The following is a 57,671-nucleotide window of genomic DNA, read 5'->3' on the forward strand; positions in this document are numbered from 1 at the left end:
CCGCGCCAAGCCGGAAGCTCAAAAACTCGCTACGCTCGCCTTGGTCTATATCGCCGAGCCGGCCGTCGACCGGTTGCGCCATGGAACCTCCCGTATCAAGACAGGTGAAGTCGCGGGTTCAAAGAAACGCTTCCGACTAAGGTAGTCGTAGGCGCGATACGGTCGGGTAACGGAGTAAACGCCTTTCGCTCGCTTGGGTAACGGCCGAGTTACGACTCTTGAACTTCGGGGTGTTTGAACGCATTTTTTGAAACACTATATACGAAGTTACAAAGACAATGCACGAGCGCCTCATTTCTCGCCTGGGTCTTTCTCACCCTAAATTCCTTGAGATTTGCGCCCCCGCTGGCTATGGCAAGAGTACGCTGCTCGCTAGCGCCCGCGCCGCCAATCCCGGCGTACTCATCGACTGCCTGCGGGTCCACGATACACAGGACTTTCTTCGATGCTGGCACGCGGCGCTGAACGATCGGGCCGAATCCTCTCTCACGATCTATATCGACCACCTGGACGCTCTCGATACCGACGTATGGCCGCACCTCCGCGATCTGTTCCGTAAGACTTACGATCGCGTTTCGTTTGCGCTCGCCTCGCGCCGCGGACTCCCATTCGAACTCTCCGACGTCGCTCCACCGCATCAAATCGTACGCATTCGCAGAGAAGACCTTCGCCTGACTCGGGCCGATATCGAAAGGCTTTTTTCTGCCGTATCGCTACCCGGGGACACCCTTGAGCGGATCGTAGAGGCAGCGGCCGGTTGGCCCGTTGCGGCACTTCTGCTGCTGCGTCTGGCTAAGGAGGATAGCCTTCGAGAGGTCCTCGATGCGTGGGGGCACCAAGCATTCGGAGACCTGCGCTCCTATATTCGTGGAGAGGTTGTTCAAGGACTGAGCGCGCCGGCTAAAGCCTGCTTGGATACCTGCGCATACCTGCCTGAGGCACGATTATACGAGATCGCTTGCGTCGCGGGCGAAGCGGCGGCTGGAGCCATGGGCGAGTTGATCGAGGCAACCGGCCTAGCGGTGAGCGATGAAGGGATTCTACGCTTGCATCCGATGTTGCGCGAGGCGGTGGCTCGGCCGTCACCTCAGGACATAAGGCGTAGCCACGTGTTCGAGGCGATCGTCGCGGAAAACGCGTTTCGCAAAGAATACCTGCGCGCGGCCGCTCTTGCCTTAGAGTCCGGCAATCCCGAAAGGGCCGCTGAAATGCTGGAGGCCCATGCCAGGGCTGACAAGCCGCTCAATGTTCCCGAATTCGGCGCACTTTTGGCTAGATTGCCGTTCGAAGCGGTGATGCGGCAACCGCGTATTTGGAGTTTGCGCGTCGCCTGCCTCGGCTATGTGGCCTCTGATCTCGAACTCGAAATGCGATTGCGCACCGAGTGGGAGCTTAAGGTCGTCGAGCCGACACACGCGCGCAACCTGCAGATCGCCCTCGGCATTCTCAACGTGCGCTTCGGCTGGCTTTCGAGCGGCGATCAACTGTTGCGCGCGGCGCCTTCGAACTGTGCCTCATGCAGCGACTGGGGGATCGGCTGCGCGGTCATTTGTTCGAGCCGGGCGGTAATCGACGCCCGTTACGGCCGCTTTAGCGAGGCCGAAGGACATTGGAAACGCGTCGCGCTCTGCAGCTCGCCGCGCGGCGAGCGCCGGGCACGCGGGGATCGGTTCGAAATCGATGCATATCGGATCTTCTCGACCGCACGCTGGCGCGAGGACGCACGCGAACTCATCGGTGCCCTGCGCGCGCTCGAAACGGAGGCGTGCGAGGCGACCTTCCTTGCGGCGCTGCGTAGCTTTGCATGGTACTCGTGGCTCTGCGACGATGCTGCCGCAATGGAAGAGGGCCTCCGGATTTGCGAGCCCGCCTCATATCTGGCCCAGGATGCCCTGCCTCTGGCCAACGATGCCCTGCCGCTCCCGATTCCGGCGATGGGCGCAGACCCCCGTTCCCGCACGATCACGGCGATCATAGTGGCGATTGCCGCACCGACCCAGACCGAGTGCTTGGCGCGCACCGAGCGAGCGAGATACCTAGCGCTGAGCATCGAGGAGCCGCTGCTGCGGTTGCTTCCTGCGGTCATCCTACGCCTTGCGGACGAAGAGCGAGGGCGGCAAGCTCTGGCGGAATCCCTCGCCGACGACGGGGCCTATTACCCATCGGCGCTGGCGGACGATGCCCGTATGCTTGCGCACAAGCAGTACGACGAACGCAAGCTAACGGTCTTGGGTCCATTCGTTGCCAAATGTATGCGTACGGACTGGTATCGCGAAAAGCATCGTACCTTCGTTGAATTACTGACCGGAACGATCCGTTATGGCGATCGCACGATAAAGGTTACGGAACGCGTACTCGACCTGGTGGCATCATTGGCCCTGCATCAACGTCCGATGAGTCGCCACCAACTCACCGACGCCCTTTGGGGCGATCTCGACGAGTTCGCTGCATTTAACGCGCTAAAGACCTGCATATATCGCGCGCGACAACAGCTCGGCGGCGCTCATTGCATCATATCCGAGCGCGGGTCATGTACGCTCGGCCCATCCGTGGTGGTGGACGTTATCGAAATGGAAGCCTACTGCCAGCAGCTCTCCGAGCGAACAACCCTGAGCGAAGCCGAGTGCAACCAGCTCGAAGCGTTTTCAAATACGCTCGAACGCGCGCTATCCGGGGCACTTTCCCGTTGGGATTGGTTTTCCCGGTTCGAGCCGCGCCTCAATCAGCTCCACCATCGCGTGGTCGTTCTGCTTGCCGAGGACGCGAGGCATCGGAATGACACGCCGGCGATCGTGCGCCGGGCAGAGAGTTTATTGCAGGTGGATGCATGCAACGAACGCGCGTACGAGCTGATCATCAGCGCTCTATTGGCGGCGGGCAACCGCGTCGAAGCCTATCGGGAATTACAGCGATACCGTCAGGCAATAGCCGGCGACCAGGGCATCGAGCCGAGCGAAAATCTCACTCGCCTACTTGCCGAAGGTTGATGGCCGGCACGAGAACGAGCTCGTCGAGCGAACTATTCGATTGGATACCGGCTTCCGCCATGGCATTTCGGTAGGCCGCGTAGGCGCCGCCGGCAGCCGAGATATCTCCGCTTCTTTTCATGGCCGTGATAACGAGTGCGTAGGCGCGTTCGTCGTACGGATCGAGCTCGAACATCATCGTCGCATATTTGCGCGCAAGGCCGTAGCGGCCGTTCTCGACGGCATGAACCCCGAGCACATTGACGATTCTGCGCTGCAGATGGGCATAGTATCTGCGCCGGCGACGGGTTATGCGTTCGGAGAGTAGCGCAGCGGCAGCGCTCAGGCGCCGGACGAGGCCGTCGTCGATCCCATTTTTCCCCTCGGCGAGTAGTAACGCGTCTAAGAGCGGTGCTATATCGACGATCGTTTCGGACGATAGCGAGTATCCGCTTCCATCGGACTGAATCAGAGGTGCGTCGCCGAGTTGAGCACGCAGGCGATGAACGGCCGCCTTAAGTGCGTTGCTCGCCTTGGCATCGGAGAGCGTCGGCCAGAGCATGCGCTTTAGCTCTGACGAACTCACCGAACGCGCGTTCAAGGCCAGCGTAAAGAGCAGATCGCGCGCACGCTCCGACAGACGCATTTGGCGCGTACCAAGCCAGACGCGCTGAGAAAGCAGATCGGCGACGATGCGGTTACCCGTATAGGCGGCAAGCCGGAGCTCAATTGGCGCTAGCATCCGGAGTTTTCCGGATTTCGCGCACAGAACGTGCAGATCTTCGCGTAGGAGCGGCGCCTCTATCGTTTCTGCCAGCGTGAGTGACTCGCGCAGAAGCGCTCCATCGAGATCCTTACCCAGCAACACCAGAGCGACCCTGCAGAGAATGCGCGCCAGCGGGTCTAGAGAAGCATCGGACTGGGTGAGTCCGTATTGGGCAATGGCGCAGGCCTGCTCCGGGCTGCACGCTCGGCCCGCGATCATCAGGGCAGCGATCGCTCGCCATTGCGGCGTAAGCCGGCCGTGCAGCGCTTCGGTGTTTCCGTTTTTGACTGCGCTGCAAAATGCCGTAAACGGATCGTGCCGATATGCCAACGTGGCGGACTCAAGGTCGCGCATGAGACGATCGACGTCCTCGTCATGGCCGCGAAGCCATGCTTCGAAGATCATCTGCGCACGGATGCGCGACGAAAGACGTCGATCGCCCATCTGCCGAGTTCTAGCGAGTGCTTTAGAGAACACCTCGTCGATGGCGAATCCGTTGCCATTTAAGCGCAGATGCGAGCCCAGCGCATCGACCGCGAGTACCGCGTCAAGCGCCAGCTCCGGAGCACGCGCGCAAAGGCGTTCGTAAGCATCGTGATCGAAGCGCCCAAAAAGCATGCCGCCATACCACAAATCGAGCGCCCCGGCGTAAACGCTTCCTGGGGCATTCGCTCGCATCCACCCTACGCACGCGTCCAAATGGGCTCGATCACCCGCATCAAAGGCCAAGATCGCGTTAGCAAACGTTAGCTCCACGGCATAATCGTCACGCCGTACGCTCAGTAAACGCCCTTCTGCCAGCAAGTCGCCCGCGTCAACCGCAAAGCGCCGGTTGGGCAGCGTCGCGCACCACAATCGCGGATACTTAACCAATGCAGCGTTGCCCACGTCCGCCAGCAACTCCATCTCCGGCGTACACTTAAGAGTAAGAGTCCCGAACTCCACGCGATCCAGGCAACGCTCAACGGCTTTCCAATCGCTCACAGCAATATATGCTCGCACTGCGGCCAGCCAATCCTTCGCCGCTTCGTACGAGGCTCCGATCGATCGCGTCAGTTCATCGGCACGCTGAGCGTAACGTGTAGACAGCGCCCGGGCAAGCCACGGGTGCGCGCGCAATGTTCCGCGTACGGGATCGTGGATCAGCAGAGGAACCCGCTGTTGCAGTTCATCGGCAATGGCATACGCACGATCGGGCACAGCCATATGGAGGTCGGCAATCGTGATGATATTCATGCGAGTGAGGATCAGAATGGCATCGAGCAACTCTGCGTCAAGACCGTACATGATGTCCCCAACGAGCTTTTCTTGCATCTCCCGAAGTGGTGCGTCGGGGAGATTTCGCGAGCGCTCGCCACGCATTGCGGCTTCTGCCAGGGTCAACATCGAGGGCCAGCGCATCGTCTTTCTTGCAATATCGGCTACGCTGTCGATTGAAATGTTGTAGTGCCCGAAGATTTGGCGGATTTCATCGTCATTGAAGCGCAATCGGTCAACCCCGATGGTCAACAATTCATTGGGCGGCACGATGCGCGCACAATCGATGGGAAGTGGTGGTCGCGAGCAGAGTACGACGGTACAGCGCGGATTGCGTTCACGAAGAAACGCCGTGAGCGCCGCCCTGAGTTCGGGATATCTCAAGTGCTCGACATTTTCGAAGATAAGTACCGAACGGGCCGACAGACGCCCAAACATTTGAAGAGCCAAAGTCCAGATGGCACGCCCATCATCCCCTTCGCGCGTAAGCGTAACGCCGCTCCTAGCAAGAAGCGGCGATCGAAAAGGCTCGATTTCATTTAGGGCCACGAGCACGTTCATGGCGAACTGTTTCACCGTAGTCACGCCGGCGCAATCGCACGTACCATGTGCTATGAAACACTCGGCAATTTGGCGCGCGACGATGCTCTTGCCGAATCCGCCCGGTGCCACTAATGCGATCACGCGCGCGGACGTTTTATCAACCGCGCGAATCACCGCATTCCGCTTAATGGTTCTTCGCATATTTTCCGGACGGTTCCGCAGTGTAGGGATATTTTATGGCATTACGCTTCAAGAACGGGGCGATTATGAATCACCGCTCACATTTCCTTGAGTGGTGAGAGCTCACAAGCCTCAACCTTAATTAGCAAGCTAACATACCGGAGCTCCCTTTATGGATCGAGCCGTTCCTCCGATTGGGCGCTTTAGCTCCCGGGTATCTATCGCTCGAAAGCGAGGGATTTCATGAACCGCGATACAACGCCGGAACCGCCCAATCCAAACGCCGTCGAGCTCGATAAAGAGCTCGAAAACGCCATGGCCGTCTATTCAGATACCGACATGGACCCCAATCGGGACGACCAAAAAGACGTCCATCACGGCGCCGAAAGCGAGAAGTAGCAAACCCAAAACACGCCCGACACTAAGCGCTCGCTTGGTGATTGTGAGCTACTCTGACCAGACGTCCGGTAGTTTATTCTTCATAGTTAGCTTATGCAAGTATGCCAAAGTCCGGATTCTCGAGCGAATACGTCCATTGCGCCGCGATTAGTCGCCGCATCGCTGTTCGCACTTCTTCTTTGCGGGACGATGGCTGTTGCCAGTGCCGCAGATTTCGGAAGCCCGCCTTCGGGCGAAGTTCCGATCCTCTATAACGATCACACGGTCTATGCGAAGCCCGACATCCTCAAGCAGAGTCGCGTGCTCGCGGCTCTTGTAAAAGACGGACAGATCTACGTACCGCTGCGCGATATGTTCGAGCAGATGGGCGCCACCGTCACCGCCTCGGCCGACGGAAAGACCATTACCGCAGCCAAAGAGGGCGTCAGCGTATCGGTGACGCTGGGCCGAGACATCGTCGTTATCAACGGCGAATCGCGTCCGCTCGACGTGCCGCCGATGCTCTATCACGGCGTGCTGCTCGTGCCGGTTCGCGTACTCTCCGAAGCGCTGGGCGCCTACGTGCAGTGGGTACCGGATAAACGGTTGGTCGTCGTTCGTTACATTCCGCCGACGCCGATGCCGACGGCTACGCCGACAGCCGAGCCGACCGTAGCACCAACGGCAACACCCGTGCCGGTCGTCGTGCCGACGCCGTCGTACAATGGGTTCGTTGAAGCTGCAATCTGGGCACCTAAGAGCTACAACGAGTTCTCGGCCGGTCAGTACTGTAATGAGTCATACTTTGCTAGCGCCGTGTATGCCCCGCAGAATTCGAAATTCGCCGCGAAAGTCGATTTCCGTCAATACTCGTACGTGACGAGCAGCAATATCACCGACGCCTACGGCAACCAATATACGCAGTTCGCCACGATCGACGGCGGCACGGCGGTCACGCCGGTGTTCCTAGGACGTCAGAATTCGATCGATGCACGGTTGGAGTACCAAATCGCCTCGCCGCGTGTATACGTTGGTGTCGGCTACATTCGCACGTCGAACAACTACGGCTACCCGCAACTCAACGGCGTCGGCTTCGGCGTTGAGAAACTTCCCGATCTGCGGCCGGGTGTCAGCGTGTACGGTTCGGCCTTCTACTATCCCACCGCGAGCGGGAACTACACCGTCACCAGTCCGGGCAGTTCCAACTTAGGCACGTCGTACCGGCAGCAGTACAGCATCACGAAATACGATGTAGGCCTCGCGCTCGTCATGAAACATTCCCCGCTCTATCTGTACGGCGGATTCGCCGCCGATCAATACGCAGTAAAACAACACGCACCCATCGGTCAGACGCATAACGGTCCGTATATCGGCCTCGGCGTGAAGCTCTAAGCGGTCGAAAGGACTATTACATGCAAAAGACCCCTCGTCTCTTGAACGCCCGTCGACTCACGGCTTTGGTGGCGTTGGCCTTCCTCGCCTCGTGCAGCGGCAGCGGATGCGGCAATTGCACCGTACCGGCCTTTAACGCCACGCCGCTCCCAGGCACTACGCCCACACCGACACCGGGCATCACGCCGACACCGGCCCCCACCCCCACCCCCACCCCCACCCCAACCCCAACCCCAACCCCAACCCCTACGGCTCCGCCGGCAACGCTTTCTTGCAACCAGGGCGCCGCCTCGATCCCGCTTGGGCCGGCCCTGGCCCCATTCGCGTTGCTTGCCGGTTCCACGATCACCAACGTCGGCAACACCTTGGTGACCTACGCGCCGGGCGCGACATACGGCAGCTTTAACGACGATCTGATCGGCGTTTCACCGGGAACTGCGGTCACCGGATTCTATCCTCCGGGCACCGTAACCGATGGTCCCAACGCCATCTATGCGGCCGGCTACAATACGAACGCCGCCGTGCCGCTGGCGGCCGAAAATGCGCTGACCACGGCATATAACACCGCCGCCGGGAAGCCCGCCACCGCTACGGTCGCGGGAGATCTCTCGCAGGCCAGCTCGCCCGGATTCCCGACCGGCACGCTCCCGGCCGGAGTCTACAAATCGACGTCCTCGCTCTCCATCGCCGCCGGAAACCTCACCTTGGATGGCGGCGGAAATCCCCAGAGCGTGTTCATCTTCCAGATGGGATCGACGCTCACTACCACCCTGAACGGCGGCATCAGTGGGAACGTGTTGCTCATCAACCAGGCGAGCCCGTGTAACATCTATTGGCAGGTCGGAAGCTCGGCGACGCTGGGCGGCGCGACCTTCTACGGCAACGTGCTCGCGTTTTCATCGGTCACCATCAACGCCACAAACTTCACCGGCCGTGCTTTGGCGGGCGGCCCGACGCTGGGAGACGGCGCCGTCTCCATACCGATCATCGCCGGTTCGCTTATCACCAATCCCGGCGGCCAATAATCGGTCACCAGCACGGACCAAGGGCCGCCTTTCCAGCGGCCTCACTAGCAAAGACGGCCCAGAGACGAACTCTCTGGGCCGTCTTTGCTAGTATGTAGAAGCTATATGCCGTCAACCCTAGAAAGGCATCCATTCATGATCGTCAACCAAGAACAACCCTTCGATTCCAAAACCTTTCTCGGTGCGGTGGGCGACGGACGCACGATCCAGAAGTATCGTAAAAACAGCACCATTTTCGCCCAGGGAGACCCGGCGGATGCGGTTTTTTACATACAACGCGGCGAAGTAAAACTTGCGGTCGTATCCCCGCGCGGCAAAGAAGCCGTTATTGCCATCCTGAACGAGGGGTTTTTCTTCGGCGAGGGATGCCTAGCGGGTCAAACGGTTCGCATGGCATCGGCACTAACGCTAACGGATTGCTCCATCGTTCGCGTCGCAAAAGCCGTGATGGTGAACGTTCTGCACGCCGAGCAGGAGTTCTCCGAGACGTTTATTACGCATCTTCTGACGCGCAGCATCCGCATCGAAGAAGATCTGGTGGATCAGCTCTTCAATTCGAGCGAGAAGCGCCTTGCCCGCGTCCTGCTCTTGCTCGCCAACTTCGGGAAAGAATCGCGCCCCGAGGAAGTGATCCCCAATATCAGCCAAGAGACGCTCGCCGAGATGATCGGCACGACGCGTTCTCGCGTCAGTTTCTTCCTCAACAAATTCCGCAAGCTCGGCTTTATCGAATACAACGGCGTCATCCGCGTCCATACCTCGCTCCTGAACGTCATCCTCCACGACTGATCGTCCGTCACAGCGACGCGCGGAGAAACGTAAGAAGGCTTATGAAGGCAGCCTTGATCCTCGCACTCGTGATGACCGTAACGGCAGGCGTCGCCCCGTCGGGCGATGCGAGCGCGATAAGCGCATCGCAGGATGGATATCTCGCGACGCTTCGACTTTCTACGCATGCGATCGGCACCATACCTGCCGACACGATACTGCGAGGTCGCGCTCCGAGCGCGGCCGAGAAACCGCCCACACCGGGAGCCGACTCCGTCTACTTTTTCACGATTGAATCCGAGAGCCGCGCGGTTCCCTTCGACGCAGGCTCGCGACTCGACGTGCGGTGCCCGTTCCGACTCGATTCGTCGTTGCGATACACCCTCACGATCGCGCGCAGCGATCCGTACGTCGGCCCGATCGTCGGAACCACGAGCGATCACGTGCTGCACTTTACCTTGCCGGCGTTCACCGTTCCACCGGGAACCGAGGTTCAGGGCGAAATCGACGGCTATAGCCCCTAGCGTGAAACGCAGCACGATCGCGGGCGCAATCACGTGGATTCTCGCGGAACTCATCATGGTCGTTTGGGATCCACACCGTTCGTGGATCGGTCCCGCGATGCTGGGCTACGTGCTGCTGCTGTGGCTCGTCGTCGCAGCGATCGTCCCTGAGGATAAGGCCGCCGAGCAATCCACGCTCGCAGCATCCGCGACCGGAGCACGCTTGTGGCTTCGCTACGGCATCGTCCTGGCAACCCTCTTCGCCGTCTTCATGGTGTACTCGGTGTGGTACGGCGGATACGTCCGCTTGCCGCGGCTGGGCGGGGTCTTGCGCGGCTACAACGCATTCTTCGGGCTCACGTTCGGGCAACCGCTATTCAATTTCACGCTATATGCCGTGCTGCCGGGAACTCTGTTATTCGCCCTGGGCATGCATCGCAATGAGGTGGGGTTAACGCGACCGGCGCCATACACGTGGAGGGCCGCTCTTCCTTGCCTCGCGTTGCCGGCGATTTTCATCGCGCTGGCTCTTTACCGTGGCACCCTTAGCCTCGGCTTTCTCGTTACGCTCGCCGTTCGCAACTTCTTCAGCAACGGATTCAGCGAGGAATTCCTCATTCGCGGGATGACGCTCTCGCATCTTCGCGCGTGTATGCGGACGCCGTGGGCGCTCTTCGCTCAGGCCGTCATCTTCTCGCTTCTTCACTATGGCGCGGTCAGCCGGCAGGAGCACGGTAACGCGATCATGATCGTCGCAAACGTTATCGCGGAGAATTTCCCAATGGCGTTTGCCCTGGGTCTGGTCGCGCTACGCACGCGCAGCCTCGCGCTGCCGACAGTGCTCCGCATCTCGTTCGACATGATGGGGAACTTTGTGGGCCTCTAAGCGAGCGCTAAGGAATTGCGCGTCGCCCGCCGGCGACGCGCAATTCGGGCCGGTTTCGCTCCAGGAGCCTGTCCTAGGCGAGTTTATTCAGGGTGTTTCCAACCAACGGCTCGTCGCCGTCTTGGATGCCCGTTTGGGCTTCCTTTTGCGCTTCGAGTTGCGAGGCGACGAGGGTCGGTACTGCTTTTGCGGGCGGGATTGCCGGCGACGCGTTGACGTTAGGGACGTTCACGGTAGCTATCGCTCCTTTTATGTTGAAGGGTTCACGTACGTCATCGGTTGGCTCGAGCAGCAAATCGAGGCAGCTGCGCCGATCTTTACGGGAACGCGCAAAACGCCGTGTGGTACGGTAACCCAGGACATTCTTTCCGCATCGAGCTGCCCGCGCAGATCGGGATCCTCGTGAAAGTCCGCTTCCGGCAGGGAACCGTCGCGGCGAACCCGGAACGTGCCGGACCTAGCTCCGTCGATCGGACGTACCCGCCGGAAAGCATCGTTCATTGCATACACGCCCATTGCTTGCCGTAGCGCTTGCGCTTCTTTTCCTGGCCTCGTGCGCGCGCCCGGCGACGCTCACCGATACGCTGATCATCGACCAACAGCGCGAGCCGATGTCGCTCAACGCCGCGCTCGAAAACGGCGCATCTTCGACCGAACTCGGACTCTTGCTCTTCAACTACCTCGTGAAGTTCAACGATCGCGGGCGACTGGTCGGCGACATCGCCACGACGGTACCGACGCTGGCAAACGGCGGCATCAGCAGCGACGGTAAAACCATCACCTATCATCTGCGCGCCGGCGTGCGCTTTGCCGACGGCATCCCGCTCACCGCGCGGGATTGCGTTTACTCGATCGATGCGATCCTCAACCCCGCCAACAACGTGCAGAGCCGCTACGGCTACGATCGCATCGCCCGCGCCGACGCCCCGAGCGCCACCACGCTGGTGTTGCATCTGCGCGAGCCGTTCGCGCCGCTCATCACGCTCGTCCTCGCGCCGCAGGGCTATCCGATTTTGCCCGCGCACCTGCTCGCGTCAAAACCGAACTTTAACCACATCGCCTTCGACGACGCTCCCATCGGCGGCGGCCCGTACGTCGTTGCCCATTGGTACCATGGCGACCGCATAGAGCTCACGGCGAATCCCCACTACTTCCGCGGCGTGCCCTCCATCAAACACGTCACGATTCGCTTCGTCTCCGATTCCAGTACCGCGGTGAACCAGCTCCACACGGGCGAAGCGAACGGCCTGTTCAACGACCTCGACATGGGCAACGTGCCGTTGATCGCCGCGATTCCGCAGATGCGCCTTCTGCGCACGCCGGTCAATGCCGTCGGCTCGCTCATCTACAACACGCAAGATCCGATCACCGGCGACCCGCGCGTGCGACGCGCCCTGACGCAGGCGATCGATATCCCCTCGCTCATCGCGAAGGCGTATCGCGGCGCGGTCGATGCGACCGACGCCGGACGCGGGCTCTTCGAATGGGCCTACGATCCCCGCGCGCCGCTTACCGCGCCGTACGATCCGGCAGCGGCCCGCGCGCTGATGCGCTCCGCCGGATGGCGTACGGGCAGCGGCGGCATCCGCACCAAAAACGGCAAGCGGCTCACCGTGCTCATGCTGATCCAAGCCAATACGCCGGGCGATGAAATCATCGGCAGCGCCATACAGCAGGCGGAGCGCGCCATCGGGGTAGACCTCTCGCTCAAAGCGTACGAGGTGACGCAGTTCGCCGCTCCCGCCCAGAGCGGCGGCCCCATCTACGGCGGCAAGTTCCAAATGGCGCTCTATCCGTTCGTCAACGGCGACGATCCCGACGTCACCGACCAGTTCGGCTGCGCCAACATTCCGCCGAACGGCTACAACAAGCCACGCTATTGCGATCCGGCGCTCGATGCGCTCATGAAAGCCGCGCGCACCACCTACGATCCCGCTCGCCGTCTCGCGCTCTACGCCCGCATCCAAGAACGTCTATCGCGCGCGCTGCCGATGGTCTTGCTCTATCAACGCCGCGAGATCGATGCATTCTCCAGCCGCATTCACGGGCCAACCGGCTCGGTGAGCAGCGTCCTATGGAACGCCGGATCCTGGACGATGTCGCGGTAGCTCGTTCCCGACGCCGCCGATGCCGGCGTTATCCAATACGTTAATGAAGGCCCCGTTCGCTCTACGCATTGGACAATGCGTAGAGTGCCCCTAACCGCCTATGATGATCCGCACACCTACACCAAATCCAGGCGAGGGGCTTTTATGGTTTTACTTGCTGATCTCAACCCATATCTCGAAGCACCCAAATGGTTGAACTCGGGCGATACGGCGTGGCAATTGACGGCCGCCACGTTCGTCGGGTTGCAGAGCATCCCGGGACTGGCGATTCTCTATGCCGGTCTGGTCAAGAAGAAATGGGCGCTGAACTCCGCGCTCATGGTTTTCTACGCGTTCGCTTCCGTGTTGATCGTGTGGTCGCTCGTGGGTTACAACATGAGCTTCGGCAACCCGATGAAACTTGGCCCCGGCATTCTCTCTGCCTTCCTGGGCATGCCCGGACCGGCGCTCTCGGCGACGTCGGAGCTCGCACAAGCAACCATACCGCTCGCCGCGGGTGCTATGCCCGAACTGCATTTCTCCGGCGCGGTGATGGTCTTCTTTCAATTCGTCTTTGCGGCGATTACACCGATCTTGATTGCGGGCTCGGTGCTGGGGCGCATGAACTTCAAGGCGTGGATGATCTTCGTTCCGGTGTGGAGCGTAATCGTCTACTCCATCGGCGCGTTTTCGATGTGGGGCGGCGGGTGGCTCGCGCAACTCGGTGCTGTCGACTATTCGGGAGGCTACGTCATTCACTTGGCTGCCGGCGTTTCGGGATTCGTCGCGGCTGCCGTGGTTGGGCCTCGTCTGCTCGCAGATCAGCGTGATTTCCAGCCGAACAACCTCATCATGGCGTTTGCCGGAGCCGGCATCCTGTGGCTCGGATGGAACGGCTTCAACGGCGGCGATCCGTTCTTTGCGAACTCGGACGCCGGGGCTGCCGTGCTCAATACCAACATCGCGACGGCGACGGCACTCTTAGTGTGGCTCGTCGCGGATATGTTCGCGACCGGCAAGCCGAACGCGGTTTCGATGATCAACGGCATGATCGCCGGCCTCGTCGCGATCACGCCGGCCGCCGGTTTCGTGAACGGCTACGGCGCCATTGCCGTCGGCGCGGCGACGATCATTCCATGGCTCACGCTCAATTATCTCAGCCGCTGGTCCGTGATGAAAAAGGTCGACGATACGTTCTCCGTGCTGCACACGCACGGCGTCGCCGGCCTAGTGGGCGGCCTCATGGCCGGTATAGTGGCCGATCCGAAGATGCTCGAGTACTTTGCTAACAAAGCCGTCAAGGGCTCCTCGGACGTCTCGGTGACCGGCTGGTACTATGGAAACTTCGCGCAGTTCGTGCATCAAGCCGAAGCGGCAGCCTTCATCATCGTGCTCAATATCGTGGGCACGTATGTGTTGCTCAAACTGATCTCTCTCGTCGTGCCGCTGCGCGCGACCGAAGATCATATGGAAGCCGGCGATCTCGCGATCCACGGCGTCGACCCCATCCCGGGCTTCGGGACCTCGGGCGGACCGGTGAACTCGCACGCATGAAACAGGGACATACGCTACAAGCCCTCTTGATTGCCGCGACGATCGCCGCAATCGGCCTCACCGGAAACCAGGAGGCGTCCGCGCAGACGCCTCCTGCGACCGCCACCCCTGCGGCCTCGGCCTCTCCAATGCCGGCGCCCACTCCGTTCGCTTCCGGAACTATTGGCGGAGTGCTCTATCTCTACGGCATCCAAAGCTACGCACCGAACGCAACCGGCGCGCTCGACACGGCCACCGGCGCAGACCGGCAGGGGCGTGACGACACGAGCGACATGCTCGTCAATGCCGCCTATACGTCGGGGCTTTTCAAGGCCTCTATCACCGGGGGCGGATATAGCTTCCCGACCATCGGGCAAGCCATCAATCCGACATTCCAAGCCTGTACGGGAAACGCGTGCGTCAACACCAACGCATACTCGGCCGTGCCCCTCGCGTCGATCGCCTACACCTCCAAAGATCAGCACCTTACCGTGATCGCCGGTAAGCTCGGGACGATGCTGGGAGCCGAGGGAATCTTCACGTATCAGAACGTGAACGTCCAGCGCGGCCTTGCATGGGCGCTCGAACCGGTCATCAGTCGCGGCGTCCACGTCGGATATACCAACGGACCGTGGAGCGTTGCGCTCGAGGATAACGACGGGTACTACTCCGGCTCGCACCGCGCGATCGAATACTCGTTCGGCTGGGCTCCATCGAGCACAACGTCGCTCACCTTCGCCGGCATCAATCCCGGCGGAAACACGCCCGGCAATCCGACGGCCGGCATCGCAAACAAGAGCGAGTACAACCTGATGTACGCGCACACGGCCGGGAAGTGGCAGTTCTCGCCGTACGTGCTCTGGGTAACCTCGCCGTCATCCGCGGCGCTCGGATATGCGACGTCGGAATCTGCCTGGGCGGCATCGCTACTCGGTTCGTACACCTTCTCATCCCAGTATTCGCTCGGATTCCGCATCGAAAACGTTTCGAATAGGAGCAGTACAAGCGATGCGGGCCTCAACGCGGACCTGATCGGATACGGGCCCGGAAGCGGAGCGACGACCTTTACGCTCACGCCCACATACAAATTCGCAACCTACGGGATAGCGCGGATCGAGTTCTCACACGTCGGGTTGCGCAACGCTCTTCCGGGCGTCGCCTTCGGTCCGGCGGGCACGGCAACCACGCAGAATCGCATCGGCATCGAACTCGGCGTTATGCGGTAGCCGCGCGAGTGCGATCGATTTCGGTCAATATCCGCCGCAAGGGTTGACGGGACTGGTACGCGGTGGTATGGTACCCGAAATGTTCGCCCACAATCTCGTTCTCGTCGTCGTCATTCTTATTAGCCGCTCCGCAACGGATCGGTATGGGTTGGCTACTGCGTAGAGAACGAAACTCAAGTGCAGAAGAGCCCCCGCCGATCCGGCGGGGGCTCTTCTTTTTTTGGAGACCACCATGGAACGAAGACGTACCGGAGCCGATCTGGTCGTGGATATTCTCGAAAGCGAAGGGATAGAAACCGTTTTCGGATATCCGGGGGGCGCGATCATGCCCTTGCACGACGCCCTCTTTGGGCATCGCGTGCGGCACGTTCTCGTGCGTCACGAAGCGGCGGCCGCGTTCGCCGCGAGCGCCTATGCTCGCACGACCGGAAAGGTCGGCGTCTGCGTCGCCACCTCGGGCCCGGGAGCAACGAACCTCGTCACGGGAATCGCCGACGCGATGCTCGACAACGTGCCCATCGTCGCGATCACCGGCCAGGTCAAGAGCACGTTGATGGGCACCGACGCCTTTCAGGAGATCGACATCGCTTCGATCACGCATTGCGTTACCAAGCGCAACGTCGTCGTCCGCTCGGTCGACGAACTGGAGAACGCGCTGCAGCGCGCATTCCGCCTCGCCCGCGGCCCGCGGCCGGGCCCCGTTCTCGTCGATATCCCCTCCGACGTTCTCAAGGCCTTCCGCTCCGAAGACGCCCCTGCGCCGGAGATCCTCGCCGCCGCGCCCCACCCGAAGGCGAGTACGCGTTCGATCGATGAGACGATCGACGCCCTTCTGAGAGCCCAGCGCCCCGTCGTCATCGTCGGCGGCGGCGCGCGATGGTCGCGCGCAACCGCAGAATACCGCGCGTTCATGGCGCTTTTGGGCGCCCCTCACGTCGCAACGCTCCACGGCCTCGGCTGCGCCGACCCCGCCGACGCATCCTTTCTCGGGATGCTCGGCATGCATGGGTGGACCGCCGCGAATCGCGCCGTAGCAAAAGCCGACGTCATCGTCGCGCTGGGCATGCGCTTCGACGACCGCGTCACGGGCAATCCCGCAACATTCGCACCGCGGGCGACGACGATCGTGCACGCCGACATCGATGCGAGCGAGTTCGGCAAGATCGTCACGCCGCACATCACGCTCCACGGCGATTTAAAGCAGACGCTCGGCGCGCTCACCGCGGCGTTGCGACGCGGGGCGATGCCCTCGTTTGCGGCGTGGCGCAGGCGAGCCGCGGCCCTCGGTGGCCCGTTACCGCGCGACCCGTCACCCAACGGACTGCTCGCAACCGATGCGCTCGACGCATTCTTCGCGGCCGTCCCGCGCAACGCGATCGTGGCGACCGACGTGGGCCAGCATCAAATGTGGGCCGCGCAACGCGTCCGGCCATGCGATACCGACGCTTTCGTCACTTCGGGCGGCCTCGGCACGATGGGATTCGGCCTACCGGCGGCGATCGGCGCGGCCTTTGCGCATCCCGGACGACCCGTCTATGCGATCGTCGGCGACGGCGGTTTTCAAATGTCGCTCCCGGAACTTGCGACGATTCGCCGCTACAATCTGCCGGTAAAAATCCTGCTCGTCGATAATCGCAACCTCGGCATGGTGCGCCAATGGCAGCAGCTCTTCTACGGCGAGCGCTACTCCGCAACGAGTCTCTGGGACAATCCCGACTTCTGTGCGATTGCCGCTGCCTACGGTATGCCGGCTTTTCGCTTGAGCGAGGGCGATCCGCTCGCGATCGCGATGGAGCGATTCGTGCGCGCTCCCGGCGCGATGCTGCTCCACGCGGAGTGCTTCCCGCACGAAAACGTCTTCCCGATGATTCCATCGGGAACCGGCGTCGAGCACCTGATCGAGGCGATGCCGACGTGATGCATTCGATCGACACCGTCGACGGGCGCCTCCTAGCACGCATCATCAACCTGACGCACCGTTTCGGCTGTTCGTATACCAACTTGAGCGCTCGCCGCGAAGGCGAACGCTACGCAGCGACCATCGAATTGAGCGGCCCGGTCGACGCTCTACGGCGCCTGGCCTTACAAATTCGCAAACTCACTACCGAACATGAGGAGACCTTCTAATGAAAGCCCTGTACGACCGCGATGCCAGGCATGCCGCAATCCAAAGAAAGCGCGTGGCCGTGATCGGCTACGGCAGTCAAGGGCGCGCTCACGCCCTGAATCTTCGAGACTCGGGAATCGACGTTACGGTCGGACTCCGCGAATACTCCTCATCGAACGAACGCGCGCGACGCGACGGGATGCGCACCGCATCGGTCGAGCAAGCGGTCGGCGAAGCGGATGTGGTGATGATGCTCGTCCCCGACGAGGAGCAGCCCACGCTCTACTTCCGAGCGATCGCCGAGCATCTGCGCGATGGCGCGTACCTCGGGTTCGCGCACGGTTTTTCCATCCACTTCGGCACCATCGTCCCATCTCGCACGAGCAACGTATTCATGGTCGCGCCCAAGGCGCCCGGCCCACTGGTACGCAGCGAGTATGAAGCGGGTCGCGGAGTGCCGTGCCTGATCGCCGTATCGCAGGACCCATCCGGCGACGCACGCGAGATTGCCCTCGCATACGCAAGCGCTATCGGCGGCGGACGCGCCGGCATTCTTGAAACCACCTTCAAAGAAGAAACGGAAACCGATCTGTTCGGCGAACAAGCCGTGCTCTGCGGCGGCCTTTCGGCTCTGGTCAGCACCGGTTTTGAAACGCTGGTCGAGGCCGGTTATGCACCGGAGATGGCGTACTTCGAGTGCCTGCACGAGATGAAGCTGATCGTGGACTTGATGTATGCCGGCGGCATCGAGGGCATGCGCAAGAGAATCAGCAACACCGCGCGTTTCGGCGATTACAGTCGCGGTTCGCGCGTCGTGACGTCCGAAACCAAAGAGGCGATGCGTGCGATCTTGCGCGACATTCAAGACGGCAGCTTCGCGCGCGAGTGGGTCCAGGAGCACGCCGCCGGAAAACCGCGCTTTAACGCATATGCGCAGAAGGCGCGCGCCCACGAAATCGAAGGCGTCGGCGCGGAATTGCGCTCGCTGATGCCGTGGCTGGCCCCCAGCGAGGAGCTCGTGCAAGACGACGAGCTCAAGTTCCGGGTCTGCTGATGACCGATCGTAACAACGGCGCGCTCAATGCGCGTTCCCGCGCGCTCACCCAGGGTGCCTCGCGCGCGGGTGCGCGCGCCATGTTCAAGGCCGTCGGGTTCACCGATGAGGACCTCGGAAAACCGCTGGTCGGTATCGCCAATACCTGGATCGAGACGATGCCGTGCGGCATTCACTTACGCGAACTCGCCGAAGCCGTGAAGGAGGGCGTGCGTGCCGCCGGCGGGACGCCGATGGAGTTCAATACCATTGCGATCAGCGACGGCATCACGATGGGCACCGAAGGGATGAAGGCTTCGCTCGTAAGCCGCGAGGTCATCGCCGACTCGATCGAGCTCTGCGCGCGCGGCTATCAATTCGATGCGATCGTGGCGCTCGCAGGATGCGACAAGACGCTGCCCGGCTCCGCGATGGCGCTCGCGCGACTCAACATTCCTGCGGTGCTGTTGTACGGCGGTTCGACCGCCGCCGGACGGCTCGACGGCAAAGAGATCACGATCGTCGACGTCTACGAGGCGATCGGCGCGCACGCATGCGGCACCATCGATGCGACGCGACTCAAGGCGGTTGAAGATCGCGCGTGCCCCGGCCCCGGGGCGTGCGGCGGACAGTACACGGCCAACACGATGGCCACGACGCTGGAGTATTTGGGCCTCTCGCCGATCGGTAGCTCGTCGCCCGGCGCGACCGATCCGCGCCGCCGCGATTGGGCGTATCGCGCCGGCGAACTCGCCATGGAGTTACTGGCTCGCAATGTGTGCCCGCGAGATCTTCTCACGCGCGATGCATTTGAAAACGCGATCGCCGCGGCTGCAGGAACCGGTGGGTCCACCAACAGCGTCTTACACTTGCTCGCCATCGCGCGCGAGGCCGGCGTTCCGCTCACGATCGACGACTTCGATGAGATCAGCGCGCGCACGCCGATCGTCGCGGATCTGCGCCCCGGCGGCACCTATCTCGCGCTCGACGTGGACGCTGCCGGGGGATCCACGTTGATTGCTCGCCGTCTATTGGACGGGGGCTTGCTGCACGGCGATGCGCGCACGCTGGGCGGCCCAACCCTTCGCGAAGCGGTCGCGACCGCATCCGAAACGCCGGGCCAACGCGTCGTCGCTACGGCGGAACGGCCGTTCAAGCCCCACGGCGGCCTCGCCATCCTGAAGGGGAACCTCGCGCCCGACGGCGCGGTCGTCAAGATCGCAGGAAACGAACGGTTGCTCCATCGCGGGCCGGCGCGCGTTTTCACGCGCGAAGAGGACGCGATGCAAGCCGTCCTGGACGGCGCCATCGTCGCTGGCGACGTGATCGTCATCATCTACGAAGGGCCAAAGGGCGGCCCGGGAATGCGCGAGATGCTCGGCGTCACCGCCGCGATCTTCGGTGCCGGCCTCGGAGAGCACGTCGCGCTCATCACCGACGGACGTTTTAGCGGGGGAACGCACGGGCTCATGATCGGGCACGTCGCGCCGGAAGCTGCGGTCGGCGGCCCCATCGCACTGCTCCGTAACGGCGATACCATCGTCATCGATGTCGCCGCGCGTGAATTGCGCGTTGAAGTACCCGAGGCGGAACTCGCCGCGCGGCTCGCGGCGTGGCGCGCGCCGGCATCGCATTACCCCACCGGGGTCTTCGCGAAATATCGGGCACTCGTCGGCTCCGCCTCCGACGGCGCCGTCACCACCGCGGGTGCCGGCGCATGAGCGTTATGTGGTACGACGGCACGCTACACGACGGCGATGACATTGCGGTGCTCCCATTCACGCATGCCTTGCACTATGGTTCGGGCGTCTTCGAAGGTATTCGCGCTTACGAGACGCGACACGGTACCGCGATCTTTCGCGCGCAAGATCACTTGGAGCGTTTCCACCGGTCGGCAGAAGCCTATGGGCTGAAGATCGCTTACTCGACGCAAGAACTCGAGCATGCGATGTTTGCTACGCTCGAGGCCAATGCGTTCACCCAAGGATATATTCGCCCCCTGGCCTTTTTCGGTGAGAAAGGTATTTCGCTCGCGCCGCGCTACCATTGCCCCACGCACGTGCTGGTCGCGCTCAAACCGCTGAGCGGCTCGCTGATGGGGCCGAGCGTGCGAGTCTGCATCTCGCCTTGGCAAAAGACGCCTTCGCGTTCGATGCCCGCGACGGTCAAAGCATCCGGCCACTACATGAACTCCATCCTCGCGCTCCACGACGCGATCGAACGCGGATTCGATGAAGCGATTCTCCTGAACGATCGAGGCGAAGTGGCCGAAGGAACCGGCGAGAATATCTTCGTGGTCCGCAACGGACGCGTGCGCACCAATGACGCATCAGCCGACGTGCTCGACGGCATCACGCGCGCGACCGTGATCGAATTGGCCCGCGACCGCGGAATCGAAGTCGAAGTCGGCCCGATCGCGGTGCGCGAGCTGCTCGAAGCCGACGAGGTTTTCCTCACCGGCACGGCCGCGGAGGTGACTGCCGTTTCCCAGATCGATCATCGCCGCCTTTCGGATGCGCGTCCGCTTACCGACGAGCTTGCGAGCGCGTATGCCGCAGCGGTGCGCGGCGAGGATCCCCTGCACGAGCAGTGGCTTAGCCTTAGCGGCACGCTGCTTTCAACCTAGCCGATCGAAGCTCGCACGCAGTGCACGAGCCCCTCGCATCGAGCGAGGGGCCTTTTTTTCTTTTCTCTGTACTTACTCGGGAGATAGACCATGAGAGCCATCGAGATCCTCGACACCACGCTGCGCGACGGCGAACAATCACCGGGCGCCGCGATGACGCCGGCCGCGCGACTGCGGATCGCTCGCATGCTCGCGGCGGCGGGAGTCGACACGATCGAGGCCGGCTTCCCCGCGGCCTCTCCGCTCGTTGCGCGCAGCGTCGAGCAGATTGCCACGCACGTTCGCTCGGTCCGCGTGGCCGCGCTCGCGCGCTGCAACGTACGCGACATCGATGCAGCGGCCGACGCGCTCCGCGATGCGCACGCACCGCGCATTCACACCTTTCTTGCCACCTCGCCGATCCATCTCCAGCACAAGTTACGGATTACGCTCGAGCAGGCCCTCGAATGCGTCACCGATGGGGTACGCCACGCGCGCCGGCGATGCGACGACGTCGAGTTCTCCGCCGAGGACGCCACCCGTTCGGACCCGTCTTTTCTCGCTCGCATCTTTTCGGTCGCGATCGCCGCAGGCGCGCGAACGATCAACGTCCCGGACACCGTCGGGTTTGCAACCCCGGCCGACATGAGCGCCCTGGTCGGCTATCTCATCGCCAACGTCGACGGGATCGAGAAGGCAAGCTTGAGCGTCCATACCCACGACGACCTCGGTATGGCCACCGCGAACGCCTTAGCCGCGATTGCGGCCGGAGCGAATCAGGTAGAATGCACGATCAACGGTATCGGCGAGCGCGCCGGAAATTGCGCGCTGGAAGAGATCGTCGTCGCGGTGAGTACCCGGCCCGATGCCTTTGCGTGCGAGATCGGCTTCGAGCTCGGCGCGATTCGCGCGCTTTCGCAAGCTGTAGCGCGAGCGACCGGCATGCGGGTTCAAAAAAATAAGGCTATCGTGGGTGCCAACGCTTTCGCGCACGAATCCGGTATCCATCAGGACGGAATCATCAAGGAGCGCAGCACCTACGAGATCATCGACCCGCGCAGCATCGGCGGTTCGACCGAACTCCCGCTCGGGCGAAATTCGGGACGCAAGGCGCTCTTTCACCGAGCCGCGCAACTCGGCCTAGAGTTTGACGATCTCTCGCGAGCGCACTTCGCCCGCGCCTTCGCCGCATTCGCCGAGCGGCGACGCGTCGTTCGAGACGCCGATCTCATCACGCTCGCGCGCGGCGTTACGTCAACGCTCGTTCCGCTGTAATACGGGCCTTCCGTTACGGCCGACGGCGGCCCGGACGGGAGCGCGAGGTCGGCCGGCCCGGAGCTGGATTGACTCAAAGGATTCCCCGGGCAATCGCTAATTGACGTTGATATGGCGCTAAAGCTGGGCACGAGTGCTGACGCGCTCGTCGGGATCGACGAGCTCGGCCTCGTCGTCTACTGGAACGACGGGGCCGCAAAGATGCTCGGGCGCGATGCGCGGCACGCGATCGGCCGCCCCTGCCACGATGTCTTACAGGGGCTTAATCCGGCCGGCGGGCAGTTGTGCGGTCCGAACTGCTCCATACGCGAGAGTTGCAGAAAGCTGCACGCACCCCGCCGGTTCGAGATGGTCGCCCGGGACCAAAACGGCGCGGAATTGTGGCTCGAAGTTACGACGGTGATCGTGTTTGACGGCGACCGCCCCATCACGCTCCACCTCTTATCGGAAAGCGTAGCGGCCCGCCGCCTCACCGGTCTGGTCGAAACGGCTATGCGCCGCACCACCCGTGTGGAACCGCCCGCCCAGGATTTCGCTCTGACCCGGCGCGAGCTCGATGTCCTTGCGATGCTGGCCGAGGGGCTGCGGACGCCGCACATCGCCGAGCGACTCCAGCTTGCCGAAACCACCGTGCGCAGCCACATCCAGAATCTTCTTCTTAAACTCGGCGTCCACTCGCGTGCCGAAGCCATCGTGTTCGGTATCAAAAACGGCCTCGTGCATTTGCATTAGAAAACCACTGCATACGATTCTGGCTGCCGATCCATTGATCCGCTACGATTAATTCGAGCGAACGTTCGATAGAACGAGCTCGAATGGCGGAAACGTGCAGTCATACGATCGTCGTTTTGAAGACATCCTGGATAGCACCGAGGATCTCTTCGCTGAAAAAGGCTTTCACGCCACGAGCATGCGCGATATCGCGCACGCCGCGGACATGAGCATCGCCGGGCTCTACTACTATCTACCCAGCAAGCAGGCGGCACTCTTTTTCGTCTGCACGCGCATTTTCGACCGGCTCGATGCCGCCGCAGACGAGTTGCGCGACATCGCGGATCCCGAGGAGCGGCTCCGCACCTTCGTGCGCACGCACCTAGCCTATATGCTGCGCAACGAGGACGCATACCGGGTGCTGCTCCACGACATGGACGCACTCGACGGCGAGTATGGCGATCGGATGCGGTTACGCAAGCGGCGCTATTTCTCGCTTGCAGCCGATCTCGTAAGCCGGCTGGACGTGAACCCCGCCTTCATCTCCCCACGCATCGCGGCCGGCGCGCTCTTCGGGATGCTGAACTGGGCGCCCACGTGGTATCGGCGCGGCTTGGATGGCGATATCGGCACCGTGGCCGATAATATCCTCGCCCTCTTCCTCGGTGGCATCTCCGCTACCGCGTCCCCGTTGGAGGTGCGTTAGTGAGCGATCGTATCGAATCGCGTATTGAAAACCGCCTCGGGCGCATCTGCTTGCGCGCCGGGACACTCAATATCTTGAACCGAGAGGATCTCGACGAGCTCGCGCGCGCGATCGGCAGTCTCGAAAGCTGCGCGGTCGTCCTTCTCGAAGCGCGGGGCGAACGCGCCTTTTGCGCCGGCGTCGACGTCGCGGAGCACCTCCCCGATCGTGCGCCCGCTATGCTCGAAACGTTCCACGCCACGGCGCGCGCCTTTCGTAACGCCGCGCCCGTCATCGTCTGTGCCGTCAACGGCCCCGCCCTCGGGGGCGGATTCGAACTGATGTTGCTCGCCGATTTGGCCATCTGCTCGACGCGAGCCACGTTTTCGCTTCCCGAAGTGGAGCTGGCGGCGCTCCCTCCGGTCGCATGCGCGCTGCTGCCGCGCCTCGTCGGCGAGCGCCGAGCGCTCGACCTGATCGTGGGCGGCAAACGTCTGGATGCGGCGGCGGCGCTCGAATGGGGCCTGGTCTGCGATATCGTAGAGCCCGCCGCGCTCGCGGAGCGTGCTCAGACGCTCTGCGAGCGGCTCCTTTCGTATTCCCACGACGCACTGCGCGCTTGTAAGCGCGCAACCCGCGCGGGCGATTTGGAGAGCGCGATGCGTACGTACGGCGACGAACTGCTTCCGACCGCCGATGCCGCCGAGGGCATCGCCGCATTTCTTGAAAAGCGCCCGCCACTGTGGGCCCATACCCGTCACTCCATGGAGGCTTCAACATGACCATCGAAACGCCGGAACCGACGCAAACACAGAGCGACGTTCTTTACGAAGTCAACGATCGGGTCGCGACGATCACGTTCAATCGTCCGCACGCCTACAACGCCTATACGACCGATACGCTCGCCCGTCTGCACGAGGCGTTTCGTCGCGCGATGTGGGACGATGAAGTCGGCGTCGTCGTCCTCACGGGTGCCGGCAGAAGCGCCTTTTGCACCGGCGGCGACGTCAAGGAATATGCGGAGTACTATGTCGCGCACCCGGAGCAGTTTCGGAAATACATGGTACGCTTTCAAGATTGCTTGGATGCCATTCGTCAAATGGGCAAACCGACGATCGCCCGGCTCAACGGAATGGCCGTCGGGGGCGGCAACGAATTCAACATGGCTTGCGACCTTGCGGTCGCAGCCGACCACATAACGATCCGTCAGGTCGGCGCGCGTGTCGGCAGCGTCGCCGCCGGCGGCGGAACGCAATGGCTTCCGATCATGGTCGGCGACCGTCGCGCGCGCGAAATGCTGTTTCTGTGCGAACCGATCGGCGCCGCACAAGCGCTCGATTGGGGGCTCGTCAACCGCGTCGTCCCTTACGACGACCTCGACGCGACCGTGCGCGAGATGTCCGACAAGCTCTTAGAGAAATTCCCGGACTGTTTGAGCTACACGCAGTGCCAGGTCAACTACTGGAAAGACCAGGCGTGGTACGCGACCATCGGGCATGCGCGCGAGTGGCTCGCGCTGCATTTTGGACACGAAGAGACGGCCGAGGGCATGCGCGCGTTCGTCGAAAAACGCAAGCCGGATTACGCCGAAGTTCGCCGCCGGAGGCATCCATGAAAGCAGCGGTCTTCTACGGATCGCGCCGGCCGCTCGCGCTCGAGGAGCGCGCGATGCCGGTCGCCGGCTCTGGCGAAATCGTGGTGAAGGTCGCAGCGTGCGGACTCTGCCATACGGACCTTCACTACATCGATCACGACGTCCCCACGTTCGCAACGCCGCCGCTCGTCCTCGGCCACGAAGCCTCGGGCACGATTCACGAGATAGGCCCGAATGTGGCCGATTGGCACCTCGGCGATCGCGTGTTGATTCCCGCCGTGCTCTCCTGCGGCCGGTGCGAAGCGTGCCGCCGCGGGCGTGAAAATATCTGCGAGCACGGCGTGATGCTCGGCAATCACATCGACGGCGCCTACGCCGAATACATACGCGTGCCGTCGAAAGACGTGCTCGCGCTTCCGCCGGACTTACCGCTCGAGGAAGCTTGTCTCATCGCCGACGCGGTCTCTACACCCTATCATGCCGTCGTCAACCGCGGTGAAGTACGACCGGGTCAGCGCGTCGTCGTCTTCGGATGCGGCGGCGTCGGCATTAACGTCGTCCAGGTCGCCGTCGCGGCCGGTGCCGACGTATGGGCCGTCGACGTGAAGCCGCAACGCCTTGCGTACGCGGAACAATTCGGCGCGGCACATCTCATCGACGCTTCCGGTATCCCCGATGTGGCTAAAGCGATTCGGCGGGAAACCGGCGGCGGGGTCGATGTGGCGTTCGAAGCGATCGGCAATCCCGCCACGATTCGTCAGGCACTCGAAAGCCTGCACCGCGGCGGCCGGCTGGTCATCGTCGGTTTCAGCACGCGGCCCGCGGAGCTGCCGGTAGGAAAAATCATGTTCGCCGAGCTCGAGATTCGCGGATCGCTCGGGTGCAGGCCAGTCGACTATCCCCGCATCATCGAGCTTGCTCGTTCGGGAAAGATACGCGTCGCACCGCTGGTAACCGAGCGCGTTTCTCTCGACGAGATCAATCACGGTCTGGATACGCTACGCGAAGGACGCGGTCTACGCACGATCGTCGTCCCGTCTATGTAGAGGGTCGCATATGAATACGCCGGTACTCCAGGAATCTCTGGAAGAACTCGTCGAGCGTTGCACGCTAGCCGTCGAAACGCCCGGTTTCGCCGAGGCGGAGGCGTGGAAACGCGAGGCTCCATGCCGCGCGATCGCCGGTTGTTTCCCGGTATACTCACCGGTCGAACTCTTTCATGCGGCGGGAATGTTACCGGTCGGGCTAGCCGGCGGTGGAAACCGGATGGAAATCGCGCATGCGGATTCGCGGTTTCAGTCCTTCGTCTGCTCGATCGTCAAGAGTACGCTCGAACAGGGCATGACCGGCGCGCTCTCATCCTTCGACGCGCTGATCTTTCACTCTATCTGCGACCCTGCGCGCAATCTTGCCAGCGTCTATGCGCGCAACTTCCCCGATCAAAAAGTCGAGTACATCCACTTTCCCCAGAATCTTGGCACGCCCGAGGCGACGGGGTATTTGGCGCGGGAGTACGAGCGAGTCATGGTGTCGATGTCCGAATTGACCGGTCGACAAGTCTCGTTCGACGATGTGCGCGCAAGCATTTCCACCTACAACCAGGTGCGTTCCGTCATTCGCGATTTGTATGCGATTCGCAGCGATACGCCGCACTTGCTCAAGACGCGGGAGCTTTACCCGCTCGTGCGCTACGGGCACCTGGTGCCGCCCGAACGGCACCTCGAGGTGCTGCTGCGCGCGCGCGAGGGAATCTTGGCGCGCGAGGGACGGCCCAAAGATCGCATCCGGGCTCTCCTCGTCGGCTCGTTTTGCGAGCAACCTCCGCTCGACCTCATCGCCGCCATCGAAGACGCCGGCTGCTACCTCGTGGACGACGACTTCCTCCAGGGGCGCCGGTGGTTCACCCGTGATGTCGACGCCGAAGCGGACGACCCATACTACGCGCTCGCCGACGCCTACGTCGACCGGAGCGTTCCCTGTGCAGTCAAACACGATATTCGCACCTCGAAAGCCGATGCGCTGGTCGAGCGCGCGCGAGTTCATCGCGCCGACGCCGTCATCGTACTCTGCGCGAAGTTCTGCGAACCGGCGCTCTTCGAATATCCGCTCTATCGCAAAGCGCTCCAAGCCGCAGCGCTTCCCCACATCTCTCTTGAGTTCGAAGAAAAGATGTGGGTTTTCGATCGTATCAAGACGGAGATCGAAACCTTCGTCGAGTCGCTGCTATTCAGCTAGGAGGCACGCGTCATGGCAGATCTTCAGTACCAAGGGCATCTGCACAATCTGCAAAAAGAATTGATGGCAGAGTACTATGCCGACCTGACCGCGTCGGCCGAAGGCAGCGGTGTGCCGGCGGCCTACCTCCTCATCGGCGGAAACCCGGTCGAGTTACTGCGCGCCTTCGATATCCTTCCCGTCTTTCCCGAAGTCAATGCCTTGCAGTTGGCCGTGCGCAAACAGTCGTTGCCGCATATCCAGGCCGCGGAATTCATGGGCTACTCATCGGACAACTGCGCGTACGTGAAGGCCGACATCGGCATGTATTTCGCCGGCCGCAAGACGCCCTTCGCAACGATCCCGGAACCGACGTTGCTACTCTGCAACTACGTCGGCTGTAACGTCTATTTAGATTGGTTCGGGCATCTCTCGGAATACACGGGACGTCCGGCTTTCCAACTGGACATCCCGTTCATACGGACGCAATCCGGCACGCCGTCGCGTGACGACATCATCTACGTTCTCCGCCAGCTCGAGCGTTTGGTAGAACTCTGCGAAGAGATCACCGGCAAGCGGCTCGATCAGGATCGGCTGCGTGAATCGGTGCGTCTGTCATCGGAAACCGGCGCCCTTTGGTCCAAGATCAAGCACCTCACGAAGCAGGCTCCCGCACCCTACGACGCCTACTTCGATTCGGTCACGATGATGGCGCCGTTATATTGCTTGCGCGGCACGCCGCAGGGGCTCCGCTTCTTTGAGACGGCGTATGCGGAACTCGCCGAAAAAGCTGCGGCCGGCGTCGGGCCGCTCGAAACCGAACGTTTCCGGTACGTCATCGAAGGGCCGCCTCCGTGGCCCCACCTGCGAACCTTCCGGGATATGTTCTCACGCTGGAACGCGGTTGCGGTCGCTTCGACGTACTCTACGGTCGGTGGACTCTGGGAGTTCGGCTTCGTTCACGATCCCGATCACCCGATGGAGTCGATCGCACGGCACCTGCTCGAATGGAATCTCACCAATCGCAACTTCCTCCAGCGCTATGCGCAAATCGAGCGCTACCTCGAGGAATGGAACGCCTCCGCCCTGGTCATTCACTCGGTGAAGAGCTGCCGCTTGTTCTCAGCGGGCCAAGGCGACATGCGCGAGTACTTCACCAAACGCGGCATCCCAACGCTTCTCGTCGAGTCGGATCTCGAGGACCCGCGCTATTTCTCCGAAGCGCAGATGCGCAATCGCATCGACGCCTTTTTCGAATCGGTGGGGCACCGCACCGCGGTGCAAGGAGCCAGCTCATGAGGTACTTTTCCGGGGTCGATGTCGGCTCTACACAAACAAAATGTGTCATCATCGACGAGCAGCGCGACATCGTCGCTCGCGCGTTGATCGAAACCGGGGCGAACATCATCCGCGCAGGCGACCGAGGTTTCGCCGCCGCGCTCGATGCCGCGACGATCCCGCGCGAGAGCGTCGCCTGCGTGGTCGGTACCGGTTACGGCCGGTTCAAAGTCTCTTTCGGCGATCTTCAGATCACGGAAATCACCTGCCACGCTAAGGGCGCATGCCTGTTGTTTCCCGGAACGACCACGGTCATCGATATGGGCGGCCAGGATGCAAAAGCGATCAGCGTCCATGACGGTGAGGTCGCCGATTTCGTCATGAACGATAAATGCGCCGCCGGAACGGGACGCTTTCTGTCCACCGCCGCCGAGGCCCTGGACTTGCAACTCGACGAGATCGGCGAAATATCGCTGCGCGCGCGCAACCCCGTGCGTCTATCCACCGTCTGTACGGTCTTCGTCGAATCCGATATCATGTCGTATGTCGCGCAAGGCAAAAAGATCGAAGATATCTTAGGCGGGATCCATAGCGCAATAGCGGCACGCACGATTGCGCTCGCGCGACGCGTCGGTTTAAAACCGGAATATACGTTTACCGGTGGAGTATCGCGCAACGTCGGTATGGTGCAAATGCTTGAAGAGAAACTCGGCCATCACCTCAACGTCTGCGCGGACTCTCACTACATGGGCGCGATCGGCGCGGCGCTCTTCGCGCGAGAACACGCGCAAGCTGCATTAGCACGATGATCGGAGAGAACGTCATGGATATCATAGCCGGCGTCGATCTCGGCACCAGAAGCACCAAGGTCGTACTGCTCGATCGCAACGGCGACGTTTTGGGAACGAGCGTCATGCGAACGCGTCCGCCGCTTCCCGAACTCGTCGACCGCGCCATCGATGCGGCTTTGAAGAGCGTGGGTGCCAGCCTCGCAAACGTGCGATACATTGCCACCACCGGCTTCGGGCGCTCGAGTTACCCGGAACGAGACCTGCAATTGACCGACGTTACCGCGGCCGCATACGGTGCTGTTCGCCTCTTTCCGCAGACGCGCTGTGTCGTCGACATCGGGGCACAAAGCTCGCGAGCGATCGCTATCGAGCCGGGCGGAAGGGTACGTGAGTTCAAATCGAACGATAAGTGCGCCGCGGGAGCCGGTGGCTTTGTCGAACGCGCGGCGCGGTATTTGGAGACAACTCTCGAAGAGGTCGGAAATCTCTCGCTCGCGGCCGACGGCGCCGTCACCATATCGAGTGTCTGCGCCGTACTTGCCGAATCCGAGATCATCAATCACGTGAGCCAGGGAGAGAGCACCGAAAATATCCTGCGCGGCGTGCACAACTCGCTTGCCGAACGAGCCGTCTTACTGCTCAAGCGCGTCGGCATCGAAAGCGCAGTCACGCTGGTCGGCGGCATGGGCCGCCAGGCGGGAATGGTACTCGCGCTCGAAGAGGCCCTCGGGCTGCCGGTGAACGTGGCCCCGGAACCGGAGATAGCGAGTGCCTTCGGTGCCGCGCTCCTCGGTAAGCGGCGCTTTGAAAAGGCGGTGGCCTAATGGCCGCGCTCGATTCGCTTCGTGCCGAACATGCGCTCATTCTAGAGGTCGTAGAAAGCCTAGAAGAACGCACCCATGCATCCGTGGACGGCCGTCTTCCGCACGAGTACGTACGGGCAATGCTGGACTTCATGCGTATCTACGTCGATACCAATCACCATGGCAAAGAGGAGCGCGTGCTCTTCGCACACATGGACGGGGATCCGTTTCTCAAGAGCGTATCGAACGTATTGATCGAAGATCACCGCGAAGGGCGCAGACTCGTTGACGCGATCGAGCGCGCGCTCGTAGAAGGGCGGCCGGTCGCGCGCGAAGTCGAAACGTACGCCGCATTCATTCGCGTCCACATTCATCGCGAGAACGACATGATTTTCGACGTGGCCGAATCCGAACTCGACGCGCGAACGACATCGGCCATGCAATCGGAGTTCCTCGCCATCGAGTCCGAGGTCCTGGGTATCGGCGGCGCGGACCGGCTTCTCGCACCGCTACAAGCTGCGGGGGTCTAACGCTAGATGGACGTGTTTGATATCACTGTAATCGGCGGCGGTCCCACCGGGCTCTTTGCGCTGTTCTACGCGGGGCTGCGGGGGGCGAAAACGAAAATCATCGAGGCCTTGCCGGAACTCGGCGGCCAATTGTATGCACTCTATCCGGAAAAAGACATTTACGATATGCCGGGTATGCCATTCGTTCGCGCGAGCGATCTCGTTGCGGCCTGCGTACAGCAAGCGATGCAATGGCCGCATGACGTTTGCATGGAGGAGCGCGTCACGTCGATCGTGCCGCACAACGGGGGCATCTTTGAACTCGTGAGCGACAAGGGCCGTCATTGGAGCCGTAGCGTCATCCTGTGCTCCGGGATCGGTGCGTTCACCCCACGCAAACTTCCCACCGCAACCGCCGCTCAATTCGAGGGGCGCGGCGTACACTACTATGCGAACGATCTTCAATCGTTCGCTGGAAAGCGCGTGGTGATCGTCGGCGGTGGCGACTCCGCATTGGATTACGCGCTAGCGCTCGAGGGCTGCGCTGCGCACATCCTCTTGCTGCACCGCTCGCAGTTTCGCGCCCACGCGAAGACCGTCGACCGCCTCAGGCAATCGACGATCGAGATCCGGCAGCCCGACTACGAACTACGCGCGGTCCACGGAACGGATGCCGTCGAAGCCATCACCCATGTCGATCGCAAGAGTTCCCAGGAAACGACGGTGCCGTGTGATGCAGTTCTCGCCGCGCTCGGTTTCGTCTCGGATCTCACACAGTTGCAATCCTGGGGTATAGCCACCAGCAACGGCGGCATCACGGTCGATCCCTTCACGATGGAGACGAGCATCAAAGGCATCTATGCGGCCGGCGACATCGTGAGCCATCCCGGCAAGCTCAAACTCATCGCCTGCGGAACGTCCGAAGCCGCGATCGCCGTGAATCAGGCGATCGCGTATCTCGACCCAACCAAGAACGTCACCCCTGTGCACTCGTCCAACCTCACGCTTCCCATCTCGACCAAGCCGTCCTCACTAAATCAGGAGTTCGCCGCCTCGACTCCGCCGGATCGATAGAGTACGAGCGTGTCGGCGACGCACACGGGCTTTGCCGAACCTTCGGCTTCTAGCGTGACGCGCTTCTTCACCAAAAGGCCGCCGTTGACGTCGGTCGCCTGCGTCGTTATGAAACGAGCGCGGATACGGCTTCCGGCTTTTACCGGCGCGGGAAAGCGCACCCGGTCGAGCCCGTAGTTGATGACCGGTCCAACGCCTCGCACGTCGAAATGCTCTTGCCACAACGGTGCGATGAGCGCGAGCACCAAATACCCATGCGCGATGGTCGCGCCATACTCGCCCGTGCGCGCGCGCTCGACGTCGACGTGAATCCACTGCGCGTCACCCGTGCAGGCCGCGAATGCGTCGATGCGTGCCTGATCGACGGCGAGCCACGCGGTTGGAGGGAGATCGACACCGACCAGGGCACGCAATCCGTCGAAGCCGTGAATGATCTGTTGAGACACAAAACCCTCCCGCTAGGAGAACACGATGGCAGCGCGATCGATTATTGAACCGTTTCGCATCAAGAGCATCGAACCCATTCGCATGACGACCCGCGAGGAACGCGAACGCTATCTCGCGGAGGCGGCGTATAACGCATTTCTGCTCCGCGCGGAACACGTGCTCATCGACCTCCTCACCGACAGCGGCACCGGTGCGATGAGCTCCGAGCAGTGGGCCTCGATCATGCGCGGCGACGAATCCTATGCGGGGGCAACGTCGTTCTACCGTTTTGAAGCGGTCATTCACGACGTATTCGGTTTCCGCTATGTGTTGCCGACCCATCAGGGCCGAGCCGCCGAACGCATCCTCTTCAGCACGATGTGCAAACCCGGCGACATCGTTCCCAACAACACGCACTTCGATACGACGCGCGCAAACATCGAACACGTCGGCGCACAAGCAATCGATCTTCCGATTCCGCAGGGCCGCCAGCCCGCCACATTGCATCCCTTCAAGGGCAATATGGATGTCGACGCCCTGGAAGCGCTCGTTGCCGACGTCGGCGCGGTCCGCATTCCGCTCGTGATGCTCACGATCACGAATAACTCCGGTGGCGGCCAGCCCGTCTCGATGGCGAACGTCAAGGCGGTTCACGGTATCTGCCGGCGCCATGGCATTCCGCTCTACATCGACGCATGCCGGTTTGCGGAGAACTGCTGGTTCATTCGCGAGCGCGAAGCCGGCTACGAAGAACGCTCGCCGCGCGAGATCGCCCGCGAACTCTTCGGGTACGCAGACGGCTGCACGATGTCGGCGAAGAAAGACGGCCTCGTCAACATCGGCGGCTTCCTAGCATCCAACGACGAAACCCTCGCGCGGGCCGAGTCCCGTCTGCTCATTCTCACCGAAGGTTTTCCAACGTACGGCGGCCTTGCGGGGCGCGATCTCGAAGCGATGGCGACCGGCCTGCAAGAAGTCTTACACGAAGACTATCTGCGTTACCGCATCGCTTCAACCGGTTACCTGGGCCGCCGTCTCACCGAGATCGGCGTGCCGATCGTTCAGCCGCCCGGCGGCCATGCGATCTACATCGACGCGGCCGCGATGCTTGCGCACGTACCCGCCCGGATGTTTCCCGGGCAAGCGTTGGTCGCCGAGCTCTATCTGGCAGGGGGCATCCGCGCGGTTGAAATAGGGAGCGTGATGTTCGGTACCACCGACCCGCAGACCGGCGAAGAGGCCACCGCACCGATGGAACTCGTTCGATTGGCGATTCCGCGCCGCGTGTATAGCCAAAGCCACATTGACTATGTCTGCGAGGTTGTGGAAGAGATCTTCGCGCAGCGCTCGCAGATCCGGGGGCTGCGCATGGTGTGGCAAGCGCCTCCGCTACGGCACTTCAGCGCGCGCTTCGAACGCTAGCGTACCCCGCACGCGGCGTCGCAAGGCAGGCGTTCTCCTACGTTCCTTTATCGGCTCCGGCATAGAAGATCATCTTGAAAAGCAGTTGCGGGACGGTCGAGAGCGAGTTCGGGTTGCCGTAGGCGAAATACACTTCGGCGTGTCGTAAACGGGTGTGGTAGGCGAACGAGAGATTCGAGCAGACGCCTTCGCAATTACCGCCGCCGTTCGGCACGGGGGGCATACCGACCACGCGGCGCACGCCGACGGCGATCGACGTATGCGGCCCCAGCAAGTATGCGTATCCGATACGCTCGAACCATTGAACGTTATCGTTACCTGCTCCGAAGCGCTGCGCCGTATCGTCGAGTTCCAGCGTTAACGTGCCGCGCATGCCAAGCCGAAGCGTCGAGCTTCGCAGCCACGTGTCGAGGCGCCCGCTTCCGTAGCGGCCCGTATTATACGAAATCGTGGTAGGAGTCGCCGACGCGCCGTGCTGACCGAAGTTTCCGATATTGTTCGTCTGCGACCCGCTGTGATACGTGAACGAGATGCCGTTCTGCGATATTGGAACGACCAGCCCAAGATTATTGGCTTGCAGATAGGCCGAGCCCGTCGTGAGGTTCAGATCCAGTAGCGAGCGCGTTAAGATATCCACATTCAACATGTTATCGCTCTGGTTAATCGCCCCATCGGAGGCATGATAGCGATCCAGGAACCCGCCCAAGCCGATCGCTTTGACGACGGATCGGTTTGCCGGCGTCCACACTTTCTGGCTATAGAGTGCATAGCCGGCGATGCCGGGATGCTGCACGAATCCGTCAACGGGATTGTAATACGCGCCGACTTTACGCATGCTCGCAAAGAACCCGAAATTGGAGCTGGACCACCCGCCGCCCGCGTCGTATCGCTGCGCATCGCTGCCGTCCAGAACGTTGGTTCCCGCGTCGCTACCGTAATTCGCATATACGGACACGTGGCGCAAATCCGAGTAGCTCACTCCGGTGGTCGTAACGACGTCATGTAATCCCGGCAGATCGACGCCCACGCGCTGCGCCCCCACGTTCCAGCGTAGATCGGGCGTGTTGTACGTCATCGCCTCAACTTGATCGTTTCGGGCGTTACCCAGCGCATCGAGAAACGTATATCCGACGGGGCCCTGTTTGCCCTCCATCGCGTAGCCGTCGCGCGGCGTCGGAATAGCCGGGGTATAGAGCTCGTTAATTCCCGGACATGCGTCGCAGCTGAACGGATTGAAATTATTCGATCCCTGCGTGAAGAACGGCCGCACCTCGCTATAGTAGCGAGCGAATGCGGAAGGTGCAATCGACTGCTGGTCGAGTTCGACGTTCGAGTAATCCGGGTGAAACGTAGCGTAGAACGACGACGTCGGCGTAACCGGAATCGAAAGATCCGCCCCCATGCGTGTGGTATCTCCACCTGCCGATGAACCGGCGGCCGAAGCCAGAACGTACGTCGCCAGCCGCGGTTTCGGGCGGGCGGCATCGAGCGCCGGGAGCACCAAGCCTCCGGCCCGAGCTACGTCGTCCGGCGATGTCTGCGTCGCGTTGTAGCTCCACACCGCTTCGTCGCCATCCTGACGAACGTAACGTACGAATTGGATGCGCCAGCGTCTCGAATCCGCGGCCACGCGCATAATCCGCAGCGGAATTTTCATCACGACGGTGTAACCGCCGGCGCGCTCGGCGCCGTACGAGTCCCAGCGGGGGGCATACGCCGAATTCTCAGAGGACGATTGATAGTGCGTGCCTCGGGGCGTTGCCGCGAATTGGTAAAAGTAGCCGTTCGCCCCACCGGGCCACAGATCGACCCACACTTCGTCATCGGTCCCTTGCCCGACGTCGTCGGTGCGCTGGGTCGCGACGATCGGTTCGCTCTGCGTCGCGTCGAAGCGGACGTACAGGTATCGGCCATCGGTGGCCATGTGGACGACCGTCGCCTCACGCATGCGGCGACTGTGCTGCACGTCCCAGGCGAGCGTCGCCCTCGATGTTGCCGGCCACGATCCAGCGGACGATCGGGGATCGAGAGGCGGTGGTGTCGCGACCAGCGGCACGGCGAGGCTTGAGGCCGCCGCGCGCCCGAAGCACACCGCGCCGGCGAGGAGAACGACCGCGAGCGTCCGCCGCACTACAGGATCGCCCCTTGCAAGGCCGACCGCGAATACATCCGTAGCGTGCGCGCATCGACCGGTACGCACGACGGCGCGTTCGCGAAGTGCCCTCCCGAACAGATCAATGCCCCGCGAAAACTCGTCCCCTGCACGCGTGCGCCGGCAAGATCGATGCAGCCGATTCGCTCGTCACCGCGATCGCTCGCCTCGCGCCACCGATCGTTCTGCCAGCACACCACGGCGCCTGCGAAGTCCGCATCGGTCAGATTTGCCCCCACGAAGCTCGCGCCGATCAAATTCACGTCGCGAAAGCGCACCCCTTGGGCGTGTGCGCCGTCGAGACGCGCACCGATGGCCTTCATGCCGTCAAGACGCGCGCCGCCGAGCAACGCACCCGATAGATTGCAGCCGGTCAGCGTAGCCGCACCCAAATCGGCGCCGCGTAGATCGGCCCGGCGCAAGTTGCAGCCCACCAGCTCCGCTCCGCCGAAGCGCGCGTCGCGCAGATTGGTGCCCTCGAAGTTCGTACCGACGTACCGCACGTTGCGAAAATCGGCTCCATGGAGATCGCTGCCTTGGAAACTACATCCGATACAGGCATGCGGGGTCGCGGCTCCGAGCACGAGCAAACAGAGCAGCATCGCGAAATGCTTCATAAGGGGGCTCCTTTGTGAGAAACGGGTTACATGCTAGAGATGCAGGTTGGCGTTACGCATCGAGCTTCCGACGATCGACGCTTTCGATAGGTCTACCCCGCGCAAATCGACTCCGTTGAAGTTGCAGCCGATAAAATGCGTGCCGTCCAAGCGCGCGCCGGTCAACCGCGCATTCGCCAGGTCGACGCCGGTCAGGGAGGCATCCGAAAGGTCGGCATTGCGAAGGTCCGCCGAGGCTAACGTAGCGCCCATGATGTGCAGGTTGCGCAGGTCCATACCCTTGAGATCGACGCGGGAGAAATCGCAACCGGTACACGATGCGAGCATGGCACGCGCTTGCCCGGGGGCCAAACTCTTAGCATCGATGCTGCATCCATCCATGTGCGCTCTTTCGAAGCGCGCTCCCGAGATGTCGGCGCCCCGCAGATTACAACCGTCGAGACGCGCGCCGGCGAACGACACGTTGCGCAGATCCGCCCCTTCGAAATCGGTGCCCATCAAGCTTGCATCGCTAAAGTTTGCTCCCTTCAGCCGCGCGTGCGAGAAGTCGGTTCCGGTAAAACTCTGGCCGTGAAAGTCGGCTCCGGGGTGGCTCGTATGCGAATAATCGCATCCGGTACACCCGCCCTTCGTCGCCGTCCCCACGGAATACGTCATCGACGCCAGCGCCGCCGTGGTAACCTCGGAGACGATCCCCGCAATGTCCCGACCGCCGAACATGGGTACCGCAACGCGAACGGGCCGCACGGTGACGCGCACGGGCGGCACCGCGGCATGGGCGGGAGACGCCTTACGTACGGGCGGGTTGGGCGATGGCTGCGCGGTTGAGTGGGGCATCGCCGCCGATGCTATGCGTACTTCCGGCGTTGCCGTCGGGCTAGCCTTCGCGTGGGCACTAGCATGCGCGGCAGGCTTTGCGTGGGCTTGCATGGCGAGAGCGTGCGGCTGCGGCGCCGAATTCGTATCGACATCGTAGGCATAGCTCGGAGCAACGGTGCGCAGGAGCAGGACGAGTAGCGTCAATCCGACCGTAACCGTCCCCAGTATCGCCGGTGCGATCGAGGAACCGAACGCACGCCCGGCCGTGAGCAACCGCTCGACGCGAATCGAGATATTTTTGCGGGTCATGAATACGCCCGGCGCGGCCAGCGGACGATGCGGACACGCCGTCATCTCTGCCATCTTGGTCAAGCATAGCGCGTAGGGCCGAACGGCGCCGGTCAGTTCCAGGACGCGATCGTCGCACGCGACTTCTCGTTCGATATCGAGTTGGTGCGCGATGAACCACATCGCCGGATTGAAAAAGAGCAGCGCCGACGCGAGCCGTTGCAGCCCGTTCGTCCAATCGTCGGCCCGCAACAGATGCGCGAGCTCGTGCACGAGGATGCGATCGAGGTCTTGCGGATCGAGAGCGCTCACCAGGTGCGACGGGAGTAGAATCATCGCATCGAAGAGCCCCACGGCAACCGGCACGTCGATATCGTCGCACACGCAGATGCGAACGTCGCGCGCGCCCTTCGAGGCTTCCTGCCAGGTGAGTAACGCGTCGCGTCGCTCTACGCCCAGCGGCATGCTCTCGCGTTTGAGGCGCTCCAGGTGCACGAGCGCCGCCGATAATCGTGTCAGCAGCGCGAGCGCGCCCAAGACCCAAACTGCAAACGTCACGGTAGCTGCTAGTTCCGGCAGCGTAATCGAAATCCGTGACGCGGCGGGTGTTGCCGCGAGGGGAGCGCCGGCATCCGCGCGATGCGTCGTACCGCTGAGCGGCAGAACGCCATGCGTAACGGCCTCACTTTGGAATGACGGCCGGCGAGCGATCGTGCTGTGGGCGGCGGCGCCGGGGCGCACCAGAACGTGCGAGAAACTGGTAACGAGGGGGATCATGAGCAGCGCGAGCAGCGCAACGAGCCAGGCCGCATATCGCGTGCTCGCATTGGCCTTGGCGAACACCCGCAGTACCCCCCATGTGAGCACCGCGATGGCGGCACCTTGCCAGAGGCTATTGATCGCCAGCACCGCGCCGAATCGGGCCGCGGCCTCGTACGCCTGCAAGAATGCGTTCATGGTTGCTCCTCGTAACGCTCGATTAACGAGCGTAGGCGCGCTAACTCCTCATCCGAAGGCCGTTCGCTCTCGATTAAACGTAGCGCTAAAGCCCCACTATTGTTTCCGAAAAACTTGGAAACGACGCCCGAGAGCGCCGACTGCGCCGCGGCTTCGCGCTCGATCGTCGGCGAGTACAGAAAGGCACGGCCTGCGGCCTCGTGACGCACGTGCCCCTTCTTCTCCAGAATGCGTAACGTGGTGAGCACGGTCGTGTACGCAATCGAGGGGTGGATCGCATCGGTGACCTCCGCGACCGAGGCGCGCCCTCGCGTCCATAGGACTTCCATTACGCGCAATTCCGCGTCGGTTAGGACCGTCGATTTCTTCCGTGCCACAGGGCGCCCCCTAACTAACGACTAATTCGTTAGTTGCAGCATAGCACCCGACAAGGAGTTCGTCAACTAATAGTTTAGTTGCTAATCAACGGCGCCTTAAGCGGCCGGTGCGAAGACCACGATCCGGCCGCGCCAGCCGGTCGCAACCGCGGTAAATGCATCGCCGGTCTAGGCTGGTAGATGTTCCACTCTTTGCCGCGCGCTCTCATCGTCATCACATTGGCGCTCCTCTGCTTCGAGATTCCCGCAGTGGGCGCGTCGGCGCAGACGCTCCCGCAGTCGACGCTCGATCGTCAGCAGATCGTGCAACTGCAGAACGAACTCAACAATCCCTCGATCACCCCTTCGCAGCGGCGTGAAATCGAGATGCAGATATCGACCCTGGAGTATCGTATCAACACGCGGCCGCTCATCGTCCCGCCGCCGAACCTCGCGCCCCGGGCATCGCCGACGCCGTTTCCGTACCTCGCAAATCCTGGAGCCGCTATATTGGTAATTCCGCGCGGCGCGACGCCGGCGAACCAGGATGCATGCTCGGAACGTGCGGTACTGACCGCGCGGCTACAGGCGATGGAGCGTAACGCGCCGCTGGACGCCCAACGCGCGTACGCTCGCGAAGCACTCCAGCGCCTCGCCGCCGTCCCCTGCTAGAGCGTTCCCCAATGCTTTGCCGCGTTGCCCTTAGGCGAAACGCGCGCGGTATCGAAACTCCGAAGAAACTCTGCGGGCGGCATCGGACGTGCGAAATAAAATCCTTGCATAGCCGTTACCCCGGCTTCGCGCAGGGCGGCGGCTTGTTCGACCGTTTCCACTCCTTCTGCTACGACCTCCAGCCCCGCGTTCTTGCCCAACGAGGTTGCGCTATCCACGATCGCCCTGTCCATCGCACTCCGTGAATAGTCTTGAACAAACGAACAATCGATCTTGAGAATATCGAAATCGATGTGTTTCAGCCGGCTGAGCGAACTGTAGCCCGTTCCAAAGTCATCGATAGCAATACGCAGCCCCGTATCGCGCAGATCGCTCAACATTTTCGATGTCGCGCGAACGTCCGACATCAATGCGCTTTCGGTAAGCTCGAAAATCAGCTGGGACGGCCGAACCGCGTGATGTGCTATCATGTTCTGCACGTCGGCAAAAAACGCTTTGTCGGTAAGTTGCTTTGCGGAAACGTTCATCGCGATCGGTACGTCTATGTGCAGGCGTTCGCACTCCTTGGCAAGCGCGCAGGTCGCGTTTAGGACGTACGCGCCTATCGGAATGATCAAGCCGGTATTTTCAGCCATCTCGATAAACGATGCCGGGCTCAGTAAGCCGTGAACGGGGGTATTCCAGCGAAGAAGCACCTCCGCCGAAATAATTTGCTCCGTTTGCGCATCGACGATCGGCTGGACGTAGAAGCGCAGTTCCCCGCCTTCGATGCCGAGATGGAGCGCGTGCTCCAGCGCGAGCCGCGAACGCAACCCGGATTCCATGCTCGGTTCAAAATGGCTGACACCGCGTCCGTGGCCTACCGCGTGGTGTGCCGCCAGCGAGGCCTGGCGAATGAGATCCTCGGCTTGGCTATCGGCTGCAGACGACGCTACGCCGATGCGGATTCCGACATGCATGTTACGATAATGATGCTGCATCGGTTTGCGCAGCGCGCTTTCCACGCGAGCGACGAGGTCGCTGAGATCGTACAGACTGGCATATCCGCTCACGACGAACTGTCCGTGCCGCCATTCCCCAACGATCATATGTTCGTCCACTAGATCGCGCAATAAGCCTTCCGCTTGCTCTACGAGCCGATCGCTCGCCGAATACCCGATCGTGTTCGCGACGATATCGAGGCCGTCGAGAAGGACGAACAGCACAAATACGTCGTCCGTGCGCTCCGCCAACAGGTCACCGATGCATCGCTCCATCGCCGTCCGGCTCGTTGGTCGCGATACGGCCTCTTGGCCTGCGAGGTCGTGCAGGCGCGCCTCGGCCTCACGCAGAGCACGCTCTGATTCCTGCAGAAGCCTTTCCATCCGCAAGCGTTCGCTCACGTCCAGAACGATCAGGGCCCGGGCACGGTGCCCGGCATACGTTACTTCCGTAGCGATTGTCTCTACGAAAAGCGCCTCGCCATGGGCAGTGTGATGTTGCACCGGTCCATCCACTGCACCGCGACCTTTCGAGAGCGCAACGCCCCGACGCTTCCGTTTTCGTTCCGCCGGCGGCCTCACGTCGTGCAGCGACATGGACGAGAACTCCTCAGGCGTGTAGCCGTATCGTTCTACCGCAGCGTCGTTCACATCAAGAATCGCGAGCGTTTTAGCGTCGTAGACAAAAACCGGGAGTGGAAGCGAGCACAGTCCCGCGCTAAAGCTATCCTGTGGTGCCTTCATCCAGGGAGACCGCAGGGACGCGAGGCGAGCGGGATTAGCATGTGCGGGCTACGGTCGGCATAGTGATGCATCTTCTTTCGTACAGGCGAGAATTGAGGCGGAGCGTAAAACGTCGATCGCTTGCGCGCTATCTATCGCGGTAGCGAAGGGTCCCAGCCCGCGTCGCGGACCCATGGAATCGTACGCCAGTCGGCATACGTACCATTGCGGATCAACGTGCCGAGCGCCTCGAGCATTTCTTCCTCCGGTGCAGATTTGGAGATGATCCCGGTAATGCCGGTCGTTTGCCCAACCGCTCTGCACCAGGCGGCATGCCATCGAAGCGGCCTTTCCGTCGACGTGTAGAGGCAGATCGCCGCCAGCGGCAGCGACATGCGAATCATCTGAAGTATTTGCATGGGTTCGCCGTAGATGAAATCGATGTCGAAAAATATGAACTGCGGCTGCACTTCTACCAGCGAGCGTAGATCCGGTTCGGGAATCGCGTGCTTGACCTCTAAGCCGCCGCGCTCCAGTATATCCCACAGCGCCGGGACAAAGATGCGCTGTGGTTCGATTAATAATGCTCGCACCCGGCGCCTATTTAGCTCTCTGGGCGCCGGCGCTTTGCGGGGCAACATCATTCAACGCCACCCTCAAAGATGCGCGAACTTTGTCGGCATGCCGCCGCAGATCCCAGTCGATGGTGGGCGTTCCGTTGAGGACGGCACCGTAGAATGACGCCACCCCGACGGCCTTCGTCTCCCCGACCATACGTCGAGCGACCGTGAGATCGGAAACCCCGTCCCGGAGAACCAGCAGCGTCTGATCCGCGTGGCGTAGGATGAGATCCGTCTGGATGCCGCACGAAAGCGCGGGGGCGTCGACGATCACATAGGTATATCGTTTGCGAAGGACTTCCATCGTTGAGGCAACCCCGCTTCCGCTCAAATGTTGTAGCATGGTCCCCGACATCTGCCCCGGCGCCATCACATCGAGCAGGGAGCTTCTGGTGGATTCGACGTATTCGAGGGTTACCGACGGGTCGCGAAGGGTGTCGAAAAAACCTCGCTTCCCGTGCGCATATCGCTGTGCGGCATGCTCGTAAGCAATGTGCCCCGCATCGATGACGATCGTTCGAGCGCCGAGTTCGGCAAACGCGAGCCCGAGGTTGAGGGCGACGGTGGATTTGCCCTCCGATCTTCCCGAGCTCGTAATGGCGATGATTCCGGGACGATCGTGTGCGAAATGGAGGGTCGAAGCGAGCCGTAAGAACGACGACGCCGCTATCTGCCGCATCGCGTTCGTATCGCCGCTCACGACATCGGGGATATCCGCGACGAGCGGCAGGCCGACCACGCGCTCCACCTCAGTCGGGTCCTTGACCCGGCGATCGATCGCATCGGAGACGAATGCGACGGTAAGGCTCGCGATAATCGCGACGATCAGCCCCAAGAGCGCGCCCAATGCCGTATCGGGGCGCACGACGTAGAGCGAGGCACTCGCCGGCTGCGTAACCATCACATCGCTCAGGGAGGTTGAGGCCGCGATCTTCGCCTCGTCGTAACGCTGCGTAAGCGCGTTGAGAACGGCCACGGATGACGTTGCCGCACGGCTCAGTTCGGCGTATTGCATCGTTTCGAGCGGCAAGGCGCGCACCTGCGGCGTGAGTGCTTGCTGCTGATGCCGCAAATCCGTCAGGCTCGCGCGGGCCGACTGCACGAGAATCAGCTGTTGCGCGATCTCTTGCTGCAATTGTTGGTAGACGGGATTCGGAACGTATGTCGTGCCGGCAAGTTCCTGGCCCTGTTGCGAGGCGATTTGTTGCTTGAGCGCTTGCGCTTGCCCCTTGAGCGCTATGACGGCCGGATGTTTTGAGGTGAGGCGCTGCAAGTCATCACGAACCTGCTCCTGCACTTGTGCCAGTTGCGTCTGCAAGGCCTGCGTTCCAGGGAATTGCGTGAACTGGCGTGCGCCGGGCACCGTGGCCGGAACGGATGCCAGCTGACTTTGCGCGGCCGCCAACTGCGCTTCGGCCTGCCGCCCGGCAAGCTTCGTCTCGCTCATTTTCGTGTCGACGGCCGCGACTTGCGTCAGAAGACCCTGCGTCTGCGTGTTGACGTCGGCCAAGGTGTGCGCGGCCTCAAACGCCGCCAAACGCCCTGCGGACGTGCGGACGCTGGCGCGCTCCTTTACCAGTTCTTTCGTCAAAAATGCCATCGCAGATTTTGCCTGAGCACCCACCAACTGGCGCTCCCGGTCCATAACGGCTTGTGCGAAAGCGTTCGCGATGTCGGCCGAGCCCCCAGGGTCGCTCCAGCTCACCGAGAGATCCAGCAGCGACGTGTTCGTTTCCGGGGTTACGCTGATGTGCGAAAGCAAACCCGCCGCAGATATGGGGAGATTGAGCGAATCGACGACCTGCTGCGCGACCGGGATCTGCTGAAAGAGCGCGGCATAGGTCTGCGTATTTTGGCTCACGGCCGCAGTCAACAAGGCATTGAGTATCGGCAGGTCGCTCGAGGTGTCCGACGATGAGTGCATCGCGGGCCCGGCGGGATTGCCGGTAATGACTTTTACCGTCGTTACATAGGACCTCGGCGTAAATATCGTGACGAGGAGCGTAATCGCTACGATCGCTCCAAACGTTGCAGTCATGGCGCGACGGCGCCGGTGCAAGATGCGCCCGAGATCGCCGGCCTCATATCGACGCGTCGTCGTGCGAGGCTCGTAGTTGAAATTCGAAACTTCGACCATCTCCTCAGTACCCCAGCAGAATGCGGCGCAGAATGAGTAAGGATCCCCACAGTACGCCGCCGGCTTTTTTCTCCTGTGGGACGTACACGATATCGCCTTGCTGAAGCGGCACGTCAAATTTTTCGTTATTGCCTTGCAACGCTTGATAAAGATTGATTTCGTACGTATGTTTGACGTCGTTCGGCAGCACGCGTGTTAGATAGACATGGCTCAAGTCGGCCTGCGCCTTGGCGCCGGCGCCCGCCAATGCGATCGCGGCGGTTATCGGATCGCCATAATGCAAAGCCAACTCGCCGGGCCGGTCGACCGCTCCCAAAACGGTGACCCGAATATCGATCGGGGATGGGACGTAGATCACGTCGCCGTTCGTAACCGGGAGGTCGCTCTGCATATCGCCCCGCCGCAGAACGTCTTGCAAGGATACATAGCGCACGGAGCCGGTCGGGTTACCCAGCCGAGCATCGGGCAAAGGGCCGTCAACCGGCCCGAGTCCTCCGGCGGCGGCAATTGCATCGGTAAAGCGCGAGCCGGCACGCAATGCGTACTTCCCCGGGGTCTTGACGTTGCCGAGCACCAGGACGGAATCGGTGCCCACTTTGACGACATCGATCGTTACTTGCGGATTGCGGACGTACTCGCTCAACATATATGCCAATCGCTGCTGCGCTTCGTCGATCGGAAGACCGCGTAGCGCGACTCGGCCGATAAGGGGCAAGCCCAGCGTGCCATCGTCGAGCACCTTGCCCGTCGTAGCGAACGTCGGATCTTCGGCGACGCTGACCGCGAGCGTGTCGCCCGCGTGAATGTGATAGACGGCCGCAGTCGCAGTTGCAACGGCAGCATGCGCGCTACGGATAGCGGAGAAAACGAGGAGGCCTGCAAGCAGAACGGCCTTGGCGCGTACACTCATATCCTTATCCTACACTCGCATACGCCCGTGAAGTAGGTCTGCTATGCCCCATCGCGCACAGTATAATTGAGGCTCGGACCGGGGCCTCTTTCACCTCGGCCGATGCTCGACGACTTACGGCCAACATGGCGGCGGCGTCGACGGTATGTTGTTGATGATCGTCGTCGTGTTCGTCGTATTGTGACCTGCTATGAAGAGCGCAAGGCCGGCGACGAGCCACGGCAAGATGCTTTGGCGTTGAACCCGCACGATGGTCTGCGGCGGCGGCGGCGGCACCGGCGGCAAGGGTTGCGGAGTCACGACGACGGGGGGCGGCGTCGGTACCGCGTCCCGGTGGGGCGGCGGCGTTGGTACGGCGTCCCGGTGGGGCGGTGGCAGTCGCCGATGATTGATCGAGAGATTTCCGCACGCAGCCGGGATAAAAACTTCGGAGAGGGTTCGCCCGTCGCGAATGTCGATTTCCCAACCGTGGGTGTTGGCCGGGATGATGACGTTATTCAGCACGTGCGCCTGGCCGTCGGCCGACCACGTGGTGCGCTCGAGATGACGGGGTATGACTACATAACGCAGATTACCCGCGTCGATATCGTGCATCAACGTATCGGTTTGCACGTTCGTGAGGCCGATAAGCGCTGCCGCCTGCAAGAAGACCGAGCTATCCGAACGCATCTTCTCGCGCAGCTCCGCGGTTGACCGAAGCTGGCCCAATACCGGTGCGCGGCCGAGAACTTCGAGTACGATCGGTGCGCTTTCCGCTCGCGCTGCAACTGGAAGGCAGAGCGTGGATAGTGCCCCGATCAAGACGCACGCAAAGAAACGAATCATGAATCCCCCAGACATCGTTACGGTTAAGGTTAGACGCTAGGGAACGAGTCCGCGACCCGAGTTTGGGGAATGGGCAGAGCGCCGTTGGGCCCAGGCTCATTGCGAATCCCTACTATTTGTAGGATGTCTCGCAACACCGATTGCATACCATCCAGCGGCAAATGGTGGATGGTGCACCAAGCAAGCCCCCCTCGTTAGTGCCCCAAGTCAACATTCCGAGGGGAGCCTTCTGTAAACTTTCGATTAAGGTGGTAGCAACGCGTACGCCGCCGTCCGAAGAAGCATTAGGTAAGCACTACGCCGATTGGCTCTTTTGAGGCATCGTTGCTTGTCTGTCCAACGGATGGGGCGGACTTATGCGCTTATGGATACATCCGAACTCGAACGGCGCACGATCACCATAGTGTACGATCGCCATAGTGATAGGAAGGGAGAGCATTCGTGAGACAGCGTCTTGCCGATGATATCCCCGTGCGGCTTTCCGGGCGGGGAGAGCTACCCAGCGAAATCGATCTCAGCAGCCTGAGCAGACGGCGGGCCGCACCTCTTTATATCCTCAATCAGAATGGCGATGTGATCCTCACGAGCGTCAACGTCCCGACGCCCGTGCTGCCGCCTGAGATCGATGAAATCGTGCGCGAACTGCGGATCCGCGATGCAAAATCAGAGCACATCTTTCTTTCGCCGACCGGCTTCCACATCGTTCACATGACGCCGATGTCCGGCCCCGCGGGGGAGCCCTGTGCAGCCGTTTCCGTCACGTCGTTCCGGCGAGGGCGACGGCCGAGCGTAGATCTGGGTAAGTTCGGCCTGACGAAGCGCGAGCAAGAGGTCGTCGAACTTTTGGTGCGAGGGACGGCCACGTCCGAAATCGCCGCCTCGCTTGGGATTGCAGGATCGACCGTTATTCAGCATATCAAGTCGGCGATGTCGAAGACCGGCACGCATGGCCGCGTCGAACTCGTCCTCGCGGTCAGCGGCGGCATCGAAGTCATGCGCAGTGACTCGGGACGTCCCCGGTTGCTGACAGAAGCCACGCGGTAAAGTCCGAGGCGGTCGCCGGCAGGCCCTTTGCATAGCCCTGGATGATGCGCACGCCCATCGATCGCAGCCTCGCGTACTCGTCCGCACGCTCTATCCCGGTCCCGATCACATCGAAGCCGAACGATTGAGCGAGATGTGTCGTGGCCGCCACGATCGAGCGAGCTTTCTCGTCCGCTCTAATTTCGTGCGTCAATGCAGCGGATAACTTCAACGACCCGATAGGTAATTGGCGCAATTCCGCGATGCTCACGCCTCCCGAGAATTTATCGAGCGAAACCCCGATCTTCGCGTTCGCACAGCTCCTCGCGAACGTCAATACTTGCTCCCGCTCCCGCGCGAAATGCTGTTCCGCGATTTCGACGTTGAACCAAGACGGGTCGATCTTCCCGGCCTTTAGCGCTTCGAGCAACGATAGCGACGCCTGCGGGCCAAAATCGCTCACGTTCACGCTTATGCGAAGGGGAGCCCCGGCCAGCGCCCACTCCGCAGCGTGTGCGATCGCTTTCGCAATCACCCACTTCTCGATAGGCGTAGGAAGAACGCCGACGACATCGATGATCTGCTGTGCATTAAGCAACCCGCGTCGCGGGTGTTGCCAGCGGAGCAGAGCCTCTGCCGCGACGATTTCATCGGTCGCGACATCGTACATCGGTTGAAACGCCAGAAAGAGTTCGCCGAAGATTGAGGGCTCGTTGAGCCGCATCAAAAATTCCTCGCGGGTACGCAATTCGTCGTCGATCTCCAGACTGTACCAGCACACTCCGGACTTCCCTAAGCTCTTGGCCCGGTACATCGCCGCGTCGACGTGTTCGAAGAGTTCCTTCGCCGTCTCGCCGTCGGCCGGAGCCATCACCACGCCGATGCTCGCGCTCAGCCCGAAGCTCATCCCGCTGATGATAATCGGCTGCGCGAAGACTTGGAGCATCCGACTTGCGGCATCCGCAAGTTCCTGGCTGGACGTGATGGTAGGATAGACGGCCGCAAACTCGTCCCCGCCGAAGCGGCCTACGATCTCGCCGTGCCGCACCGCCTGCTTCATGCGCCTCGCGATTTCCATTAAGACCGCGTCGCCAATCATATGCCCGCGCGTGTCGTTGACCTGCTTGAAGTTATCGACATCGATAAAGACCAGGCCGACGTTCGAGTCGTACCGGCGCGCCAGAGCGAGTGCATCGCTAAGCCGCTCCTCCAGCGCCCGACGATTCGGAATCAGCGTCAGCGGATCGTGGTACGCGTAGTCGAGCCCGCCTGCGGCGGTCTCGCCGGTTGCGGCCGGCTTCGACGGCTGGGGCGGCGACGATTCTGCGGCTTTCTCGCGGGCGGGAGTCTCGCCCCTGAGCGCCAGTGCGTTCCGTTGCATTTCGAGCAAACGCATATCGGCATTCGGTTCGATATCGACCGATGTCGCGCGCAACACCGGTTCGCCCTGTGCCTCGGCGCTCGGCTCGACTCCGGTCTCAACACCGGTCGTGTCTTGCGGTGCCGGCTCCGGCGCGGCCTCGGCCCCCTTCGGCTGCTCTATTTCGCCCACCGCGTCGTCTACGAAAAACGTCTGAATCTCGTCGGGTAACGGATCGATCCGGCGCCGTCTACGACCGCGAAAGAAAGAAAAGAAGCCGCCGGCATAGTTTGGTGCGTCTTGTTCCATATTCTCTACACCAGCCCGTTCTTTATGGCATACACGGCCGCTTGCGAACGTGCATTGATATTTAATTTTGAAAATATCCGTCCCATGTGATTTTTCACCGTTTTCTCCGAAACGTTGAGCCGAACGCTAATTTCTTTATTCGAGAGTCCTTCGGCCACCAAACGGACGATGTCCAACTCCCGCTTTGAAAGTTCGCCGATGTCGGGACGGCCGCGTCCGCACGATCGCATCCGAAGCAGCGACCCCGCCGCGCGCGGATCGATATAGGTTGTTCCGGCGACGACCATTTTCACGGCGTTGAGCAGCTCGTTCGGCATGATGTCTTTTACGATGAAGCCTTCCGCCGACGCAACGATGCATCGATTGACCAACTCGGGTTCGATGCGCATCGAAAGCACGCAAATCTTTGCGTCAGGTGCGGCCTCGCGGCATCGCATCACGATGCTCGTTACATCGCCGGCAAGGCCGTCGAGATCGAGGATGACGACGTCGGGTTTTGCCAGCGCGATTTTTTCTACCGTTAGCGCGTTGGAGTCACCCACAACCTGAAAATTCGGGTCGAAGGAAAAGATCTGACAGAGCGCCTTTCCGAACAGCGCCTGCCCCTCGACGACATAAAGTCGAACTATTCCTTGGTTCAAAAGCACTTCGAACGCAATCTCCATCTAAAGCTGGAAAGGACGGCTGCTTTGGAAGCGGCGTTCATCGATGATATTTCGCAACGAACGCATCCCACAGAAGTGAGATTATACGAAACGGGATCAAAGAACATTCCCTATTTGGGGCAGATTGTTACGAGTTTGTACCAAATACTAATTCGCAGCGGTCCGTTAGGCCCAATCGAAAATCGACAAACGGCGACGCGCTATCCTATTTGGGTTAGGTTGCATGGGAATGCGGCAACCATGTTCGTTCTCAACTCGAAGAGATCGCCTGGCACTGGGCATCGCCGAAAGGCCTAATGGTTTCCGACATTAGTAAGTGGCGAAACCGCGCGAGCCAATGATACGCTACCGGAACGGACGGCCGGACTCGATATAGTCCGTTGAGCAGGCAAGATTGCGAGCCGATGACTGAAATTACCGTTTTACACGCCTTGGACTATCCAGCGGAGAAGCCCGGCAGCTTCATCGCGGGCATCGAAGCGCTGGCCTTGAGGCTCCGCGACCGCCACGTGCGCTCGGTCGTCGCACTTCCACTCCGCGCATTTTCGATGCAGTGGCCGCAGCGGCTGGCCGACCGCGGCATCGTTACGATCGCCACCAGTTCTTATTCGCAAGTTATTCACAGCATACGATTATACAAGCCCGCCGTCATACACGCCCATTTCAGCGGCTATATCGTCCCCGCAACGCTGGCGGCACTAGCTCGTGAGGCGAAAGTTTTCTGGCACATCCATTCGAAGTTGGAGTCCCCGGGCTCGGCGCTCAAGCGCGCCGCGCGCACGATGAAGTTCGCCGGGCTGGCGCGAAGAACCGATCGAGTGTTTGCGGTCTCCGCGACACTCTGCCCATCACTGGTGGATGCGGGCATCGCACCGGGTAAAATCAGCGTCGTAGCTAACGGCGTTGACTTTGAGTATTTCCGCGAGCCGGACGAGGGGGAGCGCCGGTGCGCTCGACACTTCTTTGGGATCGAAGAGCACGAGCGCACGATTCTTTTTTTTGGGCGCGACGGGCACGTCAAAGGCGCCGACTTTTTGGCTGCCGCCCTGCGCGAACGCCCCGAACCCGTAACGGTGCTCTGTGTCGCGTCCCCGGCTGCGGTAACCGGGCTGTTGCCACCACACGTGCGCGTGATCGATGCCGGCACGCTCCAGGACGTACGCCCGGCAATGTGGGCGGCAGATGTGCTTGCGATGCCGAGCCGAACCGAGGGCCTCCCATTGGCGCTCTTAGAGGCTCGCGGCAGTGGATTGCCCGCCGTCGTTTCGCGAATAGATGCATTCGATCGCTTCTCTTCACAAGATCGTGCGACCGTTCGAGCCGAGGCTCGGGACCCGCGTGCGTTCGCCGACGCACTCTTTGCTCAGTTCGGGAGGCCGCGCGTCGCCCTTCCGCTGCCCGTACGCCACGCACATTCCCTCGCAACGTGGGCCGATCGGATCATTGAAGCGTATGGATTCACCTAGCACGTTGCGCGTGATGCATGTCGTCTCGCGGCTCGGATACTATGGCGCCGAGAATTTCGTGCGCGAACTCGTCCTAGCGCAAGGAGCGGCCGATATACGCGCGGCGGTGCTGACGATGTATGATAGCCCGCTGCCATCGCCACCGGAGTTACTCGAGCTTCCGGTGCGCAGGAGCGGGACGGGACATCTGACGTTCCTGCCGCGCTTGATCGGGACAATTCGGGCTTTTCGCCCGGACCTCGTCCATACGCACGTCCACAACGGAAAGTACTGGGGCCGCGCCGCCGCTGTTGCGGCCGGGGTTCGTGCGATCGTTCATACGGAGCATAATAGCGACTTTCACTGCGGGCCCGTCGCTCGTTTCGGGAACCGGATCCTTCATCCGCTTACAAACCGTATTGCAGTCTTCACGCAAAGCCAAGCCATGGCGTTGCTGCAGGCGGAGCCCCTGCGACCCGACCAGCTCGCCATCATCCCGAACGGCATCTGTCCCGAGCCGCCGGCGAGCGCATCCGATCGCGCGCGCGTTCGCAGCGGGCTCGACCTAGCGCCGGACGATGTGGTGGTCTTTCACGTCGGCCGCCTAATGGCGGTGAAGAACCAGCAACTGGCACTACGCGCATTTTCGATCCTCACGACATCGCTTCCACGGGCACGGCTCGTCTTTCTCGGCGACGGTAGCGATCGACCCGCGCTCGAACGCGAGCGCGACGCCCTCGGCTTGGGCGCGAGCGTAACGTTTCTCGGCTTCCGGCCCAACGTGCGCGAACTGCTGGCCGCAGCCGACGCGCTGCTCGTCACGTCAACCAACGAAGCGATGCCGATTGCGGCGCTCGAAGCGCTCTTCGCGGGGGTGCCCGTCGTCAGCACGCCGTGGAGCGGTGTTGACGAGGTCTTGCTCGGGTCCGGCGCGATCGCCGCGGGGTGGTCGCCGATCGACGTCGAGCGCGCGCTCTTCGGCATATTAAGCGATCCCATCCGCCGCGGCCAAGTCATAGAACGCGGATTGCAACTGGCGAACGAGCGCTACGGAATCGGCGCCACGGCGATGGCCTATCGACGCCTCTACGACAACGTACTCGCGTCGGTTACCGAGCGAAGCGCGCGCAAAGCTCACGCATGATCCCGCGCCGCTCGAACCTTTCCCGAACGTAGGCCTGGCCACGCCGGCCCATGGCGTCTCGCCGGCCGGGATCCGCGGCGAGTTGCTGCAACACCGTCGCTAATTCCCGCCCATCACCCGGGCGAACGACCACGGCCCCTCCGCTGGCCCTTGCCAATGAAGCGGCTTCGCCCTCGGCGCAGACCACGACCGGAAGCGCGAGAGCGAACGCATCGAACATTTTCGAAGGTATCGTATCGATCAGCCCGGCACGCAGCGGCACGATCGCCACGCTGGCCTCGGCCAGTTCGCGCATCGCATCTGCGCGCGGCAGCGAGCCCGTCATACACACGTTTTCCAGCCGCCCTTCCTGGATGCGCCTACGCACGCGCGCGGCATCGGCACCGTCGCCCACGATCGTAAATTCGATCGGTTCGTTCCGTAACAAGCCGGCCGCGTCCAGCACGACATCGATGCCGGTCGCGATCCCGAGATTGCCGGCAAATACCGCGCGAAACCGCTCTCGGCGCGAGCGGTCGAAATCGGAAAAAGAAGCATCGTCAAAGCCGTTCGGGGCCAAGACGAGGCGAGAGCGCTCGACCCCGCGGACGACGATTTGCTCGAGCGCGGTCTGCGTCACCGCAACCACGAGGCGCGAGGCCCGGTACAAGGCGCCGGCGAGCCCCCCCACGGCGCGCTCCACGAGCGAGCCTTCGCGCCATTCGCCCATAGCAACGGCAACATCGGGGAAGACGTCACGTACGTCGGTTACGAGCATGCATCGATGGCGCAGCCGGCCGATCAGTGCCGGCAACGCCAACGTGATCGGCGGGACAGTCACCACAATACTGTCAAATCGCTCGCGCGTCAGCAGCAAATAGATCGACGACGCGATGGCGCTCGCCACCCAACTCACCAATCGTCCGCCATGCGCGCGGGCCGGATCTAACGTCAGGAGACGGACGATCCGCAGGCCACCCCGATATTCGACCCGATGCAGCACGTGACGATCGCTCGCATCGAGCTTTCCTGCGGGAAAGCTCTTGAAACCGGTTATCACCGTTACGTCGTGGCCGCACTCCAGCAAAGCCGCGCAGAGCGCCGAGACGCGATGGCTCGCCGCGCACGGCTCCGGAGCACAAAAATGAGAGAGTACGGCGACCTTCATCGGCGTAAGATCTCGCCGCTGGTGGCACCGATCGTATTTGACGAACGCGGTTGCCACCGCACCGAACCACCGGTATAAACGCTGCGGTCCTCCAATGTCAGCGCGCGCGCAAACGCGCGTAAGGAGCGCGGTATCGCATGCGGCACGAGATCGGGATTCACGACAGCCGCACACGCGCCGATGGAAACGCCACGATCGTAGCAGCGCGCGAACGTTCGGACGTACACCCCGCCGGTTTCGCCTTGCGCGATCGTGGCGCGCGCCGACCGACCCGGTTCCGTCGGCACGATATCGTATTCGGGATATACCGCGTAGCCGTCCGCCGCGCGCGTTACCGGAGCGGCGACGGACCACCGCGCATCATACGTCAGCCACCACGAGGCGAGCGCATAGACGCGCTGATCCGGGTTGAAGGGGCCGCTCATCATGCATACGACGTACTTGCGAAGACGTTCGTCGGCGAGCAACGCGCGCTCCATTCGGCCCCAATAGCCGTGCCGAACGTTCATCAGCCCGATAGCCCGGTTGCTGAAACACCCTTCGAAGTTCACCCCGAGTACGTTGGGCAGCCTCAAAACCGCGCCGCCGTACGCCGGCCCCCAGTCCGGCCCGGAGCCGTTGAGGATAACCGGAAGAGACGATGCCGCGATGATCGCGCGTTCTCCTAAAAACCATGCGTTACGGGTCGAGATTTCGGCCGCTTGCCCCCCAAACGAGGGAAAGTCGCCGTCGAGTTCGCTGCCGGTTTCGTCGAAAAATGCGGCGTTAACGCCGGCCTCCGAAAGCGTCTGCGTGTCGCGGCGTACGGCACCCGCCACCTCGGGCGATAGAGGATTGAGAATATCTTGATACTCGCCCGTATAGGCGTCCGGGCGGTGCAAGCGCACGCCGCCGGCAGTATGGAGCCACGCGCTCTCCGTCAGCGCGGGATCGTTGCCGATCGGCCCGGCGCAACGCCCCGCCGGCGGCGCGAACGGGGGTTCGCAGTACGGGACGAAAGTGGGGTCGGCGTACGAGAGCGCGTACCTTCCGCCGGCCGCTCTGAAAGCGCGCACGCGGCCCGCGTGCCCCCCCGCGGTTTCAATAAACGTCGCATACTGCGCCATGAAGCGCGCCGGGAGCGCCGTATTCGTGTTCGCCGCGGTGTAGTACAGATAGGTGCGAACGTGGGTCGGTATCGGGTCGGCGCGTACAGCCATCGGAAGAGCGATCGCGACCAGCAGCGCGCTCACGGCGACCGCCGGCCCAGGCGCACGCAGCAATGTGGGGACGTCGCGCTCCCCCCGCTGCGCGGCAATGGCGGCGGAGCGCGCTTGCGCGATGAGGGCAAACGCTAGCCAAAGGGTCTTCGTGGCGAAGAGATCGATGAACATTGCGGCAATAAAGAGCCCGGCGAGGGCCGCGCAGAGCGCGGTTGAAAGATCGGTTAGCGAAGAGATCGCGCGCAGGTCGCGAGCTTGCCTCCATTGCGACATCCAGACCGTCAACACCAAGACGATAGCACAGATTCCCCCTTCTACTCCATAGTGTACGAAGAGATTGTGCGACGCGCGGGTCCATCCAGCGTCGTAATGCTGGAATACCTGCAAGTAGACGCGATTGTAAGCGTCCGCAAAGCTTCCAAAGCCCCAGCCGAAAACGGGATGTCGCTCGAAGGCTTTGAGGCCGACGTGCCAGATTGCCGAGCGTCCCGCTCCGCCGGTCGATATCGCATCGGAGAAGCGCTCGCGCACCGTCGGGTTCAGCAAGCCGAAAAGCGCCAGGCCGGCGAGGACGGGAACGGCGCGAGCGCCCCATCGGGAGCGCCAACCGAATACGGCGACCATCGTCCCGATGGCCAGAAACGACTCGCGCGAAGCCGTGAGTGATATTGCATAGAGCATCACGATCAGGCCAGCGCTCACGGCAAGCTTGTAAGCCCCCCAGCGCGCGTTCAACCACGCCCACATCGCAAGCGCGACCGGCAGAATCAACGAGTCCGCAAAAAGATTGACGTCCATACGGTGCCCACCGAAAGAAAACCATAATCTCCCGGTGACGTCGGCAGAGAGCAACGCACCGCGCTCGCCGTGGAATGTGTAGATGCCGTACAGTCCGGCGAGGACGCCTCCGAAAATGATGGCCGCCACGATAACCCGCAGATCGCTCCCTCGGATCGGGACGAGCGATGCGATCGTGTAGAGCGCGCCCAATTCGAACAGCGTTCGCCAATCGACATTCCCGGTCGTCGGGTCGATGCTCCAGACCAGCGTTATCGCTCCGTACAGGAGCATCGCCGCAATCCAGCCGATCGTGGCGCCGGGAGCGATAATCCGTCGCGTGCGAACGATAGTGAACAGAAAGCAGGCGCCGCTGGCCAGGCCCAGCAGACGCGTGACGGTTCCCGAGCTGCCGATTCCCAAAAGGTTATCGAACGGGACCAGCAGCGCGAACAGCGCATACGGGAAGAGGACGGGGCGCGCAAGCGCCAGCCACACCAGGGCCGGCCCAAGGAACACGATCGCCGATTCGATCCATTTCCCGTGCATCGCAAAACGCCACGCGAAACACGAGCACGCGACCCCGGCAAGAATCAGGATGACGATTCGGACGCGTTCAGCCGGCACCAAAGCGCTCCGGAAGCGATAGAGCCGTTTCGAGGAGCACGCGTGCGCGCGAGGCGATATGGGAGATGTACGCTTCCCAACGCTCGGCGATACGTGAAAAACGGGCGTCGCCGGTCATCTCGGCAAGCACGCGGAGTTGCGCGATATGAAATGCATGATACTTGAGGGTGGCGAGGTGATCTCTGCCGCCGGCCGACCGCTGCAGGCTATACCGGCTCCACCAGCGCGTGTCGAAAGCCCCGATCCAACGCAGGATCGTCTGCAGAACCGCGTCGATGAGTTCTCGGCGTCGCGACTGCGGATCGAACTGCTCCAACTCCCAAATGCCCCACAACGCGAAGATGCAGCCATTCAAAATATGCGGCGCCGGTAGAACCGCACACTCCTCGAGAAAGACATCTTGGCCGTCTTTGAAGACGACGCCGCCACGCTCGATCGCGCTATCGAACGGCCGAGCGGCCGCGCGAGCCGCCGCATCGAATCCCGCGCCGGGCGCGAGCCCATGAGCCCGCAAGAGCACCGAGATTGCTTCACCCTGCGCCATGGCCGAAAGCCACCCTGAAGGGGCTCTATACTTCGGCCATGGGAACGGAAAGGGATAGCATCCGCCGACGAGGCCGATGCGACGCTGGTTGTGCTGCAACCATCGCGCTTGCGCGAGAAAGGACTCGCGTGCGACGCGGTCTCCACGCTCGAACCAGCGTCCGTAGCAATGCAGTGCAAACTGCGCGATGCGGATGGGGTGATAGGTCGGCACCACGCCGTTCGTCAGCAAAACGCCCTCGTCGTCACGCGGCTTGCCGTCCCAGTCTTCTCCGTAGGTCCCGCTATCGGCGAACCATTCGACGTAGTATGCGCCGCGATATGGGACCGATGATGGAGCTCTCCAGTAACGCCGGTGCGACCAGTCCAGGGGAAAGCCCAGCGCCAGCTGACGGAGGCGATTTGGCGGAAGCGCGTCCACCAACCGGACGGCCTGCCGTCCTTTGCGCATGGGACCGGATGCGAGCACGTTAGCCGGCCGCACGTGCGGCATCGTCGGATTCGGCGCGCTTCATGCGACCGCAGCCCGAGCGGCAGCGGCGGGCGGCTTCTCGCCCAACACGTACACATCGAACCCGGCGCGACGCCACCGATCGGCGTCGAGCATCCTTCGAGCGTCGACAATTGCGCGACCGCGCATGAGCGCCATTACCTCGGCCGGTTCGAGTGATGCGAACTGCGAGTGATCCGTCGCGATCACCAGCACGTCGGCTTCACGAAGAGCCTCTTGCACGGTTGCTGCAAGAGGAACCCCACAGGAACGAACCAGAGGATCGTACAGGGTGGTCTCAATTCCACGCTCGCGAAGCAGCGCGAAGATGTCGAGCGCCGGGCTCTCGCGGGCATCGTCGACATCTCGCTTGTACGCGGCGCCGAATATGGCCACTCGCTTCCCAAACGCATTGCCCGGAAGAAATTCACAGACGCGATGGGCGATACGATACGGCATGCGATGGTTGACGCGCCGAGCGGTTTGAATCAGTTCGGTCACGAACGGATTTGCATTGGAGAGAAAATGCGGGTCGACCGGGATGCAATGCCCGCCCACCCCGGGGCCGGGAGCCAGAATATTGACGCGCGGATGCCTGTTCGCCAGGGCGATCGTCTCCCATACGTCGACGCCCAGTTCTTCCGCGAGCAGCGCCAATTCGTTCGCGAAGGCGATGTTGACGTCGCGATAGGTATTTTCCACGACCTTCGAAAGCTCCGCGGTAACGCAGTCGGTTTCGGTAATCTCCCCTTTGCAGAACGTTTCGTACAACTTTCGCACCGCGCGCGCATCCTCGGGCCGGCGTCCGCCGACGATGCGGGCGTTATAGCGGAGCTCGTGAACGAT

At 61.9% G+C, this 57,671-nt stretch carries 51 protein-coding genes (1 of these 51 running past the window's edge); 33 read left to right on the top strand and 18 right to left on the bottom strand.

What is annotated here, in order from left to right; genetic code table 11:
* Positions 1-278 precede the first annotated feature (278 nt).
* The gene (locus tag VMW12_02800) at positions 279-2,987 is read left to right on the top strand and encodes a BTAD domain-containing putative transcriptional regulator (protein ID HUZ48654.1); all 2,709 of its coding nucleotides are present in this window, start codon (positions 279-281) and stop codon (positions 2,985-2,987) included.
* Here VMW12_02800 and VMW12_02805 read toward each other — a convergent pair.
* The gene (locus VMW12_02805) at positions 2,962-5,046 is read right to left on the bottom strand and encodes a BTAD domain-containing putative transcriptional regulator (GenBank protein ID HUZ48655.1); all 2,085 of its coding nucleotides are present in this window, start codon (positions 5,044-5,046) and stop codon (positions 2,962-2,964) included. The genes VMW12_02800 and VMW12_02805 overlap by 26 nt on opposite strands.
* 132 nt (positions 5,047-5,178) lie before the next feature.
* On the opposite strand from VMW12_02805, the gene VMW12_02810 reads away from it, so the two are divergent.
* From VMW12_02810 to VMW12_02840, 7 genes are all read left to right on the top strand, one after another.
* Positions 5,179-5,532, top strand: a complete 354-nt coding sequence (locus VMW12_02810) for a hypothetical protein (GenBank protein HUZ48656.1) — start codon at positions 5,179-5,181, stop codon at positions 5,530-5,532.
* 423 nt (positions 5,533-5,955) lie between these two features.
* Entirely contained in the window at positions 5,956-6,111 is a 156-nt protein-coding gene (locus tag VMW12_02815) for a hypothetical protein (GenBank protein ID HUZ48657.1), read from the top strand.
* Positions 6,112-6,300: 189 nt separating this feature from the next.
* The gene (locus VMW12_02820; GenBank protein HUZ48658.1) at positions 6,301-7,482 is read left to right on the top strand and encodes a copper amine oxidase N-terminal domain-containing protein; all 1,182 of its coding nucleotides are present in this window, start codon (positions 6,301-6,303) and stop codon (positions 7,480-7,482) included.
* Positions 7,483-7,502: 20 nt separating this feature from the next.
* Positions 7,503-8,507 carry an ice-binding family protein gene (locus VMW12_02825; protein ID HUZ48659.1) on the top strand — a complete coding sequence of 335 codons (1,005 nt, stop codon included), beginning with the start codon at positions 7,503-7,505 and terminating at the stop codon, positions 8,505-8,507.
* Between the two features lie 135 nt (positions 8,508-8,642).
* Entirely contained in the window at positions 8,643-9,296 is a 654-nt protein-coding gene (locus VMW12_02830; protein HUZ48660.1) for a Crp/Fnr family transcriptional regulator, read from the top strand.
* Positions 9,297-9,337: 41 nt separating this feature from the next.
* Positions 9,338-9,799 carry a hypothetical protein gene (locus VMW12_02835; GenBank protein ID HUZ48661.1) on the top strand — a complete coding sequence of 154 codons (462 nt, stop codon included), beginning with the start codon at positions 9,338-9,340 and terminating at the stop codon, positions 9,797-9,799.
* A 1-nt stretch (position 9,800) separates the two neighbouring features.
* Positions 9,801-10,664, top strand: a complete 864-nt coding sequence (locus tag VMW12_02840) for a CPBP family intramembrane glutamic endopeptidase (GenBank protein ID HUZ48662.1) — start codon at positions 9,801-9,803, stop codon at positions 10,662-10,664.
* 73 nt (positions 10,665-10,737) lie between these two features.
* On the opposite strand, the gene VMW12_02845 is transcribed toward VMW12_02840, so the two are convergent.
* The gene (locus VMW12_02845; GenBank protein ID HUZ48663.1) at positions 10,738-10,896 is read right to left on the bottom strand and encodes a hypothetical protein; all 159 of its coding nucleotides are present in this window, start codon (positions 10,894-10,896) and stop codon (positions 10,738-10,740) included.
* A 268-nt stretch (positions 10,897-11,164) separates the two neighbouring features.
* On the opposite strand from VMW12_02845, the gene VMW12_02850 reads away from it, so the two are divergent.
* The 20 genes from VMW12_02850 (at position 11,165) to VMW12_02945 (ending at position 32,189) form a co-directional block, all read left to right on the top strand.
* Positions 11,165-12,772, top strand: coding sequence for a peptide ABC transporter substrate-binding protein (locus VMW12_02850; protein ID HUZ48664.1), 1,608 nt, complete (start codon positions 11,165-11,167; stop codon positions 12,770-12,772).
* Positions 12,773-12,916: 144 nt separating this feature from the next.
* Positions 12,917-14,305: an ammonium transporter gene (locus VMW12_02855; GenBank protein HUZ48665.1), complete on the top strand. Its 1,389-nt coding sequence runs from the start codon at positions 12,917-12,919 to the stop codon at positions 14,303-14,305.
* Entirely contained in the window at positions 14,302-15,510 is a 1,209-nt protein-coding gene (locus VMW12_02860; protein HUZ48666.1) for an outer membrane beta-barrel protein, read from the top strand. Before VMW12_02855 ends, VMW12_02860 begins: the two co-directional genes overlap by 4 nt.
* Before the next feature lie 232 nt (positions 15,511-15,742).
* Entirely contained in the window at positions 15,743-17,428 is a 1,686-nt protein-coding gene (ilvB, locus tag VMW12_02865) for a biosynthetic-type acetolactate synthase large subunit (GenBank protein ID HUZ48667.1), read from the top strand.
* Complete coding sequence (locus VMW12_02870; protein HUZ48668.1) at positions 17,425-17,637, top strand: hypothetical protein; 213 nt, start codon at positions 17,425-17,427, stop codon at positions 17,635-17,637. The genes ilvB and VMW12_02870 overlap by 4 nt, the downstream gene beginning before the upstream one ends.
* Entirely contained in the window at positions 17,637-18,671 is a 1,035-nt protein-coding gene (gene ilvC / locus VMW12_02875; protein ID HUZ48669.1) for a ketol-acid reductoisomerase, read from the top strand. The genes VMW12_02870 and ilvC overlap by 1 nt, the downstream gene beginning before the upstream one ends.
* Positions 18,671-20,371 carry a dihydroxy-acid dehydratase gene (gene ilvD, locus VMW12_02880; protein ID HUZ48670.1) on the top strand — a complete coding sequence of 567 codons (1,701 nt, stop codon included), beginning with the start codon at positions 18,671-18,673 and terminating at the stop codon, positions 20,369-20,371. Before ilvC ends, ilvD begins: the two co-directional genes overlap by 1 nt.
* On the top strand, positions 20,368-21,276 hold the full coding sequence (locus VMW12_02885; protein ID HUZ48671.1) for a branched-chain amino acid transaminase: 909 nt from the start codon (positions 20,368-20,370) through the stop codon (positions 21,274-21,276). The genes ilvD and VMW12_02885 overlap by 4 nt, the downstream gene beginning before the upstream one ends.
* A gap of 90 nt (positions 21,277-21,366) precedes the next feature.
* Entirely contained in the window at positions 21,367-22,530 is a 1,164-nt protein-coding gene (locus VMW12_02890) for a 2-isopropylmalate synthase (protein HUZ48672.1), read from the top strand.
* Positions 22,531-22,641: 111 nt separating this feature from the next.
* The gene (locus VMW12_02895) at positions 22,642-23,262 is read left to right on the top strand and encodes a LuxR C-terminal-related transcriptional regulator (GenBank protein ID HUZ48673.1); all 621 of its coding nucleotides are present in this window, start codon (positions 22,642-22,644) and stop codon (positions 23,260-23,262) included.
* 94 nt (positions 23,263-23,356) lie between these two features.
* Entirely contained in the window at positions 23,357-23,947 is a 591-nt protein-coding gene (locus tag VMW12_02900; protein ID HUZ48674.1) for a TetR/AcrR family transcriptional regulator, read from the top strand.
* Positions 23,947-24,708 carry an enoyl-CoA hydratase/isomerase family protein gene (locus tag VMW12_02905; protein ID HUZ48675.1) on the top strand — a complete coding sequence of 254 codons (762 nt, stop codon included), beginning with the start codon at positions 23,947-23,949 and terminating at the stop codon, positions 24,706-24,708. The genes VMW12_02900 and VMW12_02905 overlap by 1 nt, the downstream gene beginning before the upstream one ends.
* Positions 24,705-25,541, top strand: a complete 837-nt coding sequence (locus VMW12_02910; GenBank protein ID HUZ48676.1) for an enoyl-CoA hydratase/isomerase family protein — start codon at positions 24,705-24,707, stop codon at positions 25,539-25,541. Before VMW12_02905 ends, VMW12_02910 begins: the two co-directional genes overlap by 4 nt.
* Positions 25,538-26,566 carry a zinc-binding dehydrogenase gene (locus VMW12_02915; protein ID HUZ48677.1) on the top strand — a complete coding sequence of 343 codons (1,029 nt, stop codon included), beginning with the start codon at positions 25,538-25,540 and terminating at the stop codon, positions 26,564-26,566. The genes VMW12_02910 and VMW12_02915 overlap by 4 nt, the downstream gene beginning before the upstream one ends.
* A gap of 10 nt (positions 26,567-26,576) precedes the next feature.
* Positions 26,577-27,755 carry a 2-hydroxyacyl-CoA dehydratase gene (locus VMW12_02920; protein ID HUZ48678.1) on the top strand — a complete coding sequence of 393 codons (1,179 nt, stop codon included), beginning with the start codon at positions 26,577-26,579 and terminating at the stop codon, positions 27,753-27,755.
* 12 nt (positions 27,756-27,767) lie between these two features.
* Complete coding sequence (locus tag VMW12_02925) at positions 27,768-29,033, top strand: 2-hydroxyacyl-CoA dehydratase family protein (protein HUZ48679.1); 1,266 nt, start codon at positions 27,768-27,770, stop codon at positions 29,031-29,033.
* Positions 29,030-29,821 (top strand): acyl-CoA dehydratase activase, encoded by a 792-nt coding sequence (locus VMW12_02930; GenBank protein ID HUZ48680.1) that lies wholly within the window; start codon positions 29,030-29,032, stop codon positions 29,819-29,821. The genes VMW12_02925 and VMW12_02930 overlap by 4 nt, the downstream gene beginning before the upstream one ends.
* 14 nt (positions 29,822-29,835) lie before the next feature.
* Complete coding sequence (locus VMW12_02935; GenBank protein HUZ48681.1) at positions 29,836-30,627, top strand: acyl-CoA dehydratase activase; 792 nt, start codon at positions 29,836-29,838, stop codon at positions 30,625-30,627.
* On the top strand, positions 30,627-31,136 hold the full coding sequence (locus VMW12_02940) for a hemerythrin domain-containing protein (protein HUZ48682.1): 510 nt from the start codon (positions 30,627-30,629) through the stop codon (positions 31,134-31,136). The genes VMW12_02935 and VMW12_02940 overlap by 1 nt, the downstream gene beginning before the upstream one ends.
* Before the next feature lie 6 nt (positions 31,137-31,142).
* Positions 31,143-32,189, top strand: coding sequence for an NAD(P)/FAD-dependent oxidoreductase (locus VMW12_02945; protein ID HUZ48683.1), 1,047 nt, complete (start codon positions 31,143-31,145; stop codon positions 32,187-32,189).
* Here the strand turns inward: VMW12_02945 and VMW12_02950 are convergent.
* Entirely contained in the window at positions 32,153-32,635 is a 483-nt protein-coding gene (locus tag VMW12_02950; protein ID HUZ48684.1) for a MaoC family dehydratase, read from the bottom strand. The genes VMW12_02945 and VMW12_02950 overlap by 37 nt on opposite strands.
* 25 nt (positions 32,636-32,660) lie before the next feature.
* Between VMW12_02950 and VMW12_02955 the strand changes: the two genes are divergently transcribed.
* Complete coding sequence (locus VMW12_02955; protein ID HUZ48685.1) at positions 32,661-34,037, top strand: tryptophanase; 1,377 nt, start codon at positions 32,661-32,663, stop codon at positions 34,035-34,037.
* Positions 34,038-34,074: 37 nt separating this feature from the next.
* On the opposite strand, the gene VMW12_02960 is transcribed toward VMW12_02955, so the two are convergent.
* Genes VMW12_02960 through VMW12_02975 form a run of 4 tightly spaced genes read right to left on the bottom strand, consistent with a single transcriptional unit; the run spans position 34,075 to position 39,247 of the window.
* Positions 34,075-36,168, bottom strand: a complete 2,094-nt coding sequence (locus VMW12_02960) for a hypothetical protein (GenBank protein HUZ48686.1) — start codon at positions 36,166-36,168, stop codon at positions 34,075-34,077.
* A complete protein-coding gene (locus VMW12_02965; protein HUZ48687.1) occupies positions 36,168-36,806 on the bottom strand; it encodes a pentapeptide repeat-containing protein in 639 nt (212 codons plus the stop codon). Before VMW12_02965 ends, VMW12_02960 begins: the two co-directional genes overlap by 1 nt.
* A gap of 33 nt (positions 36,807-36,839) precedes the next feature.
* Complete coding sequence (locus VMW12_02970) at positions 36,840-38,870, bottom strand: pentapeptide repeat-containing protein (GenBank protein HUZ48688.1); 2,031 nt, start codon at positions 38,868-38,870, stop codon at positions 36,840-36,842.
* Complete coding sequence (locus tag VMW12_02975) at positions 38,867-39,247, bottom strand: BlaI/MecI/CopY family transcriptional regulator (GenBank protein HUZ48689.1); 381 nt, start codon at positions 39,245-39,247, stop codon at positions 38,867-38,869. Before VMW12_02975 ends, VMW12_02970 begins: the two co-directional genes overlap by 4 nt.
* 180 nt (positions 39,248-39,427) lie before the next feature.
* On the opposite strand from VMW12_02975, the gene VMW12_02980 reads away from it, so the two are divergent.
* Entirely contained in the window at positions 39,428-39,898 is a 471-nt protein-coding gene (locus VMW12_02980; GenBank protein HUZ48690.1) for a hypothetical protein, read from the top strand.
* Here the strand turns inward: VMW12_02980 and VMW12_02985 are convergent.
* The 5 genes from VMW12_02985 to VMW12_03005 all read right to left on the bottom strand — a co-directional run bounded on the left by VMW12_02985 (position 39,895) and on the right by VMW12_03005 (position 46,093).
* A complete protein-coding gene (locus tag VMW12_02985) occupies positions 39,895-41,154 on the bottom strand; it encodes a GGDEF domain-containing phosphodiesterase (protein HUZ48691.1) in 1,260 nt (419 codons plus the stop codon). The two genes, VMW12_02980 and VMW12_02985, sit on opposite strands and share 4 nt — an antisense overlap.
* 599 nt (positions 41,155-41,753) lie before the next feature.
* The gene (locus VMW12_02990) at positions 41,754-42,194 is read right to left on the bottom strand and encodes a hypothetical protein (protein ID HUZ48692.1); all 441 of its coding nucleotides are present in this window, start codon (positions 42,192-42,194) and stop codon (positions 41,754-41,756) included.
* 7 nt (positions 42,195-42,201) lie between these two features.
* On the bottom strand, positions 42,202-44,358 hold the full coding sequence (locus VMW12_02995; GenBank protein ID HUZ48693.1) for a hypothetical protein: 2,157 nt from the start codon (positions 44,356-44,358) through the stop codon (positions 42,202-42,204).
* 4 nt (positions 44,359-44,362) lie between these two features.
* Complete coding sequence (locus tag VMW12_03000) at positions 44,363-45,268, bottom strand: polysaccharide biosynthesis/export family protein (protein ID HUZ48694.1); 906 nt, start codon at positions 45,266-45,268, stop codon at positions 44,363-44,365.
* A 114-nt stretch (positions 45,269-45,382) separates the two neighbouring features.
* Positions 45,383-46,093, bottom strand: coding sequence for a hypothetical protein (locus VMW12_03005; protein HUZ48695.1), 711 nt, complete (start codon positions 46,091-46,093; stop codon positions 45,383-45,385).
* A gap of 441 nt (positions 46,094-46,534) precedes the next feature.
* Here VMW12_03005 and VMW12_03010 point away from each other — a divergent pair, with 441 nt between their 5' ends.
* Positions 46,535-47,137: a helix-turn-helix transcriptional regulator gene (locus VMW12_03010; protein HUZ48696.1), complete on the top strand. Its 603-nt coding sequence runs from the start codon at positions 46,535-46,537 to the stop codon at positions 47,135-47,137.
* Here the strand turns inward: VMW12_03010 and VMW12_03015 are convergent.
* Both VMW12_03015 and VMW12_03020 read right to left on the bottom strand, forming a co-directional pair.
* Positions 47,085-48,785, bottom strand: a complete 1,701-nt coding sequence (locus tag VMW12_03015; protein HUZ48697.1) for a diguanylate cyclase — start codon at positions 48,783-48,785, stop codon at positions 47,085-47,087. The two genes, VMW12_03010 and VMW12_03015, sit on opposite strands and share 53 nt — an antisense overlap.
* Positions 48,786-48,790: 5 nt before the next feature.
* A complete protein-coding gene (locus VMW12_03020; GenBank protein ID HUZ48698.1) occupies positions 48,791-49,450 on the bottom strand; it encodes a response regulator transcription factor in 660 nt (219 codons plus the stop codon).
* 404 nt (positions 49,451-49,854) lie between these two features.
* On the opposite strand from VMW12_03020, the gene VMW12_03025 reads away from it, so the two are divergent.
* Positions 49,855-50,916 (top strand): glycosyltransferase family 4 protein, encoded by a 1,062-nt coding sequence (locus tag VMW12_03025; GenBank protein HUZ48699.1) that lies wholly within the window; start codon positions 49,855-49,857, stop codon positions 50,914-50,916.
* Positions 50,903-52,039, top strand: coding sequence for a glycosyltransferase (locus VMW12_03030; GenBank protein HUZ48700.1), 1,137 nt, complete (start codon positions 50,903-50,905; stop codon positions 52,037-52,039). Before VMW12_03025 ends, VMW12_03030 begins: the two co-directional genes overlap by 14 nt.
* On the opposite strand, the gene VMW12_03035 is transcribed toward VMW12_03030, so the two are convergent.
* The 4 genes in view from VMW12_03035 to VMW12_03050 are tightly spaced (at most 18 nt apart) and all read right to left on the bottom strand, a layout consistent with a single transcriptional unit that may run on beyond the window.
* On the bottom strand, positions 52,005-53,186 hold the full coding sequence (locus VMW12_03035) for a glycosyltransferase family 4 protein (GenBank protein ID HUZ48701.1): 1,182 nt from the start codon (positions 53,184-53,186) through the stop codon (positions 52,005-52,007). The two genes, VMW12_03030 and VMW12_03035, sit on opposite strands and share 35 nt — an antisense overlap.
* On the bottom strand, positions 53,183-55,792 hold the full coding sequence (locus tag VMW12_03040) for an O-antigen ligase family protein (GenBank protein HUZ48702.1): 2,610 nt from the start codon (positions 55,790-55,792) through the stop codon (positions 53,183-53,185). Before VMW12_03040 ends, VMW12_03035 begins: the two co-directional genes overlap by 4 nt.
* Positions 55,782-56,828 carry a D-glucuronyl C5-epimerase family protein gene (locus VMW12_03045; GenBank protein HUZ48703.1) on the bottom strand — a complete coding sequence of 349 codons (1,047 nt, stop codon included), beginning with the start codon at positions 56,826-56,828 and terminating at the stop codon, positions 55,782-55,784. Before VMW12_03045 ends, VMW12_03040 begins: the two co-directional genes overlap by 11 nt.
* Before the next feature lie 18 nt (positions 56,829-56,846).
* On the bottom strand, positions 56,847-57,671 hold the 3' portion of the coding sequence (locus VMW12_03050) for a nucleotide sugar dehydrogenase (protein ID HUZ48704.1). It continues 459 nt past the right edge of the window; 825 of the gene's 1,284 nt are visible here — the last part of the coding sequence; its start codon lies off the right edge, out of view; it ends in the stop codon at positions 56,847-56,849.

This window comes from Candidatus Dormiibacterota bacterium, assembly GCA_035532835.1.
Classification (GTDB): domain Bacteria; phylum Vulcanimicrobiota; class Vulcanimicrobiia; order Vulcanimicrobiales; family Vulcanimicrobiaceae; genus DAHUXY01.

Bases quoted from the DNA above. Each gene is read 5' to 3' on its own strand.
- VMW12_02800 (HUZ48654.1), top strand. From the start codon at position 279: ATGCACGAGCGCCTCATTTCTCGCCTGGGTCTTTCTCACCCTAAATTC.
- VMW12_02805 (HUZ48655.1), bottom strand. From the start codon at position 5,046: ATGCAAGAAAAGCTCGTTGGGGACATCATGTACGGTCTTGACGCAGAG.
- VMW12_02815 (HUZ48657.1), top strand. From the start codon at position 5,956: ATGAACCGCGATACAACGCCGGAACCGCCCAATCCAAACGCCGTCGAG.
- VMW12_02820 (HUZ48658.1), top strand. From the start codon at position 6,301: ATGGCTGTTGCCAGTGCCGCAGATTTCGGAAGCCCGCCTTCGGGCGAA.
- VMW12_02825 (HUZ48659.1), top strand. From the start codon at position 7,503: ATGCAAAAGACCCCTCGTCTCTTGAACGCCCGTCGACTCACGGCTTTG.
- VMW12_02830 (HUZ48660.1), top strand. From the start codon at position 8,643: ATGATCGTCAACCAAGAACAACCCTTCGATTCCAAAACCTTTCTCGGT.
- VMW12_02835 (HUZ48661.1), top strand. From the start codon at position 9,338: ATGAAGGCAGCCTTGATCCTCGCACTCGTGATGACCGTAACGGCAGGC.
- VMW12_02855 (HUZ48665.1), top strand. From the start codon at position 12,917: ATGGTTTTACTTGCTGATCTCAACCCATATCTCGAAGCACCCAAATGG.
- VMW12_02860 (HUZ48666.1), top strand. From the start codon at position 14,302: ATGAAACAGGGACATACGCTACAAGCCCTCTTGATTGCCGCGACGATC.
- ilvB (HUZ48667.1), top strand. From the start codon at position 15,743: ATGGAACGAAGACGTACCGGAGCCGATCTGGTCGTGGATATTCTCGAA.
- ilvC (HUZ48669.1), top strand. From the start codon at position 17,637: ATGAAAGCCCTGTACGACCGCGATGCCAGGCATGCCGCAATCCAAAGA.
- ilvD (HUZ48670.1), top strand. From the start codon at position 18,671: ATGACCGATCGTAACAACGGCGCGCTCAATGCGCGTTCCCGCGCGCTC.
- VMW12_02885 (HUZ48671.1), top strand. From the start codon at position 20,368: ATGAGCGTTATGTGGTACGACGGCACGCTACACGACGGCGATGACATT.
- VMW12_02890 (HUZ48672.1), top strand. From the start codon at position 21,367: ATGAGAGCCATCGAGATCCTCGACACCACGCTGCGCGACGGCGAACAA.
- VMW12_02895 (HUZ48673.1), top strand. From the start codon at position 22,642: ATGGCGCTAAAGCTGGGCACGAGTGCTGACGCGCTCGTCGGGATCGAC.
- VMW12_02910 (HUZ48676.1), top strand. From the start codon at position 24,705: ATGACCATCGAAACGCCGGAACCGACGCAAACACAGAGCGACGTTCTT.
- VMW12_02915 (HUZ48677.1), top strand. From the start codon at position 25,538: ATGAAAGCAGCGGTCTTCTACGGATCGCGCCGGCCGCTCGCGCTCGAG.
- VMW12_02920 (HUZ48678.1), top strand. From the start codon at position 26,577: ATGAATACGCCGGTACTCCAGGAATCTCTGGAAGAACTCGTCGAGCGT.
- VMW12_02925 (HUZ48679.1), top strand. From the start codon at position 27,768: ATGGCAGATCTTCAGTACCAAGGGCATCTGCACAATCTGCAAAAAGAA.
- VMW12_02930 (HUZ48680.1), top strand. From the start codon at position 29,030: ATGAGGTACTTTTCCGGGGTCGATGTCGGCTCTACACAAACAAAATGT.
- VMW12_02935 (HUZ48681.1), top strand. From the start codon at position 29,836: ATGGATATCATAGCCGGCGTCGATCTCGGCACCAGAAGCACCAAGGTC.
- VMW12_02940 (HUZ48682.1), top strand. From the start codon at position 30,627: ATGGCCGCGCTCGATTCGCTTCGTGCCGAACATGCGCTCATTCTAGAG.
- VMW12_02945 (HUZ48683.1), top strand. From the start codon at position 31,143: ATGGACGTGTTTGATATCACTGTAATCGGCGGCGGTCCCACCGGGCTC.
- VMW12_02955 (HUZ48685.1), top strand. From the start codon at position 32,661: ATGGCAGCGCGATCGATTATTGAACCGTTTCGCATCAAGAGCATCGAA.
- VMW12_02965 (HUZ48687.1), bottom strand. From the start codon at position 36,806: ATGAAGCATTTCGCGATGCTGCTCTGTTTGCTCGTGCTCGGAGCCGCG.
- VMW12_02970 (HUZ48688.1), bottom strand. From the start codon at position 38,870: ATGAACGCATTCTTGCAGGCGTACGAGGCCGCGGCCCGATTCGGCGCG.
- VMW12_02980 (HUZ48690.1), top strand. From the start codon at position 39,428: ATGTTCCACTCTTTGCCGCGCGCTCTCATCGTCATCACATTGGCGCTC.
- VMW12_02985 (HUZ48691.1), bottom strand. From the start codon at position 41,154: ATGGAGCGATGCATCGGTGACCTGTTGGCGGAGCGCACGGACGACGTA.
- VMW12_02995 (HUZ48693.1), bottom strand. From the start codon at position 44,358: ATGGTCGAAGTTTCGAATTTCAACTACGAGCCTCGCACGACGACGCGT.
- VMW12_03000 (HUZ48694.1), bottom strand. From the start codon at position 45,268: ATGAGTGTACGCGCCAAGGCCGTTCTGCTTGCAGGCCTCCTCGTTTTC.
- VMW12_03005 (HUZ48695.1), bottom strand. From the start codon at position 46,093: ATGATTCGTTTCTTTGCGTGCGTCTTGATCGGGGCACTATCCACGCTC.
- VMW12_03015 (HUZ48697.1), bottom strand. From the start codon at position 48,785: ATGGAACAAGACGCACCAAACTATGCCGGCGGCTTCTTTTCTTTCTTT.
- VMW12_03020 (HUZ48698.1), bottom strand. From the start codon at position 49,450: ATGGAGATTGCGTTCGAAGTGCTTTTGAACCAAGGAATAGTTCGACTT.
- VMW12_03025 (HUZ48699.1), top strand. From the start codon at position 49,855: ATGACTGAAATTACCGTTTTACACGCCTTGGACTATCCAGCGGAGAAG.
- VMW12_03030 (HUZ48700.1), top strand. From the start codon at position 50,903: ATGGATTCACCTAGCACGTTGCGCGTGATGCATGTCGTCTCGCGGCTC.
- VMW12_03035 (HUZ48701.1), bottom strand. From the start codon at position 53,186: ATGAAGGTCGCCGTACTCTCTCATTTTTGTGCTCCGGAGCCGTGCGCG.
- VMW12_03045 (HUZ48703.1), bottom strand. From the start codon at position 56,828: ATGCCGCACGTGCGGCCGGCTAACGTGCTCGCATCCGGTCCCATGCGC.